Source organism: Streptomyces sp. NPDC018026, assembly GCF_044327745.1.
In the GTDB taxonomy this organism is placed as follows: Bacteria; Actinomycetota; Actinomycetes; order Streptomycetales; family Streptomycetaceae; genus Streptomyces; species Streptomyces rubrogriseus.
In genome coordinates this window covers 1-55376 of sequence record NZ_JBIRFY010000022.1, presented here as the reverse complement: position 1 = coordinate 55376, position 55376 = coordinate 1, and the positions used below count along the sequence as shown (strand labels likewise).

57 protein-coding genes and 2 pseudogenes (1 of these 59 running past the window's edge) are annotated in these 55376 nt (G+C 70.2%); 19 read left to right on the top strand and 40 right to left on the bottom strand.

Annotated elements, in window-relative coordinates; genetic code table 11:
* The 3 genes from glgC to ACH4D3_RS38610 all read right to left on the bottom strand — a co-directional run.
* Positions 1-772 carry the 5' portion of a glucose-1-phosphate adenylyltransferase gene (glgC, locus tag ACH4D3_RS38620; RefSeq protein WP_398332456.1) on the bottom strand. It extends 449 nt beyond the left edge of the window, so only the first 772 of its 1221 coding nucleotides appear in the window; its start codon is at positions 770-772; the stop codon falls past the left edge of the window.
* 50 nt (positions 773-822) lie between these two features.
* Positions 823-1986 (bottom strand): glycogen synthase, encoded by a 1164-nt coding sequence (gene glgA, locus ACH4D3_RS38615; RefSeq protein WP_398332455.1) that lies wholly within the window; start codon positions 1984-1986, stop codon positions 823-825.
* Positions 1987-2080: 94 nt separating this feature from the next.
* Positions 2081-2917 (bottom strand): (2Fe-2S)-binding protein, encoded by an 837-nt coding sequence (locus ACH4D3_RS38610; RefSeq protein WP_398332454.1) that lies wholly within the window; start codon positions 2915-2917, stop codon positions 2081-2083.
* Between the two features lie 227 nt (positions 2918-3144).
* On the opposite strand from ACH4D3_RS38610, the gene ACH4D3_RS38605 reads away from it, so the two are divergent.
* Positions 3145-4410, top strand: coding sequence for a DMT family transporter (locus ACH4D3_RS38605; RefSeq protein WP_398332453.1), 1266 nt, complete (start codon positions 3145-3147; stop codon positions 4408-4410).
* Here ACH4D3_RS38605 and ACH4D3_RS38600 read toward each other — a convergent pair.
* On the bottom strand, positions 4400-5725 hold the full coding sequence (locus ACH4D3_RS38600; protein WP_398332452.1) for a transglycosylase family protein: 1326 nt from the start codon (positions 5723-5725) through the stop codon (positions 4400-4402). The two genes, ACH4D3_RS38605 and ACH4D3_RS38600, sit on opposite strands and share 11 nt — an antisense overlap.
* 316 nt (positions 5726-6041) lie before the next feature.
* Between ACH4D3_RS38600 and gndA the strand changes: the two genes are divergently transcribed.
* A complete protein-coding gene (gndA, locus tag ACH4D3_RS38595) occupies positions 6042-7481 on the top strand; it encodes an NADP-dependent phosphogluconate dehydrogenase (protein ID WP_398332451.1) in 1440 nt (479 codons plus the stop codon).
* Between the two features lie 451 nt (positions 7482-7932).
* Here gndA and ACH4D3_RS38590 read toward each other — a convergent pair whose 3' ends face one another.
* The 14 genes from ACH4D3_RS38590 to ACH4D3_RS38525 all read right to left on the bottom strand — a co-directional run bounded on the left by ACH4D3_RS38590 (position 7933) and on the right by ACH4D3_RS38525 (position 21095).
* Positions 7933-8601, bottom strand: a complete 669-nt coding sequence (locus ACH4D3_RS38590) for an aspartate/glutamate racemase family protein (protein WP_398332450.1) — start codon at positions 8599-8601, stop codon at positions 7933-7935.
* 43 nt (positions 8602-8644) lie between these two features.
* Positions 8645-8989: a GNAT family N-acetyltransferase gene (locus ACH4D3_RS38585; protein ID WP_398332449.1), complete on the bottom strand. Its 345-nt coding sequence runs from the start codon at positions 8987-8989 to the stop codon at positions 8645-8647.
* A gap of 52 nt (positions 8990-9041) precedes the next feature.
* The gene (gene panD / locus ACH4D3_RS38580; protein ID WP_398332448.1) at positions 9042-9461 is read right to left on the bottom strand and encodes an aspartate 1-decarboxylase; all 420 of its coding nucleotides are present in this window, start codon (positions 9459-9461) and stop codon (positions 9042-9044) included.
* Positions 9462-10039: 578 nt separating this feature from the next.
* The gene (locus ACH4D3_RS38575; protein ID WP_398332447.1) at positions 10040-11092 is read right to left on the bottom strand and encodes a hypothetical protein; all 1053 of its coding nucleotides are present in this window, start codon (positions 11090-11092) and stop codon (positions 10040-10042) included.
* 70 nt (positions 11093-11162) lie between these two features.
* The gene (locus ACH4D3_RS38570; RefSeq protein WP_031049133.1) at positions 11163-11435 is read right to left on the bottom strand and encodes a DNA-binding protein; all 273 of its coding nucleotides are present in this window, start codon (positions 11433-11435) and stop codon (positions 11163-11165) included.
* A complete protein-coding gene (locus ACH4D3_RS38565) occupies positions 11432-12160 on the bottom strand; it encodes a hypothetical protein (RefSeq protein WP_398332446.1) in 729 nt (242 codons plus the stop codon). Before ACH4D3_RS38565 ends, ACH4D3_RS38570 begins: the two co-directional genes overlap by 4 nt.
* A 12-nt stretch (positions 12161-12172) precedes the next feature.
* A complete protein-coding gene (locus tag ACH4D3_RS38560) occupies positions 12173-13810 on the bottom strand; it encodes a hypothetical protein (RefSeq protein WP_398332445.1) in 1638 nt (545 codons plus the stop codon).
* A 390-nt stretch (positions 13811-14200) separates the two neighbouring features.
* On the bottom strand, positions 14201-14446 hold the full coding sequence (locus ACH4D3_RS38555) for an S-type pyocin domain-containing protein (RefSeq protein ID WP_398332444.1): 246 nt from the start codon (positions 14444-14446) through the stop codon (positions 14201-14203).
* 254 nt (positions 14447-14700) lie between these two features.
* Entirely contained in the window at positions 14701-15585 is an 885-nt protein-coding gene (locus ACH4D3_RS38550) for a hypothetical protein (protein ID WP_398332443.1), read from the bottom strand.
* A 23-nt stretch (positions 15586-15608) separates the two neighbouring features.
* Positions 15609-17765 (bottom strand): hypothetical protein, encoded by a 2157-nt coding sequence (locus ACH4D3_RS38545; protein ID WP_398332442.1) that lies wholly within the window; start codon positions 17763-17765, stop codon positions 15609-15611.
* Entirely contained in the window at positions 17762-18688 is a 927-nt protein-coding gene (locus ACH4D3_RS38540) for a hypothetical protein (protein WP_398332441.1), read from the bottom strand. Before ACH4D3_RS38540 ends, ACH4D3_RS38545 begins: the two co-directional genes overlap by 4 nt.
* Before the next feature lie 150 nt (positions 18689-18838).
* On the bottom strand, positions 18839-19495 hold the full coding sequence (locus tag ACH4D3_RS38535) for a Crp/Fnr family transcriptional regulator (protein WP_398332440.1): 657 nt from the start codon (positions 19493-19495) through the stop codon (positions 18839-18841).
* A 581-nt stretch (positions 19496-20076) separates the two neighbouring features.
* Complete coding sequence (locus ACH4D3_RS38530) at positions 20077-20736, bottom strand: nucleotidyl transferase AbiEii/AbiGii toxin family protein (RefSeq protein ID WP_398332439.1); 660 nt, start codon at positions 20734-20736, stop codon at positions 20077-20079.
* Complete coding sequence (locus tag ACH4D3_RS38525; RefSeq protein ID WP_398332438.1) at positions 20733-21095, bottom strand: hypothetical protein; 363 nt, start codon at positions 21093-21095, stop codon at positions 20733-20735. The genes ACH4D3_RS38530 and ACH4D3_RS38525 overlap by 4 nt, the downstream gene beginning before the upstream one ends.
* Positions 21096-21611: 516 nt before the next feature.
* Between ACH4D3_RS38525 and ACH4D3_RS38520 the strand changes: the two genes are divergently transcribed.
* The 5 genes from ACH4D3_RS38520 (at position 21612) to ACH4D3_RS38500 (ending at position 26403) form a co-directional block, all read left to right on the top strand.
* The gene (locus ACH4D3_RS38520) at positions 21612-22832 is read left to right on the top strand and encodes a metallophosphoesterase (RefSeq protein WP_398332437.1); all 1221 of its coding nucleotides are present in this window, start codon (positions 21612-21614) and stop codon (positions 22830-22832) included.
* Between the two features lie 184 nt (positions 22833-23016).
* On the top strand, positions 23017-23769 hold the full coding sequence (locus ACH4D3_RS38515) for a patatin-like phospholipase family protein (protein ID WP_398332436.1): 753 nt from the start codon (positions 23017-23019) through the stop codon (positions 23767-23769).
* Positions 23766-24983 (top strand): macrolide family glycosyltransferase, encoded by a 1218-nt coding sequence (locus ACH4D3_RS38510; RefSeq protein WP_398332435.1) that lies wholly within the window; start codon positions 23766-23768, stop codon positions 24981-24983. Before ACH4D3_RS38515 ends, ACH4D3_RS38510 begins: the two co-directional genes overlap by 4 nt.
* 2 nt (positions 24984-24985) lie before the next feature.
* Positions 24986-25471, top strand: a complete 486-nt coding sequence (locus tag ACH4D3_RS38505) for a hypothetical protein (RefSeq protein WP_398332434.1) — start codon at positions 24986-24988, stop codon at positions 25469-25471.
* Positions 25468-26403, top strand: coding sequence for a hypothetical protein (locus tag ACH4D3_RS38500; RefSeq protein ID WP_398332433.1), 936 nt, complete (start codon positions 25468-25470; stop codon positions 26401-26403). The genes ACH4D3_RS38505 and ACH4D3_RS38500 overlap by 4 nt, the downstream gene beginning before the upstream one ends.
* Positions 26404-26467: 64 nt before the next feature.
* Here the strand turns inward: ACH4D3_RS38500 and ACH4D3_RS38495 are convergent, their stop codons facing one another.
* Complete coding sequence (locus tag ACH4D3_RS38495; protein ID WP_398332432.1) at positions 26468-27136, bottom strand: nitroreductase; 669 nt, start codon at positions 27134-27136, stop codon at positions 26468-26470.
* A gap of 142 nt (positions 27137-27278) precedes the next feature.
* Here ACH4D3_RS38495 and ACH4D3_RS38490 point away from each other — a divergent pair, with 142 nt between their 5' ends.
* Complete coding sequence (locus tag ACH4D3_RS38490; protein ID WP_398332431.1) at positions 27279-27941, top strand: FMN-dependent NADH-azoreductase; 663 nt, start codon at positions 27279-27281, stop codon at positions 27939-27941.
* A 67-nt stretch (positions 27942-28008) separates the two neighbouring features.
* On the opposite strand, the gene ACH4D3_RS38485 is transcribed toward ACH4D3_RS38490, so the two are convergent.
* Together ACH4D3_RS38485 and ACH4D3_RS38480 are read right to left on the bottom strand one after the other, a co-directional pair.
* A complete protein-coding gene (locus ACH4D3_RS38485) occupies positions 28009-28494 on the bottom strand; it encodes a MarR family winged helix-turn-helix transcriptional regulator (protein WP_398332430.1) in 486 nt (161 codons plus the stop codon).
* 95 nt (positions 28495-28589) lie between these two features.
* On the bottom strand, positions 28590-29507 hold the full coding sequence (locus ACH4D3_RS38480) for an NADP-dependent oxidoreductase (protein ID WP_398332429.1): 918 nt from the start codon (positions 29505-29507) through the stop codon (positions 28590-28592).
* A gap of 236 nt (positions 29508-29743) precedes the next feature.
* Between ACH4D3_RS38480 and msrA (ACH4D3_RS38475) the strand changes: the two genes are divergently transcribed.
* Positions 29744-30253, top strand: coding sequence for a peptide-methionine (S)-S-oxide reductase MsrA (gene msrA / locus ACH4D3_RS38475; RefSeq protein WP_398332501.1), 510 nt, complete (start codon positions 29744-29746; stop codon positions 30251-30253).
* Between the two features lie 5 nt (positions 30254-30258).
* Here msrA (ACH4D3_RS38475) and ACH4D3_RS38470 read toward each other — a convergent pair whose 3' ends face one another.
* From ACH4D3_RS38470 to ACH4D3_RS38455, 4 genes are all read right to left on the bottom strand, one after another.
* Positions 30259-30870 (bottom strand): GNAT family N-acetyltransferase, encoded by a 612-nt coding sequence (locus tag ACH4D3_RS38470; RefSeq protein ID WP_398332428.1) that lies wholly within the window; start codon positions 30868-30870, stop codon positions 30259-30261.
* Between the two features lie 53 nt (positions 30871-30923).
* Positions 30924-31433 carry a peptide-methionine (S)-S-oxide reductase MsrA gene (gene msrA / locus ACH4D3_RS38465; protein WP_398332427.1) on the bottom strand — a complete coding sequence of 170 codons (510 nt, stop codon included), beginning with the start codon at positions 31431-31433 and terminating at the stop codon, positions 30924-30926.
* A gap of 20 nt (positions 31434-31453) precedes the next feature.
* Entirely contained in the window at positions 31454-31933 is a 480-nt protein-coding gene (locus ACH4D3_RS38460; RefSeq protein WP_398332426.1) for a peroxiredoxin family protein, read from the bottom strand.
* Positions 31934-32004: 71 nt separating this feature from the next.
* Positions 32005-32616 (bottom strand): sigma-70 family RNA polymerase sigma factor, encoded by a 612-nt coding sequence (locus tag ACH4D3_RS38455; protein WP_398332425.1) that lies wholly within the window; start codon positions 32614-32616, stop codon positions 32005-32007.
* Positions 32617-32919: 303 nt separating this feature from the next.
* On the opposite strand from ACH4D3_RS38455, the gene ACH4D3_RS38450 reads away from it, so the two are divergent.
* On the top strand, positions 32920-33165 hold the full coding sequence (locus ACH4D3_RS38450; protein ID WP_398332424.1) for a DUF5133 domain-containing protein: 246 nt from the start codon (positions 32920-32922) through the stop codon (positions 33163-33165).
* Between the two features lie 27 nt (positions 33166-33192).
* Here ACH4D3_RS38450 and ACH4D3_RS38445 read toward each other — a convergent pair whose 3' ends face one another.
* From ACH4D3_RS38445 to ACH4D3_RS38430, 4 genes are all read right to left on the bottom strand, one after another.
* Entirely contained in the window at positions 33193-35031 is a 1839-nt protein-coding gene (locus ACH4D3_RS38445; RefSeq protein ID WP_398332423.1) for a BTAD domain-containing putative transcriptional regulator, read from the bottom strand.
* 220 nt (positions 35032-35251) lie between these two features.
* Positions 35252-35908 (bottom strand): TetR/AcrR family transcriptional regulator, encoded by a 657-nt coding sequence (locus ACH4D3_RS38440; protein WP_398332500.1) that lies wholly within the window; start codon positions 35906-35908, stop codon positions 35252-35254.
* Positions 35909-36119: 211 nt separating this feature from the next.
* Positions 36120-38513 (bottom strand): glycoside hydrolase family 65 protein, encoded by a 2394-nt coding sequence (locus tag ACH4D3_RS38435; protein ID WP_398332422.1) that lies wholly within the window; start codon positions 38511-38513, stop codon positions 36120-36122.
* Positions 38510-39265 carry an HAD family hydrolase gene (locus ACH4D3_RS38430; protein WP_398332421.1) on the bottom strand — a complete coding sequence of 252 codons (756 nt, stop codon included), beginning with the start codon at positions 39263-39265 and terminating at the stop codon, positions 38510-38512. Before ACH4D3_RS38430 ends, ACH4D3_RS38435 begins: the two co-directional genes overlap by 4 nt.
* Before the next feature lie 454 nt (positions 39266-39719).
* On the opposite strand from ACH4D3_RS38430, the gene msrB reads away from it, so the two are divergent.
* The 5 genes from msrB (at position 39720) to ACH4D3_RS38405 (ending at position 43928) form a co-directional block, all read left to right on the top strand.
* Complete coding sequence (msrB, locus tag ACH4D3_RS38425) at positions 39720-40187, top strand: peptide-methionine (R)-S-oxide reductase MsrB (protein WP_398332420.1); 468 nt, start codon at positions 39720-39722, stop codon at positions 40185-40187.
* 29 nt (positions 40188-40216) lie between these two features.
* Positions 40217-40546 (top strand): hypothetical protein, encoded by a 330-nt coding sequence (locus tag ACH4D3_RS38420; RefSeq protein WP_398332419.1) that lies wholly within the window; start codon positions 40217-40219, stop codon positions 40544-40546.
* Between the two features lie 105 nt (positions 40547-40651).
* Positions 40652-41020 (top strand): DUF6479 family protein, encoded by a 369-nt coding sequence (locus ACH4D3_RS38415; protein WP_398332418.1) that lies wholly within the window; start codon positions 40652-40654, stop codon positions 41018-41020.
* Positions 41021-41085: 65 nt separating this feature from the next.
* Positions 41086-42897 carry an NHL domain-containing thioredoxin family protein gene (locus ACH4D3_RS38410; protein WP_398332416.1) on the top strand — a complete coding sequence of 604 codons (1812 nt, stop codon included), beginning with the start codon at positions 41086-41088 and terminating at the stop codon, positions 42895-42897.
* 512 nt (positions 42898-43409) lie between these two features.
* Positions 43410-43928, top strand: coding sequence for a molybdenum cofactor biosysynthesis protein (locus tag ACH4D3_RS38405; RefSeq protein WP_398332414.1), 519 nt, complete (start codon positions 43410-43412; stop codon positions 43926-43928).
* Positions 43929-44016: 88 nt separating this feature from the next.
* Here ACH4D3_RS38405 and ACH4D3_RS38400 read toward each other — a convergent pair whose 3' ends face one another.
* The 8 genes from ACH4D3_RS38400 to ACH4D3_RS38365 form a co-directional block, all read right to left on the bottom strand.
* A complete protein-coding gene (locus ACH4D3_RS38400) occupies positions 44017-44340 on the bottom strand; it encodes a DUF6510 family protein (RefSeq protein WP_398332412.1) in 324 nt (107 codons plus the stop codon).
* Position 44341: 1 nt separating this feature from the next.
* Entirely contained in the window at positions 44342-45097 is a 756-nt protein-coding gene (locus ACH4D3_RS38395; RefSeq protein ID WP_398332410.1) for a ferredoxin reductase, read from the bottom strand.
* Positions 45067-45666 carry a molybdopterin-dependent oxidoreductase gene (locus tag ACH4D3_RS38390; protein ID WP_398332409.1) on the bottom strand — a complete coding sequence of 200 codons (600 nt, stop codon included), beginning with the start codon at positions 45664-45666 and terminating at the stop codon, positions 45067-45069. The genes ACH4D3_RS38395 and ACH4D3_RS38390 overlap by 31 nt, the downstream gene beginning before the upstream one ends.
* Before the next feature lie 241 nt (positions 45667-45907).
* A complete protein-coding gene (locus ACH4D3_RS38385; protein WP_398332407.1) occupies positions 45908-46372 on the bottom strand; it encodes a DUF5709 domain-containing protein in 465 nt (154 codons plus the stop codon).
* 91 nt (positions 46373-46463) lie between these two features.
* On the bottom strand, positions 46464-46814 hold the full coding sequence (locus tag ACH4D3_RS38380; protein WP_398332405.1) for a GNAT family N-acetyltransferase: 351 nt from the start codon (positions 46812-46814) through the stop codon (positions 46464-46466).
* A gap of 48 nt (positions 46815-46862) precedes the next feature.
* Complete coding sequence (trxA, locus tag ACH4D3_RS38375; RefSeq protein ID WP_398332403.1) at positions 46863-47192, bottom strand: thioredoxin; 330 nt, start codon at positions 47190-47192, stop codon at positions 46863-46865.
* Between the two features lie 48 nt (positions 47193-47240).
* A complete protein-coding gene (locus ACH4D3_RS38370; protein ID WP_398332401.1) occupies positions 47241-48014 on the bottom strand; it encodes an SDR family NAD(P)-dependent oxidoreductase in 774 nt (257 codons plus the stop codon).
* A gap of 210 nt (positions 48015-48224) precedes the next feature.
* On the bottom strand, positions 48225-48878 hold the full coding sequence (locus ACH4D3_RS38365; protein WP_398332399.1) for a TetR/AcrR family transcriptional regulator: 654 nt from the start codon (positions 48876-48878) through the stop codon (positions 48225-48227).
* A 377-nt stretch (positions 48879-49255) separates the two neighbouring features.
* Here ACH4D3_RS38365 and ACH4D3_RS38360 point away from each other — a divergent pair, with 377 nt between their 5' ends.
* Positions 49256-49678, top strand: a complete 423-nt coding sequence (locus ACH4D3_RS38360) for a VOC family protein (protein WP_398332397.1) — start codon at positions 49256-49258, stop codon at positions 49676-49678.
* A gap of 221 nt (positions 49679-49899) precedes the next feature.
* Positions 49900-50670: a class I SAM-dependent methyltransferase gene (locus ACH4D3_RS38355; RefSeq protein ID WP_398332499.1), complete on the top strand. Its 771-nt coding sequence runs from the start codon at positions 49900-49902 to the stop codon at positions 50668-50670.
* Positions 50671-51148: 478 nt separating this feature from the next.
* On the opposite strand, the gene ACH4D3_RS38350 is transcribed toward ACH4D3_RS38355, so the two are convergent.
* Positions 51149-52414, bottom strand: a complete 1266-nt coding sequence (locus ACH4D3_RS38350) for a hypothetical protein (protein WP_398332396.1) — start codon at positions 52412-52414, stop codon at positions 51149-51151.
* Between the two features lie 277 nt (positions 52415-52691).
* On the opposite strand from ACH4D3_RS38350, the gene ACH4D3_RS38345 reads away from it, so the two are divergent.
* The gene (locus ACH4D3_RS38345; protein WP_398332394.1) at positions 52692-53135 is read left to right on the top strand and encodes a hypothetical protein; all 444 of its coding nucleotides are present in this window, start codon (positions 52692-52694) and stop codon (positions 53133-53135) included.
* 91 nt (positions 53136-53226) lie between these two features.
* On the opposite strand, the pseudogene ACH4D3_RS38340 reads toward ACH4D3_RS38345, so the two are convergent.
* Positions 53227-53633: pseudogene (locus ACH4D3_RS38340) on the bottom strand (hypothetical protein).
* Positions 53634-53728: 95 nt separating this feature from the next.
* Here ACH4D3_RS38340 and ACH4D3_RS38335 point away from each other — a divergent pair.
* Positions 53729-53976 (top strand): annotated as a pseudogene (locus ACH4D3_RS38335) (transposase family protein); the annotation flags it as partial.
* Positions 53977-54551: 575 nt separating this feature from the next.
* On the opposite strand, the gene ACH4D3_RS38330 reads toward ACH4D3_RS38335, so the two are convergent.
* The gene (locus ACH4D3_RS38330; protein ID WP_398332498.1) at positions 54552-55169 is read right to left on the bottom strand and encodes a DUF6000 family protein; all 618 of its coding nucleotides are present in this window, start codon (positions 55167-55169) and stop codon (positions 54552-54554) included.
* Positions 55170-55376: the final 207 nt, after the last annotated feature.

Here is a 55376-nt window from a genome sequence, read left to right as displayed (position 1 = left end):
CCCGGGCGGTCTCCCCGGGGACGTGGTTGGCGCTGAAGTCGTACAGCGCGGCCTCGCCCCGGTCGGTGAGCCGGGGCAGGATCGAACCACCCATGTCGTGCACGGAGTTCTCGTCCTCGGCGTCCCGGTGCAGGGCCTCCACGAGGGCCTTGGTGGTGAAGACGTAGTTGCCCATCGAGGCGAAGACGCACCCGGGGTCGTCGGCCAGGCCGGGCGGGTCGGCGGGCTTCTCCAGGAAACCGGTGACGGTCTGCCCGTCCGAGCCCGGCGTGATCACGCCGAAGGACGGCGACTCGGCGCGCGGCACCCGTATCCCCGCGACCGTGACACCCGCCCCGGACTCGATGTGCTGGGCGAGCATCTGGCGCGGGTCCATCCGGTACACGTGGTCGGCGCCGAACACCGCCACGTACTCGGGCTGTTCGTCGTGCACCAGGTTGAGGGACTGCAGGATCGCGTCGGCGCTGCCGAGGAACCAGCGCGGGCCGAGGCGCTGCTGGGCGGGGACCGGTGTCACGTAGTTGCCGAGCAGGCTGGACATCCGCCAGGTGGTGGTGATGTGCCGGTCCAGGGAGTGCGACTTGTACTGCGTGAGCACACAGATCCGCAGGATGTCGCCGTTGACCAGGTTGGACAGCACGAAGTCGACCAGGCGGTAGGTGCCGCCGAAGGTGACCGCGGGTTTGGCGCGGTCCGCGGTCAGGGGCATCAGGCGTTTTCCCTCTCCGCCCGCCAGCACGATGCCGAGCACCGAAGGACCTCCACGACGCATGGCCGCTCCCCTCACCCTCGTTCACCCTCGGCCGCCCCGGGCGGGGCGGCTCAAGCCCGCTTGAGGATCTCCTCGTAGAGCCGGACCGTGCGGCGCGCGACCGCGTCCCAGCCGAACTCCCGCACCGCGCGCTCCCGGCCCGCCCCGCCCATCCGCCGGGCGGCCGCCGCATCGCCGAGGACGGAGTCCAGGGCGCGGGCGAGACCCGCCTCGAAGGCGTCGTCCGCACCGTCCTCCCTCGGGACCAGTACCCCCGTCACGCCGTCGGCCACGACCTCGGGGATGCCGCCCACCCGGGAGGCCACCACCGGGGTGCCGCAGGCCATCGCCTCCAGGTTGACGATGCCGAGGGGCTCGTACACGGAGGGGCAGACGAAGACGGCGGCGTGCGTCAGGAGCTGGATCACTTCCGTGCGCGGCAGCATGCCCGGAATCCAGTGCACGCCCTCGCGGGCGCGGCTCAGCCCGGCGAAGAGATCCCGGAACTCCTGGTCGGTCTCGGGGGTGTCCGGGGCACCCGCGCACAGCACGACCTGCGCGGCGGGGTCGATGTCCCGGGCCGCGCGCAGCAGATGGGGCACGCCCTTCTGACGGGTGATGCGGCCGACGAACAGGACGTACGGGCGGGAGCGGTCCAGGCCGACCCGGTCCAGCACGTCGGTGCCGTGGTCGGGCCGGTAGAGCCGGGTGTCGATGCCGTTGTGCACGACATGGACCCGGGAGGCGTCGAGGTCCGGGTAGCAGCCGAGGATGTCCTCGCGCATGGCGCCGGAGACGGCGATCACCGCGTCAGCCGCCTCGAACGCGGTGCGTTCGGCCCAGCCGGACAGGACGTAGCCCCCGCCCAGCTGCTCGGCCTTCCAGGGGCGCAGGGGCTCCAGGGAGTGGGCGGTCACCACGTGCGGGACGCCGTGCAGGAGCTTGGCGAGGTGGCCGCCGAGGTTGGCGTACCAGGTGTGGGAGTGCACCAGTTCGCGCCCTTCGAGGGCGGCGGTCATGGCGAGGTCCACGGAGAAGGTGCGCAGCGCGTCGTTGGCGCCGTCGAGCGCGGACCAGGGGCGGTGGCGCAGCACGCCGTCGCTGCGGCCCTCGCCCCAGCTGTGCACGTCCAGGTCGACGAGGCGGGCGAGCTCCCGGGCGAGGAACTCGACGTGGACTCCGGCGCCGCCGTAGACGTCCGGCGGGAACTCTCGGGTCAGCAGTCCCACGCGCACCCGGAACCTCCCGTCTCGGCGGCTGGTTCCCTCATGGTCACCCAGAGCGGGCGCCTGGGGAAGAGCGCGGAGGACGCGGAGGGGGCGGTGGCCCTCAGGGCGCCGGCGGGCGCGGGAGGCTGCCGGACTCGGGCGGGCGCGGGGAACGGGCGGGCTCGGGCGTGCGCGGGGAACGGGCGGGGCCCGGCGGGCTCGGGAAGCAGCAGTCGCCGCAGACGCCCCCGCCCGGCACCCGGTAGTACAGGCAGCAGCTGCGGCGCCGGAAGGACGTGCCGGTGAGCGTCCCGGTGCCGGCGAGCAGGGGGTGGGCCAGCAGGCCGGCGGTGAGCGACCGGGCCCGGGCGGCGGTGTCCGTACGGCCGTGTCGGCGGGCCCAGCGGTCCAGTTCCCGGCCGGCGCCGGCCAGGGCGGAGGCCGCGTTGCCGCGCAGCAGTCCGGTCGCCACGCCGTAGCGGGTGTGCACGGCCTCGGCGAGGGGGGCCAGGTGGGTGGTGAGGACAACGTCCCCGACGGTGTCGCCGTCCCCCGGCCGGGCGCGCACCTCGGTGAGCCACAGGTCGTCGGGTGCGGTGGCCTCGGGGTCCCAGTGCAGCAGGCGGGGGTCGAGGTCCGGGACCTGTCCGTACAGGACGGCGCAGGCCAGGGTCACCGACCACAGGCGGGCCGCGAGTCCCTGCTGGGCCACGGAGGCGGCGACCCGGGCCTCGGGAGCGCCGAGCACGGTGGCGACCCTGCGGACACGACGGTCCAGCGGGTCGGAAAGCTCGAGCGGAACCTGAACATCCGCCACCCCGTCTCCGTACTCGGGTGCGTAGACGTGTGCGAGGGGCGCGAGGGCGGCGGGCCGCCGTGCCGGCGCGGTCCGCGAGACGCGCAGGACCGAGAAGCCGCCGAGCGGGCGGAGGGCGGAGAGGGCGGCGTCGAGGTCCACGGAGAGCAGTAGTATCAGGGCCCTTAGGGGACTGGGCCAGGGGTCGGGGTCGGAAGTCGCCCACCCTGGGGAGGACGGCGGCGCCGTCGTACTCCATCGGTAGTAGGACCCAAAGAATGCTCAGGGACGACGACGGGAAGATCCTGAGACGGCATCGTGTTGTCCATGGATGACGACCGATCGCCGCGCCGGGCCCAGCGCCCCCGCCTCACGCAGAGGAGCAGCCGATGAGCGCCCTCGCGTTGTCCGTGCTGCTGTCGCTCGTCTCCGCCGTGGCCTACGCGGGCGGCGCGATCGTGCAGGAGCGCGTCGCGGCGTCGTCCCCGGGTGCTCAGTACGCTCCGCTGCGCCGGCCCGCCTGGTGGGCGGCGGTCTCGCTCAACGGCCTGGGCGGTCTGCTGCACGTGGTCGCCCTGGCGCTCGGTCCGCTGAGTCTGGTGCAGCCGCTGGGAGCGCTCACCATCGTCTTCGCGCTGCCCATGGCGGCGCTCTTCGTGGGCCGCAGGGCCGGTGCGACGGCCTGGCGGGGCGCGCTGATGGCCACGGTGGGACTCGCCGGTCTGCTGTCCCTGGTCGGTGCCTCCGACGCGCAGTCGCTGGACACGGCGCAGCGGGTCGGGGCGGCACTGGTCACCGGCGGCGCGATCGTCGCGCTGACCATTGCCGGCCGGGCCGCGCACCGGCACCCGGCGGTCCGCAGCATCCTGCTGGCGACCGCGTCCGGCATAGCGTTCGGCATGTCCTCGGTCTTCACCAAGACGGTCGCGGTCGACTGGAACGGCGGCGTGTCGGCCGGTGATCTGCCGTCGCTGGCCGTGATCGGCATACTCGCCACGGCCGGCATGGTGCTGTCCCAGGCCTCCTACCGGGGCGCCGGTCTCGCCGCCCCACTGGCCATGCTGACGGTCGTGAACCCGGTGGTGGCCGCCATCGTCGGCATCACGATGTTCGGCGAGACGTTCCGCTACGGCACGACCGGCACGGTGCTGGCCCTGAGCTGCGGTGTGGTGGCCGCCGGTGGGCTGATCATGCTGACGACGGAGCGCATCGCGCGGGAGGGCGCCGGTACCGACGAGTCCCCGGCCCTGGCCGACGAGTCCACGGCCCTGGCCGGGGAGCCGGTGGCCCCTGTGGAGGCCGGGGCGGCGGCGCTCGACACGGCGACAACCGGGCCGGTGCGGGCGGCCGAGCCGGTGCCGGCAACCGGGCCGGTGCGGGCGGCTGGCCCGGTCGAGGGTATTCCGGTCCGGGAGCCGATGGCGCCGACGAGTGCGGCGGCACCGGTACCGCAGGTGGCCCGGCTGTCCGACAAGGTCTTCGTGCCGTCACCCGCGGCACCGCCGGTCCCGGACGCCGCCCCCGCCGAGGAGCCGTACGAAGCCCGGACACCGCAGGAGAGCGACGACACGACGCTCTTCTACGGCCCCTTCTACGGCGGCCCGTTCGTCCCGCCGCGCGTGCTCGGCCCCCGACGGGTCCGGATCAGATCCTGACCCCGCCGGCCCGCAGGTACGCCACCGGGTCGACGTCCGAACCGAAGCCGGGCCCCGTCCGCACCTCGAAGTGCAGATGCGGGCCCGTGACGTTGCCCGTGGAGCCGGAGCGGCCGAGGCGCTGACCGGCGCCCACCGACTGTCCGCTCTTCACGGAGATCGCCGAGAGGTGCGCGTACTGGGAGTAGCGGCCGTCTCCGTGCCGGACCACCACCTGGTAGCCGTACGAACCGCCCCACCCCGCGCTGACCACCCGCCCGTCCGCGACCGACTTGACGGAGGTGCCGGTGGGGACCGGGAAGTCGACCCCGGTGTGGTAGCCCTTGGACCAGGAGGAGCCCGCCTGGTGGTACGGCGTACCGGTGGCGGCGTCGACAGGGGCCACGACGGCTCGCTGGGCGGTGGCCTTGCCGGCCGCCTTGGCCTTGCCGCTGTCGGAGGACGACTCCTTCGGCGCCTTCCGCTGCTCCTGTTGCTTCTGCTCCTGCCGCTTCTGTTCCTTCGGCTCTTGCTTCTGCTTCTGCTCTTGCTTCTGCTGTTTCCGCTGCTGCTTGTCCTGCTGCTTCTGCTGTTTCTGCTGCTGTTTCTGCTGCTGCTCGTCCTGCCGTGACTGCTGCTTGTCCTGCCGTCTTCCCGCTTCGGTGCCGGACGCCTTGGCGGTCCCCTGGCCGCGCAGCGACAGGCGCTGGCCGGGCAGGATCAGGTCGGGGTCGGAGCCGATCGCGCCGCGGTTGGCCTGGTACAGCCGTTGCCAGCCGCCGCGGACCTCATGGGTGTCGGCGATGCCGGAGAGGGTGTCGCCGGTGACCACCGTGTACATCCTGGCCCTGCCCGCCCGGGACTGCGGGGTGGTCTGCGGCTGGACGTCCTTCACCGAGTCCGACGTCTTCTGCGCCGGCACCGCGGACCCGGCCGGCCGGATGTCGGGCGGGTCGCCGCCACGGGTCAGTCCGGCCCGCTCCGAGCACTCCGGCCAGGCGCCGGGGCCCTGCGTGTCCAGCACCTTCTCGGCGACGGCGATCTGCTGTTCCCTGGTGGCCAGGTCGGCCCGCTGGGCGTACCGCGTGCCGCCGAAGGCCTCCCAGGTGGACTGGGTGAACTGCAGCCCGCCGTAATAGCCGTTGCCGGTGTTGATGTCCCAGTCGTCGGTGGACTCGCAGGCGGCGACCTTGTCCCAGGTCTCCACGTCGGCCGCGTGGGCCGTGCCGGTGCCGACGAGCGGGAGGGCCAGTCCCGCACCCCCCGCGGTGACGGTCAGGGAGGCTCGGTTGATCCTGTTCGGCTGATACCGGCGGTGCCGGCCGCGTACGGCCATGGAGGTCCCCCTCGACATTGCGTCAGGAGTGGCAAAAGTAAGCGCCGCGAACAGGCCATGACAAGACGGCAACCGGCCGGTTGGTCACCCCGAGTGGCCGGGAAGGCGCGGCCGTTGGCCGGATGAGAGGTCGCCCCGCTGAGGCACCCGGCCCCTTCCGCCCGTACTGAGGTTCCGGGGGAGAGCGGGAAGCAGAAAGTGCGACGTGCGTCCCGGCACGTCAGCATGGTCGAGCGGCGAAACCGGCGATACTGGCGGGCACCGGCACCACCTACACAGGGCACCACGGACACCAAGGTCACTAGGAGCCAACCCAATGAGCACTACAGCGCAGATCGGCGTCACGGGCCTCGCGGTCATGGGCCGCAACCTCGCCCGCAACTTCGCCCGCAACGGCTACACGGTCGCGGTGCACAACCGGACCGCCTCGCGCACACACGCGCTGGTGGAGGAGTTCGGGAGCGAGGGCGATTTCGTGGCGACCGAGACCGCCAAGGAGTTCGTGGCCGCGCTGGAGCGCCCGCGACGCCTGGTGATCATGGTGAAGGCCGGTGACCCGACCGACGCGGTGATCCGGGAGTTCGCCCCGCTCCTGGAGCCCGGGGACATGATCATCGACGGCGGCAACGCGCACTTCGCGGACACCCGGCGCCGGGAGCGCGAACTGCGCGAGCAGGGCATCCATTTCGTGGGCACCGGCATCTCGGGCGGCGAGGAGGGCGCACTGCACGGGCCCAGCATCATGCCGGGCGGCTCGAAGGAGTCGTACAAGTCTCTGGGCCCGATGCTGGAGAAGATCTCGGCGAAGGCCGCGGACGAGGCGCCCTGTGTGACGCACGTCGGTCCCGACGGCGCCGGGCACTTCGTCAAGATGGTGCACAACGGCATCGAGTACGCCGACATGCAGTTGATCGGCGAGGCGTACCAGTTGCTGCGCGACGTCGCCGGGTACTCCCCCGCGCAGATCGCGGAGATCTTCCGGACCTGGAACACCGGCCGCCTGGACTCGTACCTGATCGAGATCACGGCGGAGGTGCTGTCGCACGTGGACGCGGCGACGGGCAAGCCGTTCGTGGACGTGGTGGTCGACCAGGCGGAGCAGAAGGGCACGGGCCGCTGGACGGTGCAGATCGCCCTGGACCTTGGCGTGCCGGTGTCCGGGATCGCGGAGGCGGTCTTCGCCCGCTCCCTGTCCGGTCACGCGGCGCTGCGTGACGCCTCGCGCGGCCTGGCCGGCCCGAAGGCGTCCCCGCTCGGCGAGTCGGAGGCGGCCGCCTTCGCCGACCGCGTAGAGCAGGCGCTGTACGCGTCGAAGATCGTGTCGTACACGCAGGGCTTCCACGAGATCGCGGCGGGCAGCGAGGAGTACGGCTGGGACATCGATCTCGGTGCGGTCTCCGCGATCTGGCGCGGCGGCTGCATCATCCGGGCGGCCTTCCTGGACCGCATCCGGGCCGCGTACGACGCCCGGCCGGACCTGCCGAGCCTGCTGTCGGACGAGACGTTCGCCCAGGAGATCGCCGCCGCGCAGGACGACTGGCGCGAGGTCCTGGTCGCGGCGACCCGGCAGGGCGTGCCCGCGCCGGGCTTCGCCGCCGCCCTCGCCTACTACGACGCCCTGCGCGCCGAGCGGCTCCCCGCCGCGCTGACCCAGGGACAGCGGGACTTCTTCGGGGCGCACACGTACCGCAGGACGGACCGGGACGGCGCCTTCCACACGCTGTGGGGCGGTGACCGGTCGGAGGTCACCGCGTAACCCCTTTCCCCCTGTGCCCTCCCCCGGTGTGTGCCGCCCCTCGCTCAGGTGAGGGGCGGCCCCGGCTCGGGGCTGGGCACGGGCTCGGGCCCCGGCGGGATCGGGGACGGCGAGGGCCCGGGAGGACCGGGCGGGTCGGGCGGCGGCTGCGGGCCGGGGCCGGGGGGCGGAGGGGTTGGCTGCGGGCCGGGGCCCGGAGGCTGGGGCGTGGGTTGCGGACCGGGGCCCGGGGGCGGCGGCGGAGGGGCCGGCTCCGGACCGGGAGCCGGTGGTGAGGCCGGGTCCGGGTGCGGATGCGGGGGCTCCGGGTCCGGACCGGGGGTGGGTCCTGGAGTGGGCCCGGGCGGGACGGGATCCGGATACGGGTTCGTCATGGCGCTGTCCTCCGGCCAGTCGGTCGACGTCGGCTCTGTGGACTTGTCCCCCGCCTACCCGACGGCCGCCTCCCCACTCACTCAGCCGTATGAACCGCCGGGCCCGAGTGGCCCAGGCGGGCCGCCGCCGCCCCGGCCGCCAGTCCCGGCGCGGGGCTGGCCAGTACGGGCACGCGGACCTGCGTCGACTCCCTGGCGGGCGCCATGGACGCCTGGGCCAGGACGATCACGTCGGCGCCGGTCACGGAGTCGGCCGCCTCGGTAACCCGGCGCAGGTAGCCTTCGCCGTCACCGGCCTCGAACCGCGACCAGGCGCCCTCCACCAGCCGGGTCCGCACCTCCACGGGCCGGTCCGCGCGGCGCGCCTCCTCCGCGATCAGTGCCGCCGTCGGAGCGAGCGTGCTCTCCAGGGCGGCGAGGACGAGGACCCGCGGACCGGCGGCCACCGCGGCGGCGGCCATGGGCCGGTCGACGCGCAGTACCGGCACACCGGCCCCGGCGGCTGCCGCCTCGGCGACACCCCCGATGGTCGAGCAGGTGCACAGTACGGCGCGCGCCCCTTCCGCCACTGCCCGCCTCAGCACGGCCGCGACGGCGTCGGCCACCGCTTCGGCCCCTTCGCGCCGAGCCCGCTCCAGCAGCCCGGCGTCGACGTGATGCCGCAGTTCAAGGCCCGGATGCGCCGCGTCACGCAGCGCGTCGAAAACCGGAACGTGAACGGCCGAGGTATGCAAGAGCGCCAGCACGCCGCCCCCTCCGCTCATCATCACCTCATCACCGCGTCCGGGATCAGAACAGCCCGGGATGCGCCACGAGCCACTCCTTCGCCGCCCGCAGCAGCTCCGGGTCGGCGGCGGGCGCCTCGTCCGGATGCCGCTCGGCCCACTTCACGACGTACGGGCACAGCGGGGCGACGACGACGCCCTCCCGCCGCGCGATCCCGTACAGCTCCCGTGCCAGGGACCCGGCGATGCCCCGGCCCTCGTGGGCCGGTTCGACGATCGTGTGGACGGGGACGAGGGCCCTCGCGGGAGCCTCCAGGACGAAGTACTCGACGTGCCCGACGACCTCTCCGGCCGCGACCGCCTCCAGCCGTCCTGCCGCCCGGTCGTCACGGATCTCGATGTCACTCACGTCCACACGCTCCTCGTCCCCGCGGGGGTCAGCAGGTCAGTACACCGGTACGTCAGGCCGACACGGCCCGAGGGCTGCGCTCCTGGTCCGAGCCCGGTACCGGCTCCGACGCGTCGGCACCCAGGCCGACGATACGGTTGTCCCCGTCCACGTGCACGACCCGGGGCCGCAGCGACCGCGCCTCGGCGTCGTCGACCTGGGCATAGCTGATGAAGATCACCAGGTCACCGGGGTGCACGAGGTGGGCCGCGGCCCCGTTGATCCCGATCACCCCGGACCCGCGCTCCCCCTCGATGACGTACGTCTCGAGCCGGGCCCCGTTGGTGATGTCCACGATGTGCACGAGCTCACCGGGCAGCAGGTCGGCGGCGTCCAGCAGATCGGCGTCGATGGTCACCGAGCCGACGTAGTGCAGGTCGGCCTGGGTGACGGTGGCGCGGTGGATCTTGGACTTGAACACTGTACGAAACACGAAGAAACTCCCGATTCATCTGCTCCCTGCCTACTTCTGCAGGTCAAGGGCGTCGTCCGGAGAGTACATCGATTGGCGTGTCTGGTCAGCTGTCGCCAACTGTTGAAGGACTCACACTGACCCCTTGCTAACTTTCGAGCCGCGCCAGGATGATGGAAACGTCTTGAAGGAAATTTCGGCGTGCTTCCGTCCAGTCGATGTCGAGCGTGTGAAGGAACGCCTCGACCGGCTGGGCACCGGAATGCCAAGCTGCCTTGCGTCAGAGGATCCGCACGCACTGCGGCGGCACAGGCACAGCCCGCCTCGCTCGCGACCCACTGCGTTCCCTCGTCAGCAACTCCGTGGCCGTCGCGATCATCTTCCAGGTCCACTCCGACGCCACTTCGGTCTCCGTCGGCGGTCACCGAAGAAGCTGGTCTTCTTCTAACAACAGGCCAGGGCGCTCGAACTGGGCTATAGGCGGGTCGGCCATGCCCTCGAACGGTGAGTGACTCCTCATTGAAGTCCCTGGCCGACTACCGGGAGGACCACCCCGGAGGACTCCGAGGCGGCCCTCAGGCACTGCGGAAGACGAGGGGTCAAGCCCGCTTAATCGCCTCGGCCCTGCCTTGCCACTCCTCCAGCACGGTCACACTCCGGAACATGGTCTGAAGAGACCGACCGATCCGCCGGGCCGGTCCACGCAGGTGTCGGCTGGAAGCACCGAACAGGTTGATCAGTGCCATCACCTCCTGGAAGCCGATCGTCACGGTCTGCATGTTCGGGGAAGCTGTCGCCACCTGGTTGAGAATCTCCAGCGTGCCGTCCGGCCACTCGCCACGCGGCGTGTCAGCTGCCCAGTCCAGGAACGCGCCGAACGCCCCAACGCCGGCACCCATGCGCTCCGCGAAGCGTTCGGCCGCTGCTTCAAGGTCGCCGACCGGCCCGTCGATGGCCTTGGCCAGCCGATTGATCACGGCCAGCTTCGAGCTCATCGAAGCCCCGGGATGGCTGACGCGGGCCATGTCCTCCGCGATCAGCTCCATCATCGCTCCAAGATCCGACAAGGCGGACTCCACGTCGGCGATGTCCGCCGAAATGGCCTCCAGTTGGGCCTCGGCTTCGACGGCCAGGTCGAACAGGCCGGGCTCGTCGTCGTGCCCGCATCCCGGTTCCGCGCGAGTTGGCGCCATCGGCCGGGAAGGGTCAACCGCAGCAGCCGCCTCGCGTAAGGCACCGATCAGTAGCATCGTGAGCTGCTGCCGGGCTGTGAGCGCGCCGTCCGGGTGGGACGCAAGCTCGATGGAAGGAGTCCTGCCCGCTCTGGAAGGAGTGACGGATCCCTGGGTGACGTGGACGGTGCACCGACCGAGTGCGTGTCGCATGCCCAGCCCGAAAGACAGTTCCTCGTCGTGTCCGCTGCGGTCCGCCACGACGACGTCCACTTCGGCGAGCAGGCGCAGCAACTGGTCCGCGGGCAACCCGGCATCGGTGAGTGCGTCCGCTCGGAGGAGGGTGAGACCGAGTTGTTCACACGTGGGGCGCACGACGTCTTCGTAGAAGACCGTGGCCCGTTTTCGCCCGTCCGGTACGGATCGGCCGGACGGGTCGGCGGGGATGGTCGATGCCCCGATGGCGAGGCAGGTAGGCATGGCGCCTCCTTCAGAGAGATTCACTGGGGTGATGCGTCGGTGACAGGCGGCCGACGGATGGGGGAGCAGATCAGTCGAAGAGGGTGAGCGCTATGCCGTCGGCGATCTCGTCGGCGAAGACGGGGCGCTCCTCAATGCCCAAGGCGCGCAGCAGATCCACGGTGAGCACCCGGTGGCGCCGGCCGACCCGGACCGTGTCACAGGGGAAGGCGTCGCGGGCGACGAGCCTATAGGCGGTGCTCAGGCACATGCCGAATGCCCTGGCCGCTGTCCTGAGGTCCACGCTGACCGGCAGGTTGAAGATCTCGCGGAAGGTAAGAGGTGTCTCCACGTGGTCGTTCACCCTTTCCTCCCGCTCCGCCGCAGGGAGATCGTCGCAACCTGCCTGCCCCGGCCCGAGTGCGCGGTGCCGGCAGCCGTGCCGGCCAGGCCCCAGGCCTGTGCGAGTGCGCCGATCCGCACGCCTTCCACACGGTGGGCGGGGACGGTGATCCGCCGCCTGGCCGAGAGCGCGGTCCGGCCCGCGGGTGGGTCGTAATCCACCTGCCAGGGATCGTCCGTGTCCCTGTCGAGGGGAATGCCTCCGAGACCTTCCACGTCGTCCACAGCCGTCTCCAGGCGGGCTCGGCGGAACACGGTCCAGGCGCGCGAGCAGGCCGAGCGAAACACCCGGTCTCCGGGGTCCGGGGTATGTGCCCTGACCTCCGTCAGGGCTTCGAGATAGCACGTGACGAGTTCAGCCTCGACGTCTTCTCGTTCCGCGCGGAAGTACGAGGTGATCCTGAACGCGGTGCGGCGGAGACCTGGCAAACCCAGCCACACCACTGCCGACGGCCAGTCGGAGCGGTCGGCATCCATACGCAGGCGTTCCGCGATCTGGTGCCACAGGGCGGTACGCACAGTGGGTTCCACGCAGCGGTCGTACAGCATCTCCCGGGCCTGCTCCAGGGCGATGGGAACGCCCGCTCCTTCTGATCCCGTAAAGAGCCGCAGCTCGGGCACCGGATACCGGCCTGCCCACTGACGTTCGACAGTGGTGAAGACGCCGGGGTGAGGGGGAAGCGACACAATTCCTCCTGGTCAGTCCGTTGGGGTGGCCGGGGTCCTACTGCGCCACACGGTCAGCAGGCGCGCCGCCAGTTCCTTGCCAGGCATGGCGTCCGGGCCGCGTTCGACGGCCAGGAGCCATCGGAGGAAGCCGGGCTGCCGGGCTGCCACCAGGCGCGTGAGCAGTTCCTCCAGAGCCGGATCGGGCCGCGACGCACCATCGGCTTCGCGGCACCAGGCCAGGAGGACGTCGCGCATGGACGGGTAGGCGGTCGACTCGTCGAGGGCGTGGCCGATCAGTTGGACCATGCCGGAGGCCGTCTCGGCGCCGTCGAGGATCTGGCCGCGGCACCATGCGAGGTCCTTCCCCGCCATGGCGGGGAAAATGAGGGCCACCGACCGGGCCGGGACACCGTCGGAGCCGGCCCAGTCCCGAAACCTGCCCAGGACGGTTCTCCTGGTCCGGGAGTCGCCTACCGAGAAGCGTTGCACCAGCGCCTCGGCGACGGCGGTGGCAACGGCAACGTCGTCCGCGTCGTCGCTCAGCGTCTCCATGAGCTTGTGCAGCAATCGAAGGGCCTGCCCGTCCGTGAACCGGCCGCGGTCCGGGTGGCAGGCATACGCGACCACTTTCCGCAGGGCCGCTTCCGGTGCGGCGCTCCACTGTTCGAGTAGGTCGTCCGCCTTCGCCGCCGCTGCCGCGTCGCGGACGGCCGTGCCCAGGCAGCGGGCGGCCACCTCGACGGCTGGAGGACACTGGGCCAGCGCCAGAGATCGCAGGAACTCCAGGGTCCGCCCGCCGGATGCCACGGCCATCGCGGCGGCTGCCCGACCGGCCCGTTCGATCTGGTCCGGTGCGTATCCGGTGCCTGCGAGCCACGGGTGCAGCAGGGGCAGCAGGTCCGTGTGCTCACGGCAAAGGACCTCCCACACCGCGTCGCCCACGGCCGGCCAGAAGAATGACAGGGTGTCCGTGGCGTCCGTCGTGTCGGTCCCTGGCTGTCGCGTACGTCGCGCCGCCAGGGCACGCAGAGTCTCGGTCATGGGCCGCCGACCGGCCGTCACGGCCTGCTGACAGAACGGGCTCCGCGCTGCGGGCTCCCTCTCCGGTCCGACGCCCGCCGACGCCAGCAGGTCCTCCGCCCGCTCCATGACAACGCCGTGGTCGAGTCCGCCGTAGACGGTGAGGGAGAGCAGGTGGGCAAGGAGTACGGGGCTTTCCCGCGCCCGGCCCACCAGTTCCGGGGCCTCCACCCGGGCCAGGGCCTGCAGCACCTCGGCGCAGGAGGCGCCACCGCTACCCAGTCGGGCCACGACGTCCGCGGCCTGTGCCGCATGCCGGGGCGGCAGCTCCATTGGCAGCAACTCGCCGAAGAAGTCCGGTCCCAGGGATCGCAGCAAGCGTGAGCGCCTGTGCTCGTCGGGGCAGAGGTCCGTGAGATGGGCCGCGAAGACCTTCCGGGGATCCGGCGGTAGGTGGTGCAGGACCGGCGTGCCCAGGTGGTCCTCCAGGGCGGTGGGCAGACCGGGGGCATCCGCCAGCACGATAAGGAGACGCGCACCGGCCTCCGCCAATGGTGCTTCCAGCCTGGAGAGGTCCCAAGGGCGGAGCGCGAAGGGATCGGCGGGTTCCATCACCAGGTAGCCGTGCACTCCTCTAGGGCGCGGCATCCACCGGGTAAGATCGATGGCCCCATCCATCTGGACCAGGGCCGCATCTCCCTGCCGTGGGCCAGCAGATTAAGGGCATGTGTCTCTCGGCCGGTCCCCGGTGCTCCGACGAGCACGGAGACACCGGAGTCGAGTGCCGTGAGGCCGTCCTCGAAGCCGGGTGGCGGCACGAAACGGCGCCTCGCCGCCCTCAGGCCGTTCGCCCGCACGGGCCCCTGTCGCATCGGTCCCGCGAGAGGACCACCGTCCGACGAGGCGGACACGATCTGCCGCTGATCCCCCGCCACCAGGCCGGTGTTGACCGTACCGTTCGGCGCGACGACCACCATGTCCCGTCTGGCGGCCAGGGCTGCTACGACGAGGGAGTCGAGCTCGTCGGGCCGAAGAGCCTCAGACGTCACCGTCGGCTCCGCTGCGGGCACGGCCGGAAAACTTGATGGTGGTGACGTGTTGGCCGCCATGGACGGTGCCGGTGTTGATGATCCCTCGCTCGGCGTTCAACACCGTGGTGGGAGCGGCTTCCCCGTGCTCGGCGGCATCCCGCTCCTCGTGGCGGTCGCCTTCTGTCAGGGGTACCGGTCGCCGGCGGTCAAACGGGATCACACGGTTCTCGTTCAGGAATTCCTCTGCTCGCATGTCGTCCTTTCTGAGCGATCGGGACGCCCGAGGGGTTCTCGTTGCGTCAATTCCTGGCCCCCTGAGACTCCCGCACCCGGCCATGGCCGTCTGCTTTCAAAATGCGTACGGGCAGTGGCTGTGGTCACATGCTCGGGATCATGCGAAGCGTGGTGCGCAGCAGGGCGCGGAGCGCGGACACAATGGGAAGGGCACGCTGCCGTGAAAGCAGCGTGCCCGTTTGCGTATTCGACCGTCGAATGCGGCTTCTTCGATCAGACGGCCACACCGGGAACCTGACGTCCCAGCGCGGAGATGCGGTCACGCAGAAGGTAGGAGATCTCCTTCCTTTCCTGCTCGGAGAGCGTGCCGAGTAAAGAGGCCAGTTCCTCCTGCCAGTCGGAGCGCGGCGCGCTCAGGAGGTCCTGGTGCTCGACCGACCAGTCCAGCACCTGCCTGACCTGATCGGGATGCCTGAGCAGCCAGAGCGCTGCCAGCGAGACCGGGCCGGAGTGGAGTGCCTGGAGGCAGAACTCGTACTCGCCACGCCGGCTGGTCGTCCAGGAGTAGGAGACTCCCTCGTCGTCCGGCCGACCGAGGAGGAGTTCCTCACCGGTCTCCCGAAGCCGGACGTCGAACACCCGATAGCTCAGGCCCGTTTCCTCCACGCGCTGCGGCACACCGAGATGCTGCATGATCTCCGGAGCCCCGAGCCCGTCGCCCGCGCTCGTCTGTGTGTCGGCCAGCCGGCGCAGGGCTCGCGTGAGATGGGTGCGGATCACATGCCAGCCGTGCAGGGTCTTCGTGCGTACGACGCGCACCGGATCGTGCACCCACCACGACACCCACAGGTCCACCGATTCCGTGCCGTACACCGTGGGCAGGCCCACGGCCTGGGTGTCCACGTGCTCGGTCACGTCCACGCGGAAGACATCGGTATAGCTGCCGCCCAGAGTGGGCGCCGCGGCCTCGTCGGGCGTCGGCACATGTGCGCCGGAGGTTTCGGGGTCTCCACAGCGGCCGAGGACGTAATGGTCACCGGCGGAGTCCCTGAGTACGAGCGACCAGTCCGTCGCGGCGGACCAGCGGTGGCTGAGGATTTCCCGCCAGGGCGGTCTGACCGTCCGGAGATAGAGGCGCTCGGCCGATTCGTCACTCATGCCTTCCCTCCCCTTTTTGTCACTCATGCCGCCTCCCCTTGTTCGCCTCTGCGCCACCTGTCGAGCGCGGTCCGTGCGATATCCCGCCCGGCCCAGCCAACGGTGTCTCCATGGTCCATCTCGACGAAGAGCCGCAGTTCGCCGTATTGCATGGATCGGGCCAAAGCGGTGAACAGATTCTCCACCGCGCGGAACAGCGACTCGTCCCAGCGTCCCCAGTCGGCCCATCGCAGCAAGGCGGCGCAGGTCAGGTCGAAGGAGCTGTCGGTGTTCAGTGCCCGTCCGATCACTTCCGCGATCAGCCGCCCTTGGCGGGTCCCTTCGGCAAGGTGGTGCTGGAACCATTGTGGGTCCTGCACCAACTGGCCGAATAAGGAGAGAATTTGTTCCGTGTCGGCCTGTTCTTCGCCCAGCCATTGCATAAGACGGTCGAACACGTTCTTCTCGTTGCCCGCCCGGAACAGGCGCAGGACCGCCACCCGCACTGCCAGGCGGACCCGGGCCTGTCCCTCGTCCTCCCGGTCATGGGTCCGTACGCCCCATAGGAGGGTGCTGAGCAGTCGGAGGGCGGCATCGGGACGTGACAGCCCGAACTCCGCACCGCATGCGTAGGCCACCGTGGTCCTCAACTGCGGGCTGACCGCCAGACTCCAGCGCTGAAGTCGATAGCGCACCTCTGCAACCAGCACAGGGTCCTCGGCCGCGATGCCGAGGGCGTGTGCCGCGATGAGGCGGCTGGTGGTGCGCTCGGACTCGGCGAGGGTCTGGACGTGACGCAGCGCCCGACGTCCGCCTCCCCAGCTGGCTGCCCTCCCCATGACCCGACCCACCGGCTCGGTCAGTTCGCTGTCGCGATGCACCTCGCTCAGCCATCTGACGAGCAGGTCCGACAGCGTCCCGTACTCACGCCATACGTGTCTGAGCACGGCCTCGGCCTGTCGGTGTCTGACGAAGACAACCGGTTCTACGCTGTGCGCGTAGTCTTCCCCCGTGCGGATCTCACGGGTCTGCCGGGTGGCACGGACGGCATGCAGTAGCTCCGTCAGAGAACGCCGGAAGACGAAGTCCGGGTTGGGCCGCTCGGCATTCTCGGCCCCCGACGATTCGGTGGCCGGCAGCGCGGCCGTCAGACGCCCCTCGGACAGCGCCATCAGTCGGCCGGCTTCCTCCCTGACGATCCGGTGGTCCAGTCCTTCGTAGACACAGATGGCCAGCAGCAGAGACAGGGCGTCCGGGTCGTTGCGCAACTCACGGATGAATTCCGGTACTTCCTGCTCGACCCGATGGCTGAGCCGCTCCCCGAGGTCGTCGAGAGCCGTCGCGTCACCGTCGGCCGACACAATGGCCGTGACCAGCTCGACTACCTCGACCGGCACCAGCTCGGGAGCCAGGAGTTCTCGCAGTTCGTGGCGATCCAGTGCGGCCAGCAGCCGCTCCCGCTCTCGCTGGTCCGGCACCACGGCTTCGAAGCGGCTGCCGAACACCAAAGCGGCCGGGGGCGGTTGGCAGGTGATGGGAGTGACGTGCAAGTCCTGTTCGAGGCGGCGCAGCAGGGCCGTGTCGTCAGGAAGGACGATCACCATGCGCGCACCGGTGTTCTTCAGCAGGGAACGCACATGACCCAGCACGCCGGGCCCGAACGGCCGGGACGGGAACAGTCCGTCCACGAGGTAGCCGCGCGCCGAGGCCTCTGTGGGCCGCCAACGGTCCAGTTCCGTGACGCTGTCCAGGGCCCGCAGCGGGGCCCCTTCCCCACAGCACGCACGCAGCAGGTTGAGCGCCGCGGTGCGGCGGCCGGATCCCGGTCGGCCGGCCAGGAAGAGCAGCCCCCTATCCAGCTCGCTCAAGGCGCTCCCGAACCATTCTGGTTCCGCGAACCCGAATGCGGCGGCTCGCATCTCGGTCTCGGGAATCGGTCCCTCGCGCACCCTCGCCGCCCGAGCTGTCCGCCGGTCGTCCGTCCGCTTGTTGTACACACGTTGACCACCGTGGACGGATCCCGCGTTGAGGTTTGCGTTCGGGGCGTACACGAACGGACCTCGGGTACCGGTGGCTCCGCCGATGGCGTCGAACAACTCGTAGACGTCGTGCTCCGGTTCCGCACACGGTGACTTGCCCTCGGGCGGGACCTCGCGCGCCCCGGGCAGTTCGGCACGCGCCGCCCCCTCGTCCGACGTCACGGTCGTCCCTGGTACTTGTCGCCATGGACCTGGTCGCCCTGGAAACCTCGGACGCGATGGGCCTTGCTTCCTTCGACGTGGTCACCGGCGACGTTGTGGTTCGACACGCTCTGCCCGCCGTGCACCGTACCCGTGTTGATGTTGCCGTGGGGAGCGCTGTTGCTCACAGGAGGACCCTGCGTGCCGGCGGTCTCCGGCGGACGGGCATCCTCCCGCAGAGGGCTCTCGGCGGCCGGGTCGGCCAGGGCCGCCTCCTCGTACAGCGGTCCGGACGGCTGGGGTACGTAGATCCACGCCTGTTGGGCGAATGGCTTACCGTCGACTGTCGCGGCCACCTCCACGAAGTGGTCGGGATGGCGCCCGGTGTACCCGCTGGCGACGGCGTCCTCGTAGCAGCGCTGGGAGAGGATGGCCGCGAGGTGGGTGATGTTCTCCTTGTGCGAGGCGAGCACGGCCTTGACGGGACGGCAGTCGAGGAGCCGGTGCGTGTCATTTCGCGCCGTTCCGTTCCCGCTGAACTCGTCGCCGGTGTCCGGCAGGGGGCCGATGTGCAGACTGGCTCGGAGCCTGATGGGTACGGCGCCGTAGGACAGGACGTTGTGGTCGGTGAGGAGGTCCTGGAGGGTGAGCAGTAGGGGGTGGATCACGAAGGGCATCAGGGCGGGGTCGAATCCGAAGACGTAGCCGTCGCCGGTCGAGGCGGGGAACTTGCGGTCGTCCCAGAGCTCCTCAAGTCCCACCGTGGTCAAGGCGGTCCTGAGGAGTTCGGGAATGGCACGGCTGATGGCCTCGTGCTCGATGGCCGGATGCCCCGTGAATCCCTTGGCGTCCACGGCCAGGATCCCCCGATAGGCGGGCAGCGCACGGCTGCGGGTGTGAGGCCCAGCGCTGCCCTGGGTCGATTCGCTGAAGAACTCGCGCATGTGTCACTCCTCCGTGAAGTCCCGTCCGGCCGTCAGAGGCCGGACGGTGGCATGGGCGTTCGACGTGCCAGCCAGTCGAAGCTTCACAGCGGACGCGCGAAGGCTCCGCCCCAGGAACGCGTACAACATGTGACGTGGGGCACGCCACCGTCACTCGTCAGGGGGCAGACCGAGGGTCCGCCGCAGGGCCTTCACACCGGTGACATGGATGCGGTTCCTCGCGAACTGCACCTGGTCCGGACCGAGATGCCTCAGGGCCTTGCTGACGGTGTCGCGGCTCACTCCGATGTGCTGGGCCAACTCCTCCCTGGTCAGGGCGAAGGAACGCACACCACCGGAAGCCTTGACCAGACGGAGCAGCGCCACGGCAAGACGTTCGTGCACGGCCCCGTCGTAGACTTCGGTCTGCTCGCGCAGCCGACTGGAAGCGAGCGTCGCGAGCGGATACGCAAGCTGATATTCACGCACAAAACGGTGGAAGTCCTCGGCGGGGACCACAGATGCTTTGCATTCGCTCATCGTTCGCACATCGGCCAGCCTCTCTCCGCCATGCTGGAGCGCCATCTCCCCCAAGATCTCCCCGGGGCCACGGAACGCCAGCAGTCGCTGCCGCCCGTCGCGGTCCGTGCGGACCACTTTCACCATTCCACTGATCAGGGCGAGCACATGAGTCCCTCGTGTCCCCTGCCTCAAGAGGATTTCCGACGACGTGTAGGTCCAGCACGGGTAGCGGATCAGTCCTGTCCACGCCTCCTCCGACACTAAGTCCTGAAGAGTCCGCACCGAGAAAGCACGATCTTCGCTCATGCGATCACGCTAGGAGAGTCGGCTACTGAGCCACCACGGAATGCATCATTCCGTGGTCGCGGCGATGCGATCGGCCGGAACTATTCCATGTGGCGGAATCACTCTCCTTGACTACTGAACGCATTGCTCACTCGCCATGCAGGATTGAAAGCGGGAGGCAATTGCCCGAACTTTGGCCTCTGCGCCGACATCGGCGGTCGCCGGAAGACAGCGCTGGAAGTTGTCGCTTCTGCTGGCAGACGTCTGCCAGCAGGGACAGCACCGGTCCCGAGCCGATGCTGTCAGCACTGGATATCAATGGATCCAGCCGGAAGCCTTTCGTGCAAGTCTTCGAGCTGGCCGTTGCCGAGTTCCACCGTCGGACCCGGACTGAACGTGGGAGTGGGAGCGGGATGCAGTGCTTGACCGTTACCGCAGCACGGTTTCGCCGTGAGTCCACTGCGAGGAATCGCTCGGCTGCCCTGCACATCCGCCGTGCAGGGCAGCCACCCACCATTGACGGCTCCGGGTTGGAACCTGCTGGCTACACCGCGTTCTCTCGTTGCAACGGCGGTAGAGGGGATGGAAACGATGACCGCCTCTCAGGCGTTCTCGTCATGGATCCGCGCACCCAGGTCCTCCGCCCACTCCAGCGCCCACGCCTTGAGTTCCTCGATCTGCCGGGAGGTGAGCCCGTAGGCGGTGTAGTCCTCGTCCTCGTACCAGTCCGCGCCGATGAGCCGGTCCCGGAGTTCTTCGAGGCTGAACTCGTCGTGGGCGCGACGGCGGCCCAGGGACTCGAGGTCGGCGGTGGAGCGGTGGCGGGAGGCAGCCTGGACGTCGATGAGGTCGCGGACGGTGCCCCGGTCAGCGAGGGCACGGACCTTGGTGCCGATCACGTCGTCGAGGGAAAGAACGGGGCCGTAGGGAGTCTGGGCAGGCGGAGCCCAGAACGCCTCCTTGAGGACATCGACCTCGCACTCCTCGGCGGTGTCCGGATCGGTGACGAGGAACCGGCCGCTGAGCGGATCGGTCTGGACATGCGTGGTCCGCCATCCGCGTGCGCTGAGGCCGGCTGTGAGGGAGGCGACGATCTCCTGCATCGGAGCGGGGTTCTCGGTGGCGACGTCGAGGTCACGGCTGAAGCGTTCGACCAAGCCGTGGGCCTGCACGGCGTATCCGCCGGTGAGGACCAGAGGGTAGGGGGAGCCGAGGTCGAGAATGTCGGCGAGGAGACGCTCGTGGAGCGGAGTGAGCTTCACGCGGCGGTCGTGTCGGCCGGAGCAGTGCGGAGCAGCTCGGGGAAGGCGTCCTCCCAGACCTCGCGGATGTAGGGACTGATCAAGCGCCGCAGTACGGGCCACTGCTCGGCGAGCAGCCGGTGGTGCAGGAGGGTCACCAGGTCCTCGCGCAGTCCTTCGGCGAGGACGGTCCGGTAGAGCGTCATGCGGGACTTCGGACGGTCCAGGCTGTAGCTCGTCCGCCCGGACCAGACGATGTGGAGCGGCAGATCCACGTCGCCCTCGACGGGGCCGGTCAGTTCCTGCAAGCGCTCGGGAAGCTGGCTGCGGTAGCGGTCCCGCAGCGCCTCGGCACGGGCGGCGGTGAGCGTCGTGTCCATGCATCCAGTATCGCTGCTGAGAGGCGGCGGCATGGCGGATACGGGAGTGCCTGTCCTACGTACGGGTCGGGCGCCCGCCCTTCCATCGGCCATCTCAACCAGGGCGCGCTTAGCGCATCATCGCCTACCAGCACAGGCCCCCAGGTGGCGCGGCGATCGGCTGCCCTCTAGACCCGGGCAGCCCGCCCACAGACGCGGGTGATCATGACGCAGCAGGTCACGCGGAGGGTCGCCAAAGACCTGTCGAAGTCACCCGTCATGGCAGCTAGATCTTGGACTTGAACATGGTGCGCAGCATGTCGGACTCCTGGAAGACGGCTCCCTGCCTGCTTTTTGCAGGTCAAGGGCGCTATCACCTTACAACTGGCACGAGTCCGACTCGAAGACTGTGAGGAACCTCGCTTCACTCCGGTGAGCAGCCTCCCGCAGGGCTGCCGCGCGAACCCGGCTGTTGGGTCGGCCCGCAGTGGGCCGGATACAGTGCGCGAGACGGCAGTCCGGTCAGGGAGGGGAAGCGTGACCGACACCAGCAACACCCGGCCCGCCGAGGGTGATGCGCAGGCTCCGCGGCAGAGCCGACTGCACCGCCTGATGCGCTACGTCCCCCTGATCGCCCCCGTGCTGCTGTGGGCCGTGCCCTGCTGGGTGCTGCTGTACACCGGCCAGCACTGGCCGCTGCCCTTCACACTGATCTGCACCGCCCTGTTCGTCCTCGCCCTGATGTGCATGCCGCTCGCCATGGCGCGCGGCCATGGCAGGCGCCAGCAGGACCGCGCGGCGATCGTCGGTGACACCCTGCTGGGCACCGGTTGGGTGCTGTTCACCTGGTCCGTTCTGCTCGGCGTTCTGTTGCGGCTCGCCCTGACCGTGGCCGACGTCGAGGACGGTCAGGGCCGGGCCCGGATCGTCACGTGGGCCGTCCTCGGCGTAACGGCCGTACTGCTCGGCTGGGGGTACGCCGAGGCGCGCCGGGTGCCACGCGTGCGCCGACTCGACGTACGCCTCCCGCGACTGGGGGCCGGGCTGGACGGCCTCCGCGTCGTCCTCGTCACCGACACCCACTACGGCCCCCTCGACCGCGCCCGCTGGTCGGCCCGGGTGTGCGAGACCGTGAACACCCTCGAAGCCGACCTGGTGTGCCACACCGGGGACATCGCGGACGGCACGGCCGAACGCCGCCGCGCCCAGGCCGCCCCACTCGCGACCGTGCGGGCCACCCGGGCCCGTGTCTACGTCACCGGCAACCACGAGTACTACAGCGAGGCCCAGGGCTGGGTGGACCTGATGGACGAGCTGGGATGGGAGCCCCTGCGCAACCGCCACGTGCTGCTCGAACGCGGCGGCGACACCCTCGTGGTCGCCGGTGTGGACGACGTCACCGCCGAGTCCTCCGGCCTGGCGGGCCACCGCGCCCACCTCGCCGGAGCCCTCGACGGCGCCGACCCCGACCTGCCCGTCCTGCTCCTGGCACACCAGCCCAAGTTCGTCGACCGGGCGGCAGCCGCCGGTATCGACCTCCAGCTCTCCGGCCACACCCATGGCGGCCAGATCTGGCCCTTCCACCACCTGGTCCGCATCGACCAGCCCGCCCTCGCCGGGCTCAGCCGCCACGGCACCCGCACCCTCCTCTACACCAGCCGCGGCACCGGCTTCTGGGGCCCGCCCTTCCGCGTCTTCGCCCCCAGCGAGATCACCCTGCTGGTGCTCCGCAGCCCGCACCCGGTCAGCTCGCCGTAGCACTGGCGCCCGTCGCGCATGACCGTCCACGGCCTCCGGGCGCCGGGCGGTGGCGGTTCCGCCCCCGCCGGTACCGGGCCGTCGGGGGGCCGGTGACGAACCCGCTGTCACAGATCGGCGTGCTGTCCGGTCCCTTTCTCAGCGAAGCGCTGCCACGCCCTGCCGTGGGTGAGAGAGGTGGACCATGATGCTGACCCGGCGCCGGGACCCGTCGGCCCCGTCACCGTGCACCGACTCCGGCGAGGGCGAACCGACAAGCTCGGGACCGGTCGGCCTGGCGGCCCTCCCCCGGCCCGTGGCCGTGGTGGTGGGTGCGGGTGGCGTGCTCGCGCTGAACGGTGCCATCGCGGCGGCACACCCCGACCGGGCCGCGCCGTGGCTGGAGCACGTGTGGACCCAGCTGCGCCGCCTGATCGCCCGGGCCGGGCTGCCGAGGCGGATCGAGGAGCTGGCGGTGCCGTTCACCGCGGTCGCCACGGGCCTGGTGACCGGCGCTCCGGCGCTGCTCGACCGCGGTGACCTCGCGAGCGCGGCCGTCCCGGGCCTCCTGCCCCCGGTCGACCGCGAGGGCCGCACGCTCGTGGACGGCGGCGTGATCGCCTACGTCCCGGTGCCGGCCGCCCTGCGGGCCGGAGCGGCCGGCGTGGTCGTGGTGCCGACCGGCCCGGAGAGTTCACCGCCGCCCGCGACCCTGCCGCCCCGCCGGGCCGCTGCCATCGCGTCGCGGGCCGGTCTGCTGCTCATGCACCGTCAGATCGAACGGGACCTGGCCGAGGTATCCCGCCGGCTCCCGACGGTCGTCCTGCCCACAGGGACGGACGTCTGGCCCGCGACCTGGGACTTCCGCCACAGCAGGAGGCTCATCGAAGCGGCCACCGCCACGGCGGCGACGACACGGTGGGCACCGCGTCTCACCGCTGCGAGGGCCGGTCTGTGAGTACCATCGCGTTCCTCAACATCGGCATGCACGGGCACATCAACCCGACGCTGCCGGTCGCGGCCGAACTGGTCCGTCGCGGCCACACCGTCACGTACCACACCTCCCCCGCCTTCCGGGAGGAGATCGCTGCGACCGGCGCGACCGTGCGTCCCTACCCGGGAGGGGACCAGCCGCTTCCCGGCCCGCCGTCGCCCATCACGCTGATGGAGGCGCTCGCGCGCACCGCCCTGGACCTGCTGCCCGCCGTCCTCGCCGATCTGCGCGACGACCGGCCCGACCTGATCGTCCACGACAGCGCCTGCCTGTGGGGCGCGCTCGCCGCGCGTGTGCTCGGCGTCCCGGCGGCCTCGTCGTTCACCACGTTCGCCTACAACCGTCGTGTGGCCAGCCCGACCCGCGCCTCGCGGGAGCTGCTGGCCGAAGCCGCGGCCCGCCCGCGGAACCTGGCGGGCTATGCGAGGGCCCGGCTGGCGCTGCGCCGCCGCTTCGCCGCGACGGGCGTGCCGCTGCTCGACCTGGCGGACATCCGGCAGCCGCTGAACCTCGTATACACCTCTCGTGCGTTCCAGCCCGCCGTGGAGGAGTTCGACCGGTCCTACCGGTTCGTGGGGCCGAGCGTCGGTGCCCGGCCGGACGACCCGTCGTTCCCCTGGGACCGGCTCAAGGACCCGGCGCTGTACGCCTCGCTGGGCACGGTCTTCACCGCCGATCCGCGGCTGCTGCGTACGTTCGCCACGGCGCTGTCCCCGCTGGCGGGGAGCGTGGTGGTCTCCACCGGGCAGACCGATCCCGCTGCTCTGGGCGTCCTCCCGGACAACGTGCTCGCCCGGCGTTCAGTGCCGCAGCTGGAGGTGCTGGACCACGCGGCGCTGTTCATCACCCACGGCGGCATGAACAGCGTCAACGAGGCCATGTTCGCGGGCGTCCCGCTCCTGATCGTCCCGCAGGGCGCCGACCAGCCCATGGTCGCCCGGCGCGTCGTGGAACTGGGGGCCGGGCTGTCGATCCGTACCGAGAACGTCACCGAGGACGCCGTGCGCGGCGTCGCGCGGCGCCTCCTCGATGACTCCCGTTACCGGGCCGCCGCGTCCGGGCTGCGGGCCGCCCAGCGTGAGGCGGGCGGCTACCGGCGTGCCGCCGACGAGCTCGAGCGGTACCTGCGCCCGGCCGGTGCCGCGCTCACGTCTCCCGCCGATCCGCAGCGAGGCTGACGATGACACCCGCCGTCGTGGCCCTGCTGATACTGGCCGGGCTGTCCGAGGCGCTCGGACGCGTCACGCCCGTCGCGGTGGGGCGGCCAGGGGGGCCGCGCAGCCGGATCGTCCGGCTGGTCCTGGCCGGCGCGGTCGTCGAGGGCGCCGTGTTCGCGCTCTGGCCGCTGACCGCCTGGACCTTGGCCGAGCTTGTGCTGGGCTCGTCGCCGCCCGGTGACGGGCTGGAGTGGACACCCGGCCTCGTCGCGCCCCTCGTGCTCTCGGCCCTGCTGGCGTTCCCGCTGCTCGGCCCCCTGCTCCACCTGCTGCTCTTCGTGGGGGTCGGAGCGGGTCTGGCCGGCCCGCTGGCCGCGGAGACCGGTCTCGGCTGGTGGACTGCGGCCGGCTGCGTGGCCGTGGCCGGTGTCGTGCTCGGTGTCACGGTCGAGGGCGTCCGGCGGGCGGTGGTGCGGATCAGCGCCACCGAGAGGGCGGTGACGTCGTGAACGACTTCCTGCTCTGGGCCGTCGCCCTCGGACCGGCCCTGCTGGCCGAGGGCCTGCTGGCACGCTACGAGGTGCTGGCCTACGGCGCCGGCTGGCGGGCCCCGACCACCGAACTGCCCGCGGGGGTCCCGTACGCGCGGGGCGCCGACCCGGACCGTCCTCCGGCCGCCTACCTGGTCTACCTGGACGGGATCGGCAAGCGCCGTGTCCTGGACAGCAGGGACGGCGGCCAGTTGGTCAGGGCCGTGCTGGCCGGTGCGCCGGAGTTGAGGGTGCTGGGTCAGGTGCAGCCGTACTCCCCGCTGGCCGACCCGCTCGCCGACCGGCCGGTGTGGTCGTGGCTGCGGCGCCGCGTCGGGCTGCTGCTCTTCCTGCACAACGTGATGCAGATCTTCGTCGCCGCCGACCGCCGCTACCGGCCGCTGTACAACCGGGCCGTCGGTTCGCAGATCGCCACCCAGCTGCTCCTGGCCGGCTACCGTCCCGGCTCTGGCGTCCCGGTCGTCCTGCTGAGCTACAGCGGCGGTGCGCAGGTGGCCACCGGCGCCCTCGACGAACTGCACAAGCGGCTCGGCTGCCCCCAGTTGCTCATCATGTTCGGCGGCTTCCACAACGGTGCCAACGACCTCACCCGCGCCGAACACGTGCACCGGCTCACCGGTTCCGGTGACCGGATCGAGCGGGTGGGCACCTGGATGTTTCCGCAGCGCTGGCCGCTCTTCCGGGGCAGCGGCTGGAACCGGGCCGCCCGCGAGGGAAAGATCACGGTGCACCGGTTCGACCCGGCCACCCACGTGGGACCGCGCAGCTACATCAGCCGGAGCGCTCTGCTGCCCGACGGCCGCACCCATCTGGCCCGCACCGCGGACACGGTGGTGGAGCTGATCCGCGAGCACTGCCGGAGCCGTGCCGCGCAGGAGCCGCGGCCGTGACGGTCCGAGCCCTCGGTGAGGCTACTCGTCGAGGGCTCGTCGGCATGATTCCGGGCAAGGAGTCTCAAGGACCGTCGACGAAGGTGACCGTCTCCTCCAGGGCGGCGCGGCCGGTGCGCGACGGGTTCGCCGCGGGGTCCTCGTAGCCGATCGACATGCCGCAGAAGAGCATCAGGTCGTGCGGCGGCGCCACGGTCTCCGCGACGGTCCGGTGGAATTTCGCCCACGCCATCTGTGTGCAGCTGTGCAGGCCCTCCTCGCGCAGCAGCAGCATCACGCTTTGCAGGAACATGCCAACATCGGACCATTGGGGACGCCCCAGGTCACGGTCGATGTAGCAGAACAGGGCGGTGGGCGCGCCGAAGCACTCCCAGTTGCCGGACGCGGCCCGCTGACGCGCCTCCGTGTCCTGGCGCGCGACACCGAGAGCGCCGTAGCGCTGCTCACCGAAGGCGGACCGCCGCTCGCGGTACGGCGACTTCAGCCGCTGCGGGTACTGCGCGTACTCCGGCTCGTCGAACGGGTCACCGGCGTCCAGACGAGCCCCCGCGCTCTTCTTCAGCGCGGCCAGCGGACCGCCGCTGAGCACGAAGGCATGCCAGGGCTGGAGGTTCGATCCGGAGGGCGCCCAGGCGGCGGCGGACAGCACCCGCTCCAGCACTTCCCGCGGGACGGGCCGGCCGGAGAAGCGGCGGACCGACCGCCGGCTTTTGACCGCCTCGTAGACATCCATGAAGACACATCTCCCTAGTCACTCATGATCATGGTTGCGATTGCGACAGTATCATTCGCGACCATCTCGTGTATAACTAGTTGCCCAGCCCGACCAGCGCCCGGCCGCTTCCGGGCGCCATACCGCTGTCTGGAGAACCCCCATGGCCACGCTTCTGCACATCGACTCGTCCGTGTTCCCGACCGAGACGTCCGCGTCCCGGACCGTCACGGCCGTGTTCCGCCGAACCTGGGAGGAGCAGCACCCGGAGGGCACGGTGATCTACCGCGACCTCGCCGCCGACCCGGTCCCGCACATCACCGCGGACGCCTGGTCCGCCGGGTACGCCGACCCGTCCGAGCACACCGCGCGCCAGTCCGCCGCGTTCGCCGCACGTCTCGAGCTCATCGAGGAGCTGGAGCGGGCGGACGTCATCCTGATCGGGGCCCCCATGTACAACTACACGGTCCCGTCCACGCTCAAGGCGTGGCTGGACAGCGTGCTCCTGCCGGGCCGCACGGCCGGCGAGACGCCCTCCGCGCAGGGCACCCCCACCGTGGTGGTCGCCAGCCGCGGCGGCTCCTACGCGCCGGGCACCCCGCGCGAGGGCTTCGAGTACGTGCAGAACTACCTGGAGGCCGTCCTGCGCAGCACCCTCGGGCTCGACCTGGATTTCATCGTTCCGGAACTCACCATGGCGCCACGCAATCCGGCCATGGCCGAGCTGACCCCGCTCTTCGAGACCTCGCGCGAGCGCGCCCACAGCGATGCGGTCACCAAGGCGAAGACACTCGCCGAACGCCTCGCCGCGGACGACGGCAGGTGACACAGGTGACACAGGTGACACACCACTGACCCGCCCGCCGGCCGGAGCGGTGCACCCGGGCCGCGCCCTACGCCTCGCGGCCGCCCGGGTGCGCGAGACGGGTCAGCAGACGCATCAGCTCCCCGGCGCCGTCGGGGCCCAGGTCGGCGACCAGCCCTTCGGCCAGCGGCTCGGCCGCGACGTGGGCCGCGTCGAAGAGCTCCAGCCCCTCCGGGGTGATCTCCACGGCCCGTGCCCGGCGGTCCCCGGGGACGGGCTTGCGCACGGCGAGTTTTTTGCGTTCCAGGTCGTCGACGACCCGCATGATCCCCGCCTTGTCCGTCCCCGTCTCCGCCGCGAGGTCGCGCTGCACGGTGGGGCCGCGGTCCACGAGCACGATCAGCACCGCGAAGTGCCGCAACTCGATCCCGAGCGGCCGCAGCGCCTCCGACATCACCCCCGCCGCCCGCCAGTGGGCGCGGCGCAGCAACAGCCCCAGGGCGAACGGCGAGGCGTCTCCGGGGCGGTCGCTCGCGCGCGACACGGTGTCTCGGGATGACGGGTCAGCGGCCATGGCGGCATCGTACCGCCACCGAGTCGACCGATACCGTTTCACATGAAACAGACGGTCCCTCCCCCGGTCGACGCCGTGTGTCCGGCGCCGCCTTCCTACCGGCGAACGCGGATGACGGACTTCCCCTTGGCCCGCTCCGCCGGGTTGAAGGCGGCAACCGCGTCGTCGAGGTCCGCGACCCGGCCGATGTTCGTCCGCAGCCGGCCCTCCCGGACCCGCCGGACGACCTCGGCCAACTGTGCGCGGTCGGCCTCGACGACGAAGTCGACCGCCAGACCGTCCTTCGGCTGCGCCTCGGGCGGACCGGCGATGCTCACCAGCATCCCTCCCGCCCGAACCAGACCCGCCGACCTCTTCCCGACGTCCCCGCCGATCACGTCGAACACCAGATCCACTCCGCCGACGTCTTCAAGCGTCTCGTTGTCCAGGTCGAGAAACTCGTGGGCGCCGAAGTCCACGGCCTTCTGGCGGTCGGCGACACGCCCTGTGCCGATGACGTGGGCGCCGGCCTCGCGGGCGAGCTGCGTGACCATCGATCCGACACCACCGGCCGCGCCGTGTACCAGGACGGTCTGCCCGACCTGGAAACGGCCGTGCACGAACAGCCCCTGCCACGCGGTCAGGCCGGAGATCGGCAGGCTCGCACCCACCGTGAAGTCGACGTCGCCCGGCAGCGGCGCGAGGTTGCGGGCCTCGACGGCCGCGTACTCGGCCAGGGTGCCGTCGCGTGTCCAGTCCGTGAGGCCGAACACCCGCTGCCCCACCGTCAGCCCCCTCGTGCCGTAGCCGAGCGCGCTGACGACGCCGGCCACCTCGTGGCCGGGGATCGACGGAGTGCGGTCCCGGCCCAGCCGATCGGTCCAGGTACCGGGCCACGTCAGCTCGCCGGGGGTGTATCCCGACGCGTAGACCTCGAGGAGCACGTCGTTTCCCGCCGCCTCCGGCTTCGGCCGGTCGGCCAAGGTCATCCCGGCCGTTCCCGCAGCCTGATCCGTCACCACGATCGCTTTCATCCCACACCTCACTACGATCAGTTCATGCCTGGGCGGCATTCTCGGTTCATGAGTAGTAGCGGCACCGGACCACGGCGTCTTACCAGGGAGTGGGACAGACCTCGGCCCCGGAGGTGCACGGGTCCGGGCACTTGGTAAGAAGTCCGCGGCCGAGGCAGCCAACGATGGAGCGGCTGTCGGGTCCGTGCCGGCCGGCCGCAGCCGAAACCGGCCTTACATGAGGAGAACACGTCGTGGTGGCACCGGCGAGTGGGCGTGCTGTGTTAGCGGGCGGATGCTTCTGGGGCATGCAGGAACTGTTCCGCTGCTTCTCCGGTGTCGTGGGTACTCGTGTCGGCTACACCGGCGGTGAGGTGGTGGAACCGACCTACCGCAACCACGGCAACCACGCGGAGGCCGTCGAGGTCACCTACGACCCGGCCAGGACGGATTACCGCCGCATCCTGGGCTTCTTCTTCCAGATCCACGATCCCACCACGCTGCACTGGCAGGGCGACGACGTCGGCTCGACCTTCAGGTCCGCGATCTTCTACCTCGACGAGGAGCAGCGAGGCGTCGCGAGGACGGTGATCAAGGATGCCGACGCCTCCGGACTGTGGCCGGGGAAGCTGGTGACGGAGGTCGTTCCGTCCGGCACGTTCTGGGAGGCGGAGCCGGAGCACCAGAACTACCTCCGGCGTCATCCGGATGCCCACATGAGTCAGTACGTCCGGGAAGGCTGGAAGCTGCCCCGGCCACCGGCCTGATCAGGTCACGCGCCCTCTGCGGATGAGCGGCGCCCGGGCAGGCGCGGGACGTCCAGGTCCCCCTCTCGCAGCCGGTAGACCTGCAGGGTGAGTCCGTAGTACTTGTCCGTCTCACCCACCCATTCCATGCCCACGCGCCGAGCCGTCGCGATTCCACGCGTGTTGCGGGGGCGCACCACGGCGAAGACCTCGTCCACCCCCGCGGTGAAGGCGTAGTGGGCCGCACCGTGGCCCGCTTCGGTCGCCAGGCCACGTCCCCAGAAGCGTCTCGCGAGCTGCCAGCCGATCTCCAGGTCGACACCGTCGGGTGGCAGCGGCAGGATCGCGGCCCCGCCGACGAGCTCGCCGGTCTCCGAAAGCTCGATGGCCCAACGCCCCGAAGGGGGTTCGAGGCGCCGGCATTCCTCGATCCACTGGCCGAGCACTCGCTCCATGGCATCCCGGTCGGGCACCGGCGCCATGGCTGGGGCCAGCCACCGGGCGACCTCTTCCTCGCCGTACACGGCGACGGCGGCCGCGGCGTCGTCGGTCGACCATCGCCGCAGTACGAGCCGTTCGGTCTCGATGCGGGCATCGTCGACTCGTACCCGATGCTGTCGATCTGACGGACCAGGCATGTCTGCTCGTCCAAACCTTCGGGCCGCCGGGTCGGGCGGCGTCCTGCGACCCGTCAGGCCGACGCCTGGGGCAGCTTCCAGCCGTCCCGAACGAAGTGGCACGTGTAGCCGTTCGGGTAGTGCTGAAGGTAGTCCTGATGCTCGGGCTCCGCGATCCAGAAGGCTCCCGCGGGCACCACTTCGGTGACCACCTTGCCGGGCCACAGCCCGGATGCCTCGACGTCGGCGATCGTCGCCTCCGCGACCCGGCGCTGCTCGTCGTCGAGGTAGAAGATGGCGGACCGGTAGCTGAGGCCGATGTCGTTCCCCTGTCGGTTCAGCGTGGTGGGGTCGTGGATCTGGAAGAAGAACTCCAGAAGCACGCGGTAGGTCGTTGTGGACGGGTCGTAGGTGATCTCGATTCCTTCGGCGTGGCTCCCGTGGTTCCGGTAGGTCGGGTTCACGACCTCGCCTCCGGTGTAACCGACCCGCGTGGCCACAACGCCCGGGAGCGTTCGGAACAGTTCCTGCACTCCCCAGAAGCAGCCGCCGGCCAGTACTGCCTTTTCAAGTTCCGCTGCCATGTCGCACTCCCTGCCTATTTTTACTCGGTGTTTTCGCCCAAATAGCGGACCAGGCCGATGACGTCGTCCGGCACGAGCCGTCCGATGGCTCCGCTGGAATAGACGCTGACGGCCACGTTTCCGGACGGGTCGAGTACGAACCCGGTCGACTGCAGGTAGGCGGGTTCGGTGTTCACGAAGGCGCCGGTCGCGGCCGAGACCGCCGCGGCGTCGGCGCTGTGGCCGACCGGAAAGGTGAGGCCCAGCTTCGTGATCAGTTCCGCTGTCGTCGCCTCGTCGTCGACGGAAAGTGCGACGACCTCGACGCCTGCCTCCGCCAGACGCTGACCGGCCCGCTGGAAGGCGCGCAACTGCGCGTTGCAGTACGGGCACCAGGATCCGCGATAGAACAGCACGACGCCGAAGTGGTCTCCGAACGCGTCCGGCAGGGTGACCGACTCACCGCCCGTCAGGTTCAGGGTGAGGGCCGGGAACGGGTCTCCGGGGCTGAGCAACGGCATCACTGTCTCCTCATGATCTGTCGAGTGCTTGTCGGTCACCGGCTCGGACGGGCGCTGCATCCCAACGCCGTTCAACCCGCGGTGCCGAGATGGCCCTTCGCGACCAGTCTGGCGCGCAGCTTCTTGCGTGCGTCGAACATGGTCTTGTAGAGAGCGTTCCGGTTCGTTTCCAGTTCGTCGGCCAACGTCTCCAGGGAGGTCCCCTTGAGGACGACCTCGGTGAAGACCTGGCGCTGCCGGATGCTCAGCGCCGTGTCGACGGCATCCTGCACGGCCTCGACCAGTTCCTGTGCCTGGCAGCAGCTGACCGGGTCGGCCCCGGAGCGGTCTGGTACCTGCGCCCACTCCTCCGGTTCCAGACGGGCGGTCGACCCACGCCAGAAATGGCGGCTGAGCTTGCTGGAAACCTCGAGCACCACGAACCGGAAGGCCCAGGTGGTGAATCTCGCGTCACCACGGAATTCGTGGATTTTGCGCGTGATCCTCATCAAGGCGTCAGCAGCCGCTTGGTGGGCGAGGTCATTCAGCTCGGGTCCCGTGATCCGATAACGGAATCCCCGGCGGAAAGCGTCAGCCATCGCGATCCGGACCAGCAGCGCGTGCAGACGCGCACAGGTCGGTTCGTATTCCGCTCCACTCCTGTCGGTGAGCGCATCGACCCATGCGGCGGATTCCGGGTCCAAAGACCGCGGCCTCCTGAAATTCCTTTCTGCCGGAACCTCCTGATCGTCTCCGGCGGCGCTGCTTGAACCCGAGTGACACGTCTGTACGGCATCCGCAGGGTGCATAGTTCTCAAATCCCCAGGTCATCTCGTGTGAACAAGCCAACCACACCCCCATCTACAGACCGTCTACACCGAGTCGCCACTCCGCCCCTGGGAGACAACGCCGCATTTCCCCCACGGCTGGGCGAGGCAGGTAAGAACATTCGGGCCCGCAGCGCCAACGAAGTGGAATTCCCAACGATCCGAGGAGCAGGAACGCCGATGCTGATGCCACATCCCGCGGTACTGCGCAGGCTCTTAGCGGAGTACGAGGCGGCCGCGGTGAGCGAACCGGCCGACGCGACGGGCGAACCGGGCCCTCGGACCCGCGACCTCGCGTACACGCTGTGCGTGTCGACCGGCACCCGCGACGTGCGGCAGGCCCTGGAGACCGCCCGGCGCCGGCTGGCGGACGCCTCCGAGCCGACGCCCGGGCCCGGCGACTCGCACCCGAGCAGGCCGGACTGACGCCGCGGACGCACGAGCCGATGGGTGTCAGCCCCCGGGCGCCCGCTCGGGTGCCGCAAGCCGCTCGGCGGCGAACGCGGCGACGAGTGGGTTCCAGCTGTACCTGCCCGGCCCGACCTCGGCGATGAGGTGGGCGTGGACCAGCCGGGGCAGCGTCTGGCGGACCCGGTGTTCGGGCTGGTCGGTCAGGCGCGCGGCGTCGGACGCGGCGAACATGGCTCCGGGCACACCGCTCAGGGCACGGAAGAGGGACGCTGCCTCCGGATCCAGCAGACCGTAGGACCGGGCAATCGAGGCGCGGACGTCGAGTACCGGGTCCTCGTCACCGGCGAAGGCGTCCAGGACGCCGTGCCCGCAGGGAGCGTATTCGTCGGCCAGGCTCGCCAAATGCATCTGGGGGCGGTAGGCCGCGCGGGCCGCCACGTTGGCCAGCGCGAGAGGGAGGCGCCCGGCGAACTGGATCATACGGTCGACGGCCTCCGGCTCGGCCGCGGTCCTCGCCGCACCGAGACGACGGGCCAGGAAGCTGCGCGCGTCGGCCTGGCTCAGTGGCAGCAGGGTCAGTGGGAGCGCCTGGTAGGCGGCCACCAGCGTGTGCAGCTGCATGCGGCTGGTGACGAGGGCCATGGAACCGGGGCTCCCCGGAAGGAGGTCCTTGAGCTGATTCGTGCTGTCGGCGTTGTCGAGCACGACGAGCATGCGGCGCTTGGCCAGCAGACCGCGGAACATCAGCCCGCGGGCCTGCGCGGTCCCGGGCACGGCTTCCGGCCGCACCCCCAGGGCGTGCAGGAAGCCCGCGAGCACTTCCGCGGGGTCACGGGGTTCGGCGTCCGCGTCGACGCCGTGCAGGTCGGCGAAGAGCTGTCCGTCGGGGAAGCGGTCGGCCAGGCGGTGTGCGGTGGCTGTGGCGAAGGCCGTCTTGCCGACCCCTGCCATCCCGCCGACCACACAGATGGCCACCGAGGACGAGGCCGCCGCTTCGTTCGCCAGTCGCTCCAGCTGTTCCTGCTCCTTCTCACGCCCGACCAGGCCGGGGAGGCCGGCCGGCAGCTGCGCAGGTGCCTGGGGCGACCCGGAGTGCCGCTCACGGACCGGGCGGTCGGCGCTCGGCGGGAGCTGGAACCGCCCGGAGAGAATGCGCTCGTGAACCTGCTGCAGCTCCGGTGAGGGGTTGACTCCAAGGCGCTGACGCAGCAGGTGGCTGGTCGTGTGGTAGATCGTCAGTGCCTCGGACTGCCGTCCCGCTCCGTACAGGGCGGTCATGAGGAGACCGCAGACGCGCTCGCGCAGCGGGTGCTCGACGAGCAGGGCCGACAGCTCGGCGGCCGCCTCGGCATAGCGCCCCCGCTCCACTTCGCAGGCCAGCTGCTCCTCGGCGCAGGCGAGTCGCAGTTCGCCCAGCACGCTTCGCTGCATGCCGGCGAACGGTCCGGGAACGCCGGCCAGAGCGACGCCCTTCCACATTCCGAGGCTCTCGGACAGCAGCTCCGCCGCCAGTGCGAGGTCCCCACCGCTGCGCGCTTCGCGCGCCCGGGCCGTCGTCTGCCTGAAGCGGTTCAGGTCCAGGCCGTCCGGTCTGATGTGGAGCAGATAGCCGCCGTCGACGAGCCTGACGAAGCTGTCGCCGTGCTCACCGAGGGCCTGCCTGAGCCGGTAGACGTAGGTACGCACCGAGCCGACGGCGGAGGGCGGAGCTTCGTCGCCCCACACGTCCTCCACCAGCGTGGAGAGGCTGACCGGCCTGCCGGCTCTGAGCAGGAGTGAGGCAAGGACCGCGCACTGCCTCGGCTGTCCGGCCACCTCCTCGACACCGTGCTTGTGCAGTCGGACCGGGCCGAGGACCGAGAACTGGATGCCTGTGTGCATGGCTCGTACCGCCCTGAGGCCTTGTGAAGGTGAGTTGCCTGGCTGTCCGCGAGAGGGACCACCTTCCTCAAACGTACCGCAGCACGCCCCGAATTTCTGGACTAAATAGTCCCTTTCGAGACGGTCGTCCTTCACCTTTGTGAGAACTTGAACTCATCCGAACCGAAGCGAAGGGACGCCGCGCGCACGAACGGCAGTGCCCGGCACCCGCCGACGCCGGTCAGCCCACGTCGGAGCCGGCCTCCGCAGACGCTTCCCCGGCGGGCACCGCGTGCGCCTTGACGTGGGCGATCGCCATGTCGAGGGCGATACGCATCGGCTCGACGTCCCGCGCCGTCTGCGCGAGGAGGTAGCCGCCCTGCAGTGCCGCCATCAGACCGGTGGCGAGCCCGCTGACGTCGACGTCCGCGCGGAGGACCCCCGAGTCCCTCATACGGGCGAGCCCGGCTTCGAGGAGGTCTTCCCAGGCCGCGAAGTGCCGGGCCATCGCCCTGCGCGCCTCCTCGTCCTGGTCGGCCAGTTCGCTCGCCAGAGAACCGAGCGGGCAGCCGTATGCCCCGTTGTGCAGCGCGTTGCGCTCGATCAGTGCATCGCGCCAGCGTTCCAGTCCACGGAAGGAGCTGAGACGCTGCAGGTGTTGGTACTGGCGCTCGAGCACTTCCGCGGCCCGCAACGCGACGACGTCCCGCATCAAGGCGTCCTTGTCAGGATAGTGGCGGTACAGCTGGGACTTGCTCGTTCCGCTGGCCGCCCTGACGTCGTCGAGCGTTGTGAGCGCCACGCCTTTGACATACATCATGTCGGCAGCAGCTGTCAGGATGCGCTCTCGAGTCGCTCGCCCTCGCTCGGTGAGCCGAGAGTCGCCGTTGTCCCGCACCCGTCCTGCCACGTTGGCCAGGTTACTCCGGCAGAGATTAGCAGGATCGATACTGGACTACATAGTCCATTGCCAATGAGGCAAGGGACAGGCTGCTGCCGCTCTCCCCTCCCCCGCCTCTGGCCGACACGAGGATGGCGCCCGGGCCGGCGTCGGAGTGGGCCCTCGTGCCGTCTACGTCTCGTCGATCGAACCGCTCGCACGGGTCGGCTCATGGCACCGGAAGCCCGGTGTCGCGTCCCGTGCCCGTGCCCGTGGCCCGGCCGCGGCAGAAGGGCTCCCGTCCCGGCGCCTGACCGGGTGGGGGCAGGTGGGGTTGCTCGGTGACGGGAAGGCCGCGCGGGGCGTCCTTGGCCACGGTGACCGCGACGCCGTGGTGCCACAGCTTCAGCGGCGCGCCGTCCAGAAGGGTGTACGTGACCAGGGCGTGCTCGATCTCGACCAGGAGCCTGCGGCCCCGGATCCGCAACCGGAACGCCAGGCGGCTGAAGCGCTCCGGCAGTCTCGGCGCGAAGGCCAGGGAGTCGCCGCGCGGGCGCATGCCGCCGAATCCGGCGACGAGCGCGGTCCAGGTTCCCGCCAGGGAGGCCAGGTGGAGGCCGTCCCTGGTGTTGCGTTCGAGGTCCTCCAGGTCCATCAGAGCCGCCTCCACGAGGTACTCGTAGGCCAGGCCCAGGTGGCCGACCTCCGCCGCCACGACGGCCTGGCAGGAGGCCGAGAGAGAGGAGTCGCGCACGGTGAGGGGTTCGTAGTAGGCGAAGTTGCGGGCCTTGTGCGCCGCGTCGAAGAACTCTCCGCGCGTGTACATGGCCAGGACGAGGTCCGCCTGCTTGATCACCTGCTTGCGGTAGAGGTCGAAGTAGGGGAAATGGAGCAACAGGGGGTACTGATCGGGGCTTGTGCCGTCGAAGTCCCAGTGGTCGAGCCGGGTGAAGCCCTCGTGTTGCTCGTGGACGCCCAACCGCGGGTTGTAGGGCAGGTGCACGGCGTCGGCGGCGTCCCGCCAGCCGGCTGCCTCCTCTTCGTCCCAGCCCAGCTCGGCGGCACGGTCGGGGGAACGGGCCGCGGCGTCCGCGGCGGCGCGCAGGTTCGCGGCCGCCATGAGGTTCGTGTACACGTTGTCGTTCTTGATCGCGGTGTACTCGTCCGGCCCGGTGACGCCGTCGATGTGAAACCGTCCGCGATGGTCGTGGTGCCCCAGGGACCTCCACAGGCGGGCGGTCTCCACGAGCAGTTCCAGTCCGCAGTCCCGCTCGAAGTCGTCGTCGCCGGTTGCGGCCACGTAGCGGACGACGGCGTCCGCGATGTCGGCGTTGACGTGAAAGGCGGCGCTGCCCGCCGGCCAGTAGGCCGAGCACTCGGCGCCGTCTATCGTGCGCCAGGGGAACGCGGCGCCCCGCAGTCCGAGCTGGGCGGCCCTCGCGCGTGCGGCCGGCAGGGTCGAGCGGCGCCATTCCAGGGCCGCGCGCACGGCCGAGGGTTCGCTGTAGGTGAGCAGGGGAAGCACGAAGCTTTCCGTGTCCCAGAAGGCGTGGCCGTCGTACCCGGAGCCGGTGAGTCCCTTCGCGGGCAGGGCCCGTACCTCGGCGCGGGCTCCGGCCATGAGTACGTGGAACAGGGCGAAGCGCACGGCCTGCTGGATCCTTTCGTCCCCGTCGACCTCGACGTCGGCGCGGGCCCAGAAGCCGTCGAGGTAGGTGCGCTGTTCGGCGGCGAGCCCCTGCCATCCGTCGCTGCGGGCGCCGGCCAGGGCGGCGTCGACCTGATCGCGCAGGCCCGGCAGCGATCGGGTGGCCGACCAGCCGTAGGCGACGAGTTTCTCCAGTCTGAGCCGCTGTCCCGGCTTGAGCACGGAGGTCACCGTCAGCCGTCCGACGTCTTCGCTGCTCTCGCTGCTCAGCCGAGTGCCGTTCGGGCCCGTCACGCCATGGTCGGCCGCCGCCGCCACCCTGAGCCCGCTGCCCCGGGTCCGGTGCACCAGTCGCAGCCTGTTGTGCTCCGCGGCGTGTTCCACGGACACCAGCGGCGACCGCAGCGTCCTGGCGACCCGCGGGTCGCCCTCGGCGTGTGGCAACTCCTCGTTCGCGACGAGCTCGGACTGCAGTACCACGCGGACTTCGCACTCCAGCGGCTCCACCTCGTAGACCACGGCGGCGACGGCCCGTTGCGCCAGGGACACCATGCGGGACGACCGCACCCGCACGCCGCGGCCGGAGGGCGACGTCCACTCGCAGGTACGGTGCAGCACGCCGGCGCGCAGGTCGAGCACCCGCTCGTGGCGGTGCACCTCGCCGTAGCGCAGGTCGAAGGGTTCGTCGTCCACGAGCAGCCGAATGACCTTGCCGTTGGCGACGTTGACGACCGTCTGACCCGACTCGGGGTAGCCGTAGCCCACTTCGGCGTAGGGCAGGGGGTGCAGTTCGTGGAATCCGTTGAGGTAGGAGCCGGGCAGGCCGTGCGGTTCGCCCTCGTCGAGATTGCCGCGCCATCCGATGTGGCCGTTCGACAGGGCCATGACGGACTCGCTCTGAGAGAGCGTGTTCAGATCGAGCGAGGTCTCCCGCAGGGTCCACGGCTCGACGGCGTAGGACGGCTGGTCGATCACGGTCGCACCCCCCTGCCCGGGGTGCCGACGAGGCGGGCAAGGTCCGCGACGACCGTGTCGGCACCGTGGGCGTACAGCTCGTCCGCCCGGCTCACCCGGTCGACGCCGACCACCCAGCCGAAGTGGCCCGACCGGCCGGCGTCCATGCCCGCCAGCGCGTCCTCGAAGACCGCGCACTCGGCGGGACTCTGGCCGAGATCGCGGGCGGCCGCGAGGAAGGTGTCGGGGTGGGGCTTGCCCCGTAGTCCCCGCCTCTCGGCCACCAGTCCGTCGATCCACGCGTCGAAGAGCGTCTCCGCATCCGCTTCCCGGAGGATCTCGCGGCAGTTGGTACTGGACGTGACGATCGCGGAGGGTACGCCCCGCTCGCGGAGTGCCATCAGGTAGTCCATGGTGTCCCGGCAGACCTTGACCCCCTGCGTTCGGACCCGCTCCTCGAACAGCCCGCTCTTCCAGAGTCCGAGTCCGTGCACCGTGTCCAGGCCGGGCGGGTCGCCGGGACGGCCCTCGGGCAGCTCGACGCGGCGCGAGGCGAGGAAGGTCCGCACGCCGTCGGCCCACGGGCGCCCGTCGACGAATCGCCGGTAGTCGGTTTCCAGAGTGAAGGGACGGAATTCGTCGCCCTCGTGTCGTCGAAGCAGCACGTCGAACGCCTCTTTCCACGCGGCGGCGTGGACCGAGGCCGTGTCGGTGACGACACCGTCGAGGTCGAAGAGACAGGCCCGTATCGTGCCGGGCAGGCCGAGTACCACGTGTGTCCTCCTCGGGCTCCGGTGGAGCGGCGGCTCCGGTGCAGCGGCCAGCCTCCCGTGCGGAGCCGCCGCGCCGGAAGGCCGGTAGAGCGGCGGTAGAGCGCTGGTAGATGCCGGCTGCACGTGGTGGGCGCCGAGGGAACCGGCGGGTCTCGTGCACCGCTGCGGACTCCGGGGCTCAGTCGCGACGGCGGGCACCCGGGACCCGGCCGGGCCGGACCAGCGGTGGCCACCCGGACGTGTCGCACGGCGGGGGCACCAAGCTGTCCAGGGCGGACGGCGGCGGACTCACCGGCGTCCTGGCCGACGGACGGCTGCGGGACTTCGGTCGGTGTCGCGGCCGAGGAGGCCAGCCCCGAGCCCGGAGCCCGGTGCCCGGTGCCCGGTAAGAACTCCGGCGTCCGCGACGCAGTACCTGTGAGGAACCGACGCATCGCGCCGTCCGGAGGTGGACATGCCTGAGTACCGCAGGAGCCCGGAACGCATCTCGCAACTCACAGACCAGCAGTACCGCGTGACCCAGCAGGACGAGACCGAGCCCTCGTTCGCCAACGCCTACTGGGACAACAAGGCACCGGGGATCTACGTGGACGTCGTCTCGGGCGAGCCCTTGTTCGCCTCGGTGGACAAGTACGACAGCAGGACCGGTTGGCCCAGCTTCACCAAGCCGCTGGAGACCGGCCACGTCGTCGAGAGGCCCGACACGAGCCACGGCATGCTTCGCGTGGAGGTCCGGTCGGCCCGCGGCGACAGCCATCTCGGGCACCTGTTCCCCGACGGGCCCGACGACCGCGGCGGGCTGCGGTACTGCGTCAACTCCGCGTCCCTGCGCTTCGTCCCGGCCGCGGAACTGGAACAGGAAGGCTACGGACAGTACTTGAGTCTCTTCGACGCCCACGGCAAGAGCGACACCGGAGCCTGAGAGCGGGCTGCCGCCAGGAGGAGCGCACCATGACCGAGAACCTCGACGGCCCGTCGGCCGAGGACGGCGCCGAAGTACCGGCCGACCGGATCGCCGCCGCCGTCACGGCGGGCACCATCGTCTACGAGGACGGCGCCACGCAGTCCTTCGAACCGGACGGTGCCACCCGCTACACCGAGCGGGGGCGCGAGACGACGGGTACGTGGTCCGTCGACGAGGACGGACACTTCTGCTCCTTCTGGCCGCCCGACTACCGGGCCTCCTACGACCTCCGATGGTCGGTGGAGGAGGGGCGCGTCGTCGGCCTGCGCTTCGCGGACCTGCGGAGCGGGGCCCGCTTCGACGGCCGCTATCAGTGAGTGACCACGGGGCGAGCGCCGGACCCGGCCCGGGCGTCGCCCACTTCAACGACGAAGCGGCGCATCACTGGCGTTCCGTACCGGACGAGAGGACAGCAACACTCCATGAACACCGAAGCGTACGAACCGCTCGCCGCGTCCTCACACACGCTCCCGACGGTCGCCTTCGCAGGAGGGCTGGTGATCGCGGGCGCGTTGGTCTGGGCCGTGTGCCTGGGCGTGCGGGTCATGGATCGGGAGCCCCGGCGTCCCCTCGCCGAAGAGCACGGCATGCTTCCGGCGACCGGGGCCGTCCACGAGGAGTTCGAGAGGCGTGAACCCGACGAGATCCCGCCGGCGGCGGACGGGACCCCGCGCCTGAGGCCGTACCAGCTCCATCACTCCCCCAGCCGTCGGAGCGCGGACCAGACGCGCCTCCGCTGGCTGCCGGGTTCGAGCGGAGCCTTTGGCAGCGGTGGGCCAGGTCACGTATGACGGGCACTCTGTGGCTCCCGCCGCGCCGCAGGCGGGGCACGCCGACCGTGTGGTTGGCTTGAGGCATGGCGAAGCGCATCCGGGTTCGCGCCCCTGAGCTGGAGGGCAGGGGCGGCTGGATCAACACCGGTGACCGGGAGCCGACGCTGGCGGCCCTGCGCGGGCGGATCGTGATCGTCGACTTCTGGACCTCCTGCTGCATCAACTGCCTGCACGCCCTCGACGAAATGCGCGGGCTGGAGGAGCGGCACCGGGACACCGTGGTGATCGTCGGCGTGCATTCACCGAAGTTCGCGCACGAGGCCGATCACCGGGCCGTTCTGGACTCCGTCGAACGCTACGCGGTCGAGCACCCCGTGCTGGACGACCCTGAGTTGGCGACTTGGAAGCAGTACGCGGTACGCGCCTGGCCCACCTTCGTCGTGATCGATCCCGACGGCTACGTCGTCGCCCAGTACGCGGGCGAGGGCCACGCGCCCGCCATCGAGCGGCTGGTCGAGGAGCTGGAGACCGAGCACCTGGCCAAGGGCACCCTGCGGCGCGGCGACGGCCCGTACGTGGCGCCCGAACCGGAGCCGACGATCCTGCGCTTCCCCGGCAAGGCGCTGCTGCTGCCCTCCGGGACGTTCCTGGTCAGTGACAGCACCCGGCACCAACTGGTGGAGCTGGCACCGGACGGTGAGAGTGTCGTGCGGCGGGCCGGGAGCGGCGAGCGGGGCTTCGCGGACGGTGCCGCCGACGGCGCGTCGTTCAACGAACCGCAGGGCCTGGCTCTGCTCGACGACGGCTCGGTGGTCGTCGCCGACACCGTCAACCACGCACTGCGCCGCTACGACCCCGTCACGGGCGTCGTCTCCACCCTGGCCGGCACGGGCCGGCAGTGGAGGCGTGGAGAGCCCACGTCGGGGCCGGCCCGTTCCGTCGCTCTCTCCTCGCCCTGGGACGTCGCCCTGTGGAACGACCGGGTGTGGATCGCCATGGCCGGCGTGCACCAGCTGTGGGCCTACGACCCGCGGGACGACAGCGTCGCCGTCACGGCGGGGACGACCAACGAAGGTCTCGTCGACGGGCCCGGCGCCGAGGCCTGGTTCGCGCAGCCGTCCGGGCTGGCGGCGTCCGGGGAGCGGCTCTGGGTCGCCGACTCCGAGACCTCCGCCCTGCGCTGGGTCGACCTCGACGGCACGGTCCGAACGGCCGTCGGGACCGGACTGTTCGACTTCGGGCACCGGGACGGTCCGGCCGGGCAGGCGCTGCTGCAGCATCCGCTGGGCGTGACGGCCCTGCCCGACGGCTCCGTGGCGGTCGCCGACACCTACAACCACGCCCTGCGCCGCTACGACACGGCGACCGGCGAGGTCAGCACGCTCGCCACCGACCTGCGCGAGCCCAGTGACGCCGTGGTCGCCGGGGACCACATCGTGGTCGTCGAGTCGGCCGGGCACCGGCTGACCCGGTTGCGTCTGCCGCGGGAGGCCGCGCGTCCGGCGGTCGCCGACCACCGCACCCGTCGGGACGTGACCGAGGTGGCACCGGGCATCGTACGACTGGAGGTCGTCTTCCGAGCGCCCGCCGGACAGAAGCTGGACACGCGATACGGGCCCGCGACCCGGCTCCTGGTCTCCGCCTCCCCGCCCGAACTGCTGCGCGCCGGGGAGCGCGCGGAAACCGGCCCGGCCCGCCTGCTCGAACTGGACCCGACGGTCCAGGAAGGCGTGCTGCACGTGTCCGCCACGGCCGCGTCCTGCGACGACGACCCGGAGATCCCGTTCCCGGCCTGCCATGTCCACCAGCGGGACTGGGACATTCCGATCCGTCTCGCCGACGGCGCGGCGGACAGCCTGTCGCTCGTGCTGTCCGGCCGGGACGACGACGCCTGACACGGCGGTCAGAACCCGTCCGCCCGTCTCCGAGGTCGTTCCGTCCACTGCGCCTCTACCGCGCGTCGACACCCGGTCGCGCGGCCTGCCACCGCGCGGGCCGCCGGACTACGATCGGGCGGACCGAGGGGGCCGGAGTCCGCGGTCCGAAGGGTCCGGCGGTGCGCAGCCGATCACATCCCGGCGGCCCTCAGCGGTTCGCCTCGCCACCGGAAGGCCAGGAGAGATGACCAGTGCGCTCGACCACCTGTCCGACGCCGGTGTCTCCTCCCGCAACGGCCGGGACGGCCGGGACGGCCGGGTCTCCGTCGAGGCCGCCCCCGTTTCGCACACGGCACCGCCGCGGGCGGCGACTGGGACCTCCGTACGCAGCGGCGCTACGGAATATGGGGTGGAATGGACGAGGCGGAGCCGGACCGGCCGGGCGGGCAGGCGTCATCGTCCCGCTCGTGCGGCCGCGCCGCAGCCGACCGCCGTTGCCCCACCGGCACAGGAACGGAGTCCGTCTCGCCATGAGTATCCCCGACAGCCTCCCCAGCGAGGTGGAGGTCGTTCAGCTGCTCGTCTCGCCGGTGCACCGATACGCCGGACGCCCGGCCGACGGCGCCGCGGCTGACCCGGACGGTGGCCTGGTCGAGCAGGTCGAGGTGCGCAGCCGGCTGGGGATCGTCGGCGACCGCTACTTCGCCCGGCCGGCGCACCGGGACGCGGCGGTCACCATGATGGCCGTGGAAGGTCTGCCCGTCGGCGCCGATCTCCGGCAGACCCGCCGAAACGTCCTGCTCCGTGGCATCGACATCGACTCCTGCATCGGCCGGACCGTCGAACTCGACGGCGGCGGCGGCCCCGTGGCGCTGGCGGTCAACCGAGCCGCACGGCCCTGCGCGTGGATGGACGCCGTCATCGGGCCCGGCGCGCAGCGGGCGCTCCGGGGAAAGGGCGGTGTCCGGTGCACCCCGCTGACCGACGGTGTGATCCGTGTCGGCACGGCGCGCTTTCGCGTCGTGGAGCAGCCCGACGAAGGCGAGTAGCACTTCGCCGGGCTGTACGTGCGCGTGCGGGCGGAGGGACGGGCGGGCGGGCCTCCCGACGGTCGGGGACACCTGTGCGCCGCCACCGTCAGGCCCCTTGGACTCCCGCCTCACCCAGAGGGATCGACAGCAGGGCGACGCCGGTCATGTCGAGGCATGCGGCACCCCTGGCACGCACCATGCGCAGCACGACTGCGCCGCACTGCTGACAGCGCGCGACGAGGCCCGGGGCCTTGTCGTACACGTGGAGACGGGCGAGCGGACCCGTACAACCGCAGTACGCGCACCGGCTCGTCGCGGCGGTGACGTCGACGGCGAACACCTCGGAGAGGGGGCCCGCCAGCGCGTTTCCGTCGATGTGTCCGTCGGGGACGCCGTCCGCGTCAGGTTCATCCGTCCTCGTCGGCGCCATCTCAACCTCCACTGTCGCCGAAACGTTCGGTGCGGACACGCTCCGGCGCGTGTCCGAGCAACACCAGGTAGGCGGCCGCCTTTTCGACGAATCCCGTCGGCCCGCACACATAGCAGGTCGGCTCGAAGTCGGGGGGCCAGCCCTGTCGTGCGAGATCGTCGGGCGTGATGCGACCGGGAGGCCGCGGCGCGCCCTCGGGTGTCTCCCGGGTGTAGAGATAGGTGGTGTCCAGCCCCGGCGACCCCATGCGCAGCTCGGAGCGGTACAACAGGTCCTCCGGGGTCCGCACGGAGTACAGGAGGCGGAACGGCACCCTGCTGCCGGCCGCCTCGCGAGCGCGGACCATGCTCATCAGCGGCACCAGGCCGGAACCGCCCGCCACGAGCAGCACCGGCTCGGTCTGCCGGTGGCTCCAGACGAACCAGCCACCGACCGGGCCGCGCAGTTCGAGCTGGTCGCCGGGGGCGAGTTCGTCGACCAGATAGGGCGACACCTCGCCGTCGGCCAGGCGCTGCACCGTGAGTTCGAGGCGCCCTTCCCCGGGCGCGGAGGCGATGGAGTAGCTGCGCTGGGTGCTGTACCCGTCCTCCGCGGTCAGCCTCACGTCCATGTGCTGGCCGGCCGTGTGCCCGGGCCAGTCGGGCACGTCCAGCTCCAGTGTCACGGCTGTGGCGGATTCCGTCCGGCGGCCGGTCACCTCGGCGACCCGCCACCGAAGCCGCTCTCCTAGTCTCCCTGGTACCGCTGTTCTCGCCATGGGTCTCCGTAGTTGTGGTAGCCGGCGCCTTCCCAGAAGCCGGGAACGTCGCTCTCTCTCAGGTGGATGTCTCGCACCCACTTCGCGGACTTCCACAGGTACAGGTGCGGGACGAGGAGCCGGGCCGGCCCTCCGTGCTCGGGTGTCAGGTCGCCTCCGTCGTAGCCGTAGGCGATCCATGCCTTGCCGTCGAGCAGATCGGCGAGCGGAACGTTGGTGGTGTAGCCGCCGTAGGAGCCGACAAGGACATGTTCCGCCGCCGTCTCCACGTCCGCCAGCAGGACGTCCAGGGAGACGCCCCGCCATTCGGTGCCGAACTTCGACCATTTGGTCACGCAGTGCAGGTCGACCGTCGGGGACTCCGCGGGCAGGGCCATCAGGCCGTCCCAGTCCCAGGTGTGCCGCTGCCCCGTCTCGGTGGTGACGGACAGTTCCCAGGTCTCTCGGGGCACACGAGGGGTGGGCCCGGCGGACAGCACCGGGAAACTGGTGGTCTCGTACTGACCGGGCGGCAGTCCGGCACTGTCGAGCGGCCTTCGGCCGTGGAAACCTCGCGAGACGATGGCCATGGTCGCCGTCCTTCGCTGTCGGTTGTCGATGCCGTCGTGACGGCCGTGTGTGATGGGCGTCGGCGGGCGGTGGCTTCTTACCTCCCACCGCCCGCGAGGCCCGGTACACCCTGTCCAGCCCTGCCGCGGCGGCCCGCCCGTGCGGTTTTGCACGGTTCTGCCCCACTTCCACGCTACCCGGGCTGCCGGGCAGGCGCCGCCCCGCGACCGGGCGCGACGCGGCGGCGGTGGACGCGGACCTTCAGAAGTCGTCGTCGGCGTCCGGCACGATGTGGACGGCCGCCTCCTCCGCGGAGGACGCCCCGCCGTCGATGCCGACGTCCCGCGCCCAGTAGTCGTCGCCGTCGTAGCCGGTGGTCACGATGCCGGTGTCCCAGCTCAGGAGGCGCCCCGCGCGCTTGTCGCCGACCTGGTCGTCGATGAGTTCTCCGTCCGTACCGACCGTGTCGCCGAGCCCGTCGCCGTCGTCGTCGGACGGGTCGTTCTCCGGGAGCTCCCGCCGCAGCCGGTGCGTGAGGTCCTCGTGGGAAGCTCCCTCTCTCGCGGTGAGTCCCCATTCGTTGACCGCGAAGGGTGATTCCGCCGGTGAGTAGCCGCGGTCGAGAACGTCCTCGCCGAGCTCGTCCTCGTCGTAGCCCTCCTGCGACCGGAGCGGATTGGAGGCCGAGGACTCCTCGAAGGAGGGGAAATCTTCAGAAGCGGTCATCACGGTCTCCAGGCCATGGACGGAGTGATGTGAACGCCGATGCCTTCGGGCCGCGGCGGGGTGGACGGCTCCGGGGAACGCTCGCGCGCGCTCAGCCCCGAGCCCGTCCCCAGCTGCCGGGATGACCGGGGTCGATCAGTTTCTCGTATACGGGATTCTGCTCGATGAACCGGTCGACCACCGGACAGTAGTTGGTGATCGTCGCGCCCTTGGCGGCGAGGTCGTCGAGGACGAAGCGCACCAGGAGACGGGACAGGCCTCGACCCCGGTGGTCTTCCTTGATCGTCGTGTGGGTCAGCACTCGTCGTGAGCCGACCGTCTCGTAGACCAGCATGCCCACCGTGTGACCGTCGTGGCGCAGCTCGTAGTAGCGGTTGTCCGCGTTGTCCGCGACCTCGACGTTCTCTTCGTCCGTCCGGCCGCGCTGTCCGCCGCTCATCATGGTCTCGCTCCTCCGGTCGCCTGCGGGGCACCCGGTCGGTCCGACCGACTACTGCAGGAACGCCGCCAGCTTCTGTTCCAGGGCTGTCTTCGGCATGGCGCCGACCACGGTCTCGACCACCTTGCCGCCCCGGAACACATGCAGGGTGGGGATCGACCTGACGCCGTACTCCGCAGCCGTGCGGGGATTCGCGTCGACGTCCAGCTGGACCACCTCGATCCTGTCCCGGTACTCGGCCGCCAGCTGTTCCAGGACGGGCGCGACGAGACGGCAGGGGCCGCACCACTCGGCCCAGAAGTCGACGAGCACGGGCTTGTCGTTCCCGATCACCTCCTGCGCGAACGTCGTGTCGGTGACGTCTGTGAGGCTGCCTGCCATGCTGTGCTCCTTCTTATGAGGGCAGATGCGGGAGCTCCGGTCCGGGGGTCAGTTGCGGCCGGCCATGACGCCGCCGTCGACGTTGAGGATGGCGCCGGTCGTCCAGGCCGATGCGGGCGACAGCAGGAAGACGATCGCTGACGCGAGGTCCTGCGGGGTCCCTACCCGGCCGAGCGGGTGCAGTCCGCCGAGCTGCTCCATGGCCCCGTCCAGCTGGTCCGCCGGGAAGACCTTGTCGAACAGCGGGGTGCGGGTGACCGCGGGAGCGACGGCATTGACCCGGATGCCCTCGCCCGCCAGTTCGTAGGCCAGGTTGTGGGTGAGGGCGTGCAGTCCTGCCTTGGCCATGGAATAGGCCGACGAGGGGGTCGCGCCGATGGCCTGGTGCGCCCACATGCTGCCCACGTTCACGATGGCGCCGCCCTGTCCGCCGGCGATCATGCCCCGCACCACGGTCTGGGTCAGGAAGAACATGGCCCGGTTCAGGTCGTGGTAGGCCTCGTAGTCCCCCACCTCGTGGTCGAGGAAGGGCTTCGGGGTGAAGAACCCCGCGGCATTGACGAGGAGGGTGGCGTCCGGGTGGTCCTCCGCCAGCTGCTTCTGCGCTTCGACGACGTCGTCCCGGTCCGCCAGGTCGGCGGCGACCGACCACGCGGCGCCGGATCGCGAGAGGGCCGCCACGGCGTCGTCGAGCTTGTCACCCGCGCGGCCGACGAGTACGGCGCTGCCGCCCGCCGCCATGACGTTCTCGGCGGTCTTGAGCCCCATTCCACTGGCGCCACCGACCACGACAATCTTCTTGCCCTCGAAATCCGTGACCATGAGAACCCTCCTGCGCTGAACAGTGAATGCCTCTTCATGCTCTGCGATCGACTGTGCCACGGTCCGGTCTACCAGGGCTCTACAGCACCTCTACGACGCGCGTTCCCCGGCACTCCGGGCCTCGTGCGGTGCATAGGTCCCGGTGCACTCCGACCACCGGAGACGCTCGCCCGGCGCCCGATCCGCCCAGGGGGTCCGCGGTCGTCCCGCTCACTCGCCGCCGGTCTGCTCCCCGGCGGCTGCGGCGTATCTCTTGACGTGGGCGATCGCCATGTCGATGGCGATCTTCATGGGCGCGACGTCCCGCGCGGTCTGGGCCAGGAGGTAGCCCCCCTGCACGGCTGCCATCAGGCCGGTGGCAAGCTTTCCCGTGTCGGCGTTGTGCACAAGGATCCCCGACTCCCTCATTCTCGCGAGCCCCGCCGCGAGCAGCCCCTCCCAGGTGGCGAAGTGGCGGGCGATCGCCTGGCGCGCCTCCTCGTCCTGGTCGGCCAGCTCACCGGCCAGGGAACCGAGCGGACAGCCGTAGGCGCCGTTGTGCAGCGCATTTCGTTCGATCAGCGCATCGCGCCAGCGTTCCAGCCCTCGGAAGGAGTTGAGCCGGCGCAGTTGCTGTTGCTGGCGTTCGAGCATTTCGGCGGCCCGCAGGGCCACAACGTCCCGCACCAGGGCGTCCTTGTCGGGGTAGTGGCGATACAGCTGGGACTTGCTCGTTCCGCTGGCTGCTCTGACGTCGTCAAGGGTCGTGAGGGCGACACCCCGGACACGCATCATGTCGTCGGCTGCCCTGAGGATGCGCTGTCGAGTCGCTCGGCCACGCTCGGTCAGTCGGCTGTCACCTGTGTCGCGCACCTGTTCTGCCACGCCGGCCAGGCTACCGTGGAGCCCGATTTCCCTAGGTGAACGCGTCGGATCGCTTCTGGTCAGCCTGGTCCGGAGCCGGGTCGGCTCGGCCCGCCTGGCCAAGGAGATCTCGTCCGGAGACCTGCCGGACGGGCCCGAACACGCCGTCCTCGCCGACCAGTTCACCAGCGCGTGGCACATCGCCTTGTGGTGAGTGGCCGGGGTCTGTGCGCTGGGCGCGGTCCTGGTGTTCGCCATGCTCGCCGGTGCCTCCGCGCCGCGGGCCGCGGGCTCCGCCCCGCAGCCCGCGCGGAGCCCCGAGTCCGAGAACCAGCACGCCTGCGACCGGCGGTCGGGCCCGGCGCACTCCCCCGACACCGGACTACAGTGGGCGCGCCATGCCCGATCTCTTCGGAATCAATCATCTGACGCTGTGCACGGCCGACCTCGACCGGCTCGTGGGGTACTACACGGAATTCCTCGGAGCGGCGCTCGCGTTCGAGCGCGCCGCGACAGGTTCCGATCCTCGGATCGCAGTCATCGACGTCGGCGGGGACGACCATCTGATGATCGTCGAAACCGCCGCCGCCCCCACGACTGACCTCGATCCCCTCGGCAATGCGGGATGGGGGCTTCGCGTGGGCACCTACGCGCAGCTGTGCGAGGTTCGCGACCGAATCCTGGATGCCGGGTGGCCGGTCGGACCGATCGCGACACTCCCCACACAGTGGACGATGACAGCTCGCGATCCAGATGGACGCCCCGTGGACGTCCGGGCGCATCGCCCACGCACCGCTCCGCGGTCGCGCAACACTGACTGACGATTGCCTCGACTTGCACAACCGCCCCACCGGCGAAGTGGGGACCTGCGTCGGTGCGGCGTGTCGCGGTTTCTCACGAAATCCGGTGGAGTCTCGGCGGCCGGAAGTGGTTGGGTCCTGCTCAATGCCTCGCTGACACGGCCCGGCACAGTGCGAGGCGCAAGGTCCGAAATCGCAGGGCGGTCCAGCCTGCGCGTCGTCGAGTGATGGAGGTTGTCGCGATGGCTGGTTATGGGGCGCTTTCCGACGTGTACGAGTGGCTGATCGGGGACGACAGGTTGACCCCCGCCAAGGCGGCCGCGGTGTACTACAGCGATGTCGTGGGCTCTCTGCCGCCCAACGCACGCGTCCTCGACTGCGCGTGTGGAACCGGACAGCTCGCCGTCGGTCTCGCGAGTCTTGGCCTTGACGTGGTCGCCGCAGACGCCAGTGACGGGATGGTTCGCCGGACCGAGAAGGCCGCCGACGAGCAGCGTGTCCCGCTTCGAGCCCTCCGCGCGAGTTGGGACGAGCTGCCCGACCACCTGCAGGACTCCACGTTCGATCTGGTGTTCTGCGTCGGCAACTCGCTCGGACACGCCGAGGGCGCAGCCGGGCGCCTGACCGCACTGGAAGCGATGTCGCGGCTGCTGAATCCGGGCGGACGCCTAGTGCTCCACTCACGCAACTGGGAGCTCGTGCGCTCCGCCGGCTCACGGGTAGACGTCCGTGATCGGCTCATCCGCCGCAACGACCGCGATGCGGTCGTCAGCTACTACTGGCAGATCGAACCGCGTTGGGAGCAGGAACACTTCCTCGAGATCGTGGTCGCCCAGGTCGAGCCGGATGGGGCAGTGCGAGCCTGCTCGGAGCGGTTGTCCATCTGGCCCTACCGGTACGAGGACCTCGTGGCGCAGTTGCGGAGCATCGGGCTCACGGTGCAGTCCACCACCTTCGACCCCGAGAGCGATGGATACCTGGTGGTCGCCGGCCGCGACCATGTGAGCGTTTGATTCCCGACTGTCGGTTTCATTTGGTTTAGACGTCGCTTCTTATGGCGGCTGTAGCGACGAAGGACCGTGATCGGCTCGTCGGACGCGGCTGCTCCGGTCAGCGAGGCATGCGCCGTCCTGGCTCCCGTGCCGCGCCCAACGACCGGAGCGGACGAAAGGCATCGAACCGGAGGCACGTATGCCTGACAACACGTCTTCCACGACCGGGACACCGGGCGGGAACTCGACGTCATCACGCAGCGGATCACCCCGCCCCCTCCTTCGATGACCTGCTCCGCTCGGAGGACAGCGTACGCATCACCCCGGACGGGTCGCCCGGCGAGCTGCTGCCGTCCACGACTCGAGCGAGCCCGAAGCGTGCCCGCCGAGGCCACTGGTAACCCGGGCTGTTGGAAGTTGCGGAATGGCTGATCTCTCTCAGCCTGGCGCGAGTTGCTTGTGTGCAGGAGTCCTGGGAGCGGATGTTGGACGGCTCGGGTCAATTGGCCTCCCCCAGGTAGCTCAGGGCTTGGCGGAAGTCGTCCAGGGCGGGCCTGAACTCGCCGGCGGCGGTGTGGAAGGTCGACCGGTCGATCAGGAGTCTCGCCAGTGTCCGCGGTCCCTGCACCGGGTCGTGCTGAGCCAGCCGACGGGCCAGGCACACTCCGTCGTGGAACAGGGAGCCCACCCGCTCCACGAACAGATGGGTCCGGTGCTCCCAGTAAACGGCGGAACGGACAGTGAGAACCCGATGCAGGCGGACCAGTTCGGCCAGATGCCGGTCAGGATCCTCCGTGGCTCGCGGAGCAAGGGCATCGACTTCTTCACGTAGGGCATGACGGCTGTCGAAGTAGCGCTGCGTGGTGTCGGACGACCACCGCATGACCCCAACCCCCGAAGGCGGACGAGGCCCATCGGACGGAGGCCGATCGCTGTCGGCGCCGGACATGGTCAGCAGCACCGCCCAGAACGACGCTTGGTAGCCACTCCAGGATTTGCGTTCACCGGTGTCCGCCAACTCTGTCAGCAATGCGAGTGCGTCCTGCCGCACGTGGGCAGCCTGCTCGCCTCGGCCGTTGGCGTCGAGCATGTGTGCATACCCGATGAGTGAGTAGAGATGGCAGGCCATCGGGCCGCTGTCGTTCGCGGCTTCGGCCGCTTCCATGCCAACGAGTGTCTCGAACGCTGCGAGTGCTTCGTCGAACCGGCCGGCATCATGGAGAGCGGCGATCCACTCAAGGAGTGACCAAGCGAGAGCCCCACTGCGGGACCCGTGGGGCAGGATCGCATTGACCAACTCGGTCATGGCATCGGCAGCCTCGGCGTACCGGCCTTCCTCGGAGAGACCGGCAGCCCAGTCTTCCAGTCCTTGGACCGCGGAGTTTCCGCTCGCTTCGGCCTGTGCCCGGCCAATGGCGAGCATCTCTGCGCGCATGGCAAGTCCCTCTGCGCGTCGGCCCGCCATGTACAGCTGTCGCTGGCACGAGTCGAGGGCCTGGTACAGAACGTTGGCCCGGGCAGTCTCAGCCGGGTCGATGGACCGCGCCGCGGCCACCGCCTCCTCGCACAGCGCGAGCGAGAAGGGATGCCACTCGCCGACGCTGGCGTCGTAGCTCAGGCGTTGCAGCGCCCTGGCCAAGAGAGGAAGGTACGCGGCGGGGCTGACCTGGGAGAGCACCCGGTAGGCGTCAACTTCCTCGCCCGGCGTGCGGCGTCCCGACGCGAGCAGCACGTTCCGCGCTCGCACGATGTCGTCCTGATCCACTTTCCCCGAGTGATTCATAACGGAAATTCTGGGCGCCCCGGAGAGGGGCGAACAAGGCAAACCGCATGTGCCGTTCCTCCTACGAAAACACCCTCTGACCTGTCATGATGGATGTGACATCACTTCCCCGGAGTCCACCAACACCCGGGCCTGGCAGATCGGCGGTCTGCCGCTGCAAGCACTCGCAGCGGCAGCGCAGTTGGGGCGCCGACACCCAATTGACCCGATCCCTCCTACGGAGCTGGCGATGTCAGTGCGGGTACTCATAATGCGGGCCATGAGTGAGCGCTACGAGATCGTCCTGTCCTGCTTCCTGCGTTGCGACGTACCAGAGTCCGTCCTGGCCGCCTGTCGCTGGCACCTGGGCATGACCTCCGACTGTCCAGAGGGCCTGGACGAGGAGGAGCATCCCTGGCCGCTGCTCCTCACGTCTCCCGGCAGCCGACTACCAGGAGGAGACTCGGCAACCCTGCGTCGTTCGGAGTCGATGGAGGACGAACGAGGCCACCCCGTGTGGGAACTCTTCGCGCGCAACTACTGGGTCGATGACAATCTGCTGATGCTGGACGCCCTGCTGGCTCTGGTCGCACCACACATCGCAGTCCAGGGATACGGGGGCTATCTGCGTCACGAGCACGACACGGAGCCGACCGTGTTCGTGTTTCGGGATGGGGGCTGTGCGCAGGTGCCGCTGGGATACTTCGGCCGATCCAAGACCTGAGCCCTCCCGTTTCGTGTGAGGCGGTACTAAGGGCTGTTCCGCAAAGATCTTGGCTCCGAGTGCGGAGCCGTCTGGAGAGCTGGCGAGGTTTTCAGCCGGTGGTTCGTGAGGTGTCCAGGGAGCGGGCGAAGTCGGCGAGTGTGTGGAAGTCGTTCTCCCGGAGGCCGATCCGCGGGTTGACGTGGTGGAGCAGCCCGGGCCCTTGGTGGTGGGCGGTCACGTAGGTCTGATCCAGTTCGCTCTGCTCGTCGTCCACCCAGGCGAAGGGACGGTCGCCTGCGTAGTCCACGAAGGGAAGTTCCGGAAGGCCGAGGACCGGGGCGATCCAACGGTTGGCGTCGTCCATCCATGTGGTGGCCCAGCACAACTCGAAACCGAGTTGGAGACGTCGTTCCGGAGGACTCTGAGTGTGGTGTAGCCGTCGGGACGCCTCTCCGGCTTGGCCGCGTAGGGGTTGAGCGGCCCGTCCACGTCGAGGAACAGCAGCGGTCGGTTCACGGTTTCCCCCGGGTCTTGCGCACTGTCGACTGCCCCGATCAGCGTAGTTGTGGGGGTTGTCTCGGCATTGAACCGGCCTGAGTGATGGTCATGATGTGGCGAGTGTGATCACGGCATCGGAGCCGTCCTGGACAACTCCCTTCGCGGAGCTAAGCCCGCGTGCCCTGGCCAACTGCTGACGACGCTGCGGCGCAATGGAGCAGATGTGGTCCATCGAGGCCGGCCAAGGAGCTTGCCGCTGGAGGACCGGGTGTTGCTGGTCACGGCCTACTGGCGCACCAATCTGACGTTGCGACAGCTCGCTCCGCTGTTCGGCGTCTCGAAGTCCACAGCCTGTCGGGTCCCCGCACAGCGGCAGAACTTCCACTCGGCTCTCGCCGCCGCAGGACTCCCCCGCAGAGTGGCGCATTGGCTCACCGTGCCGGAGTGCCCGCCCTCCTGTCCCAGCTAGTCACCTCCGATGAGGAGATCACCCACCAACAGCTCGACGATCTCCCCAACACGCCGACGCGGTGCTGCCGTCGCGCGACGAACGATTGGAGGCCATGCCCCGCAGGGCGGACACCTCTTGGCCCGCGCACCACTCCCCGACCGCGACTGCGCCGGGCCCTGGAACTGCCCAACTGTTCCCCGGCCAGGAGCCCGCATGCCCTCTCGGAGCCACCTACCTCAATCTGAAGCTCCGCCGACATGGCATCGCGCCTCGCACCGGCCGCAACAACGCTCGTCTCGCGCTGGCCACCGACCTGCCGGCGTCCGTCCTGGCCGACTTCACAGGCACCAGCATCAGCAACGCCACCCGTTGGACCGGATAGGCCAGACGCGACTGGCTCGACTACATCGCGGCCCGCACACAGATCTGACCGCTCCCCCGGGCGGCGGCCGTGGTCCAAAGAGACCACCACAAGACGGGGGCGGTCATCGTGCTTCTGCGCACTCGTCGACGAACGCGCAAAGCCGACGAATGAGGCTCAAGAAGAAGGGGGTGGGGTCCGAGTCGCCCTGCATGTGAGGTGCATCCTGAAGCCACTGCTGCCACAGGCCCCCTGGTTCCCTGAAGCGGTCGGCTTGACCACCTCCAAGGTTCAGGTCGATGAACTCGAGAGCGCCCATGACGACGGTCTGGTCGTACGCGAGGTCAGGGCGAGGGAGGTAGCGGTCCAGGTAGGCGGCGAGCAGATCGGCGTCGCGCGCCGTTCCGAAGCTGGCCAGGGCCACGCTGTAGGCCAGCCCAACACAGCAGACCTCGCTGGCCAGCAGGAGTTCCCCGAGGCGCTCACGGAACTCGGTCCGACGGGAGACAGCTATGAACCAAGCAGCAGTTCTCCGTTCTCTCCAACCGCCCTCAAGGAGCGTGGCGATCTCATCCGGGGCGATGAGTCCCGCGTCCTCACCGAGATCTCGCATGAATCGGTCGTACTCGGGACTCTGCATGCGCAGCAAGCTGCCACCGAGCTTCAGATAACGCCGCTCGGGCGTGACATACCGGCGAACCAGGGCTAGCAACTCGGCATCGTCACGAGGATCGCGTATCACACGACCGATCTTGCCTCGCTGATACGGAATCGAGCCAGCCCGTTCCTTGCCCTGCTTGGCGAGGGCAGGCAATGGCCCACGCAGCTTCCGCGGTGTGGCCGTGCACGTGAACGTGGCCCTGGCAAGATTTTCGTGAAGCGGGGTTGTGCCTCCGTGCGCCGGTGACGCACCGTCACGGGTAGCTGCGGCGGAGGTGGGCCATGAGGA

Excerpts from the sequence above, each read along its gene's own strand:
- ACH4D3_RS38605 (WP_398332453.1), top strand. The coding sequence starts at position 3,145 with ATGAGCGCCCTCGCGTTGTCCGTGCTGCTGTCGCTCGTCTCCGCCGTG.
- ACH4D3_RS38600 (WP_398332452.1), bottom strand. The coding sequence starts at position 5,725 with ATGGCCGTACGCGGCCGGCACCGCCGGTATCAGCCGAACAGGATCAAC.
- gndA (WP_398332451.1), top strand. The coding sequence starts at position 6,042 with ATGAGCACTACAGCGCAGATCGGCGTCACGGGCCTCGCGGTCATGGGC.
- ACH4D3_RS38575 (WP_398332447.1), bottom strand. The coding sequence starts at position 11,092 with ATGCCTACCTGCCTCGCCATCGGGGCATCGACCATCCCCGCCGACCCG.
- ACH4D3_RS38560 (WP_398332445.1), bottom strand. The coding sequence starts at position 13,810 with ATGCCGCGCCCTAGAGGAGTGCACGGCTACCTGGTGATGGAACCCGCC.
- ACH4D3_RS38555 (WP_398332444.1), bottom strand. The coding sequence starts at position 14,446 with ATGCGAGCAGAGGAATTCCTGAACGAGAACCGTGTGATCCCGTTTGAC.
- ACH4D3_RS38550 (WP_398332443.1), bottom strand. The coding sequence starts at position 15,585 with ATGAGTGACGAATCGGCCGAGCGCCTCTATCTCCGGACGGTCAGACCG.
- ACH4D3_RS38540 (WP_398332441.1), bottom strand. The coding sequence starts at position 18,688 with ATGCGCGAGTTCTTCAGCGAATCGACCCAGGGCAGCGCTGGGCCTCAC.
- ACH4D3_RS38535 (WP_398332440.1), bottom strand. The coding sequence starts at position 19,495 with ATGAGCGAAGATCGTGCTTTCTCGGTGCGGACTCTTCAGGACTTAGTG.
- ACH4D3_RS38525 (WP_398332438.1), bottom strand. The coding sequence starts at position 21,095 with ATGGACACGACGCTCACCGCCGCCCGTGCCGAGGCGCTGCGGGACCGC.
- ACH4D3_RS38515 (WP_398332436.1), top strand. The coding sequence starts at position 23,017 with ATGATGCTGACCCGGCGCCGGGACCCGTCGGCCCCGTCACCGTGCACC.
- ACH4D3_RS38505 (WP_398332434.1), top strand. The coding sequence starts at position 24,986 with ATGACACCCGCCGTCGTGGCCCTGCTGATACTGGCCGGGCTGTCCGAG.
- ACH4D3_RS38495 (WP_398332432.1), bottom strand. The coding sequence starts at position 27,136 with ATGGATGTCTACGAGGCGGTCAAAAGCCGGCGGTCGGTCCGCCGCTTC.
- ACH4D3_RS38490 (WP_398332431.1), top strand. The coding sequence starts at position 27,279 with ATGGCCACGCTTCTGCACATCGACTCGTCCGTGTTCCCGACCGAGACG.
- ACH4D3_RS38485 (WP_398332430.1), bottom strand. The coding sequence starts at position 28,494 with ATGGCCGCTGACCCGTCATCCCGAGACACCGTGTCGCGCGCGAGCGAC.
- ACH4D3_RS38480 (WP_398332429.1), bottom strand. The coding sequence starts at position 29,507 with ATGAAAGCGATCGTGGTGACGGATCAGGCTGCGGGAACGGCCGGGATG.
- ACH4D3_RS38470 (WP_398332428.1), bottom strand. The coding sequence starts at position 30,870 with ATGCCTGGTCCGTCAGATCGACAGCATCGGGTACGAGTCGACGATGCC.
- msrA (WP_398332427.1), bottom strand. The coding sequence starts at position 31,433 with ATGGCAGCGGAACTTGAAAAGGCAGTACTGGCCGGCGGCTGCTTCTGG.
- ACH4D3_RS38460 (WP_398332426.1), bottom strand. The coding sequence starts at position 31,933 with ATGCCGTTGCTCAGCCCCGGAGACCCGTTCCCGGCCCTCACCCTGAAC.
- ACH4D3_RS38450 (WP_398332424.1), top strand. The coding sequence starts at position 32,920 with ATGCTGATGCCACATCCCGCGGTACTGCGCAGGCTCTTAGCGGAGTAC.
- ACH4D3_RS38445 (WP_398332423.1), bottom strand. The coding sequence starts at position 35,031 with ATGCACACAGGCATCCAGTTCTCGGTCCTCGGCCCGGTCCGACTGCAC.
- msrB (WP_398332420.1), top strand. The coding sequence starts at position 39,720 with ATGCCTGAGTACCGCAGGAGCCCGGAACGCATCTCGCAACTCACAGAC.
- ACH4D3_RS38420 (WP_398332419.1), top strand. The coding sequence starts at position 40,217 with ATGACCGAGAACCTCGACGGCCCGTCGGCCGAGGACGGCGCCGAAGTA.
- ACH4D3_RS38415 (WP_398332418.1), top strand. The coding sequence starts at position 40,652 with ATGAACACCGAAGCGTACGAACCGCTCGCCGCGTCCTCACACACGCTC.
- ACH4D3_RS38410 (WP_398332416.1), top strand. The coding sequence starts at position 41,086 with ATGGCGAAGCGCATCCGGGTTCGCGCCCCTGAGCTGGAGGGCAGGGGC.
- ACH4D3_RS38405 (WP_398332414.1), top strand. The coding sequence starts at position 43,410 with ATGAGTATCCCCGACAGCCTCCCCAGCGAGGTGGAGGTCGTTCAGCTG.
- ACH4D3_RS38400 (WP_398332412.1), bottom strand. The coding sequence starts at position 44,340 with ATGGCGCCGACGAGGACGGATGAACCTGACGCGGACGGCGTCCCCGAC.
- ACH4D3_RS38395 (WP_398332410.1), bottom strand. The coding sequence starts at position 45,097 with ATGGCGAGAACAGCGGTACCAGGGAGACTAGGAGAGCGGCTTCGGTGG.
- ACH4D3_RS38390 (WP_398332409.1), bottom strand. The coding sequence starts at position 45,666 with ATGGCCATCGTCTCGCGAGGTTTCCACGGCCGAAGGCCGCTCGACAGT.
- ACH4D3_RS38385 (WP_398332407.1), bottom strand. The coding sequence starts at position 46,372 with ATGACCGCTTCTGAAGATTTCCCCTCCTTCGAGGAGTCCTCGGCCTCC.
- ACH4D3_RS38380 (WP_398332405.1), bottom strand. The coding sequence starts at position 46,814 with ATGATGAGCGGCGGACAGCGCGGCCGGACGGACGAAGAGAACGTCGAG.
- trxA (WP_398332403.1), bottom strand. The coding sequence starts at position 47,192 with ATGGCAGGCAGCCTCACAGACGTCACCGACACGACGTTCGCGCAGGAG.
- ACH4D3_RS38370 (WP_398332401.1), bottom strand. The coding sequence starts at position 48,014 with ATGGTCACGGATTTCGAGGGCAAGAAGATTGTCGTGGTCGGTGGCGCC.
- ACH4D3_RS38360 (WP_398332397.1), top strand. The coding sequence starts at position 49,256 with ATGCCCGATCTCTTCGGAATCAATCATCTGACGCTGTGCACGGCCGAC.
- ACH4D3_RS38355 (WP_398332499.1), top strand. The coding sequence starts at position 49,900 with ATGGCTGGTTATGGGGCGCTTTCCGACGTGTACGAGTGGCTGATCGGG.
- ACH4D3_RS38345 (WP_398332394.1), top strand. The coding sequence starts at position 52,692 with ATGAGTGAGCGCTACGAGATCGTCCTGTCCTGCTTCCTGCGTTGCGAC.